We start from the raw sequence: 57,104 nt of genomic DNA, 5'->3' as shown, positions 1-57,104 counted from the left end.
CATTAGAAAAATCTTTTACTGGAGCAGGGATTTAGGTCTGCACCGCGAAAATTCTATCTTAAAGTATTAATTTGTTTTCGGAAGGCTCCGGTCGTGGACATTGAACGGCTTACCCTGCCGCAAATAAAACGCCTGCTGGAAGCACGGGGGGAACCGCCGGAGGAATTGCTGGCGGCCATGGCCGGCGATGGCCGCCCGGGAGTGCGCAGGCTGCTGGATAGTATCTACCGGAAGAGGAACCGCCGGCTGCGCCAGCGTGAGCACCTCAACACCCTCTACAGTTTTGAGGATGAGCTGCACGCCCGGGGTATCACCATGGTGGCCGGGGTGGATGAGGCCGGGCGGGGCCCCCTGGCCGGTCCGGTGGTGGCGGCGGCGGTAATTTTGCCTCCCCGCGCCCCTTTATGGGGACTGGACGACTCCAAAAAGGTGCCCCCGGCCCGGAGGGAAATCCTGGCATTAGAGATTAAAAAAATGGCTCTGGACTGGTCCGTGGGTATTTCCACTGTGCAGGAAATTCAGCTGTTGAATATTCACCACGCATCAATGCTGGCCATGCGCCGGGCGGTAAGGGGTCTGTCTTTAATGCCCCAGTACCTGCTGGTGGACGGCCGGCATATGCTGGATATGCCCGTGGACCAGCAACCGCTGGTGGGTGGGGATGCGGTGAGCGCTTCCATAGCTGCTGCCTCCATACTGGCTAAGGTAACCCGGGACCATCTCATGCAGGCTTTTCATCAGATTTACCCGCAGTATGGCTTTGACAGTCATAAGGGTTATCCCACCCCATCCCATCTGGAAGCTCTGGCCCGCTGGGGGCCCTGTCCCATACACCGGAGCGGTTTTCAACCGGTAAAAAAGCTTTTGGATTGTCATGCCCCGGGAGCCACTAACGGGGATTCGTTTGACGATTAGATGATTACCGGGCAAACGAACGTCCATGGGGGCATGAACTAACCCCGGCTCAAGACCAACCATTGTTTTTGTGCCGGGGAGTTACAGAATTCACAAACCTTTACGCTGGCGGGCGTGCGGGCTGTTGTGTCCCGTTTTTAGCGTATTATTAACAGGGAAAGGGGGGAGATGGGGGATGCTTTCGGAATGGACGGGGGTATTGCTGTTTTTAATCGGCGGCCTGCTGGTAGGCGGTGGCGGTCTGGCCACCAGTTTTCTCATTCACCCGCGCCGGGCTTTAGGGGCTAAATATGAACCTTACGAGTGCGGTGTGGACACCATCGGGCCCACCTGGGTGCAGTTCAAAACCAGTTACTTTCTTTACGCCTTGCTGTTTGTAATCTTTGACGTGGAAACCATTTACCTCTATCCATGGGCCGTAAAGTTCCAGAGCCTGGGGTTGTTTGCCTTCATTGAGATGATTATTTTCATCTTCATCCTGGTCGTCGGCCTCTGGTATGCCTGGAAGGAAGGAGCGTTAGAATGGAAGTGACAAAGGCTACCCATCCGGTAGAGCAGTTAACCAGCGACCCGGCAGTGGTCAATGAAGTAAAGCGCCTGATCTACCTGGCTCCCCTGGAAAAGCTCCTGAACATCGCCCGGGCCCATTCCCTCTGGCCCCTGGGTTTCGGCCTGGCCTGCTGTGCCATCGAGGCTTTAATGGCCGCCAACTTTTCCCGTTTTGACCTTTCCCGTTTCGGCTACGAAGTGGCCCGGGGATCCCCGCGGCAGGCGGACGTGATGGTCGTTGCCGGAACGGTGACCAAAAAGGCGGCCCCCTTTGTGCTGCGCCTTTATGAACAGATGAGCGAGCCCAAATGGGTGATTGCCGTGGGCAGTTGTGCCATTTCGGGAGGACCCTTTGTGGATTCGTACCACGTGGTGCCCGGGGTGGATAAACTGGTGCCGGTGGATGTTTACGTGCCGGGCTGCCCGCCCCGGCCCGAGGCGATTATTGAGGGCTTTTTGATGTTACGGGACAAGATCAAAAATCCCAAGGTGGTGACCCTGCCCCGTGGCTAATTATGAACTATCCGCTGAATTGATGGAAAGATTGAAGGAAAAGTTTCCCGGTGTGGAAGTGGCCGGGGAAGGGATGCTGCAGGTGCCGGCCGGTGATCTGGTACCTTTGATGGCCGAGTTGAAAAATAATCCCGACTACTGCTTTGATTACCTGACCAACCTGACGGCGGTGGATTTTAAAGATCATTTTATGGTGATATACAACCTGGTTTCCCTTACCCGCAATCACACTTTGATGGTTAAGGTGAAAGTGGAGGACAGGGAAAACCCGGCGGTGCCTTCCCTGTGCCCCCTGTGGAGCGGGGCCGCCTGGCAGGAGCGGGAGGTTTACGATTTGCTCGGTATCAACTTCACCGGTTATCCCGGCCATCCCACCCGCATCCTCCTGGATGACAGCTTTCAGGGCCATCCCCTGCGCAAGGACTTCCAGTGGGAAGGCGGCCGGGAGGAGTGAGTGGCCACGATTATCGGGTTTAAGAGGTGTGGTGCATGAAAACACAAACTTACGTCCTGAATATGGGACCCCAGCACCCCAGTACCCACGGCGTCTTCCGTATCATCCTGGAACTGGACGGCGAAGTGGTGGTCAAGGCCACCTCCGTGCCGGGTTACCTGCACCGGGGTATTGAAAAGCTGGCCGAGGCCAGGACCTACACCCAGGTGATTCCCTACACCGACCGGATGGATTACCTGGCTTCCATGTTGATGAACTGGGGTTATGTGGCGGCGGTGGAAAAGTTAATGGGCATAGAGGTACCCGAGCGGGCCGAGTATATCCGGGTGATTGTGGGCGAGCTGTCCCGGATAGCCAGCCACCTGGTGGCCATAGGCACCTACAGTATGGATATCGGTGGGGTTACCGGCGTCTTTTATCCCTTCAGGGAACGGGAGCGGATACTGGATCTGCTGGAGATGGTTTCCGGCTCGCGCATGACCTTCAGCTATTTCCGCATCGGCGGGGTGGCCGACGATTTGCCGCCGGAGTTCTTCCCGATGCTGGAACAGTTTTTGAGGGATTTCCCGTCCTGTTGCGATGAATATGACGGCCTGATCACCGGTAACGAGATATTCCAGGCCCGGACCAAATATGTGGGGATCATTGACCCGCAGACGGGTATCAATTACAGCCTCAGCGGTCCCACTTTGAGGGGCAGCGGTGTGCCCTACGATCTGCGCAAGGTGCGTCCCTACAGTGTTTACGACCGGTTTGATTTTGAAGTGCCCCTGGGTAAAAACGGCGACTGTTTCGACCGCTTTGTCTGCCGGATTAAGGAAATGCGCCAGTCGGTCCGGATTATCCGGCAGGCGGTGGAGGGACTGCCGGAAGGACCTATTCTGGCAAAAATACCTAAAGTGATCAAGCCCCCGGCCGGGGAAGCCTACGCGGAAATTGAGAGCTCCAAGGGTGTTTTCGGGGCTTATGTGGTCAGCGACGGCAGCCCCAAACCCTACCGGGTGCATTTCCGGCGGCCTTCCTTTATCAACCTGGGCTACCTGGGTGAACTGCTGGTGGGCTGGAAGATTGCCGATGTGATCGCCATCCTGGGCAGTATAGATATTGTGCTGGGCGAAGTGGATTGTTAAAAACATGGAGTTAGGGGAGAAGAGGCATGGGTGAAAATATTTTTACCGGTATAGCCGCGGGCTTGCGGGCCATCCTGGCCGATGCCGGCGTACCCCCCCTGGCCGGTGACTTTATTGTCATGCTGGTGAAGCTGGTGGCCGTCATTATCTTTGTCTCCCTCAATGTGATCTGGCTGGTGTACATGGAACGGAAAGTGTGCGCCTACATCCAGTGCCGCATTGGACCGAACCGGGTCGGCCCCAGGGGTTTGCTGCAGACCGTGGCCGACGTGGTGAAGTTGCTGGCCAAGGAGATTATCATCCCGCGGCGGGTGGATAAACTGGTCTTTCTGGCCGCCCCCCTCCTGGTCTTTGTTCCTCCCATGATGGCCTTTGCGGTCATTCCCTGGGGGGAGGGGATGGCTCCCATGGATATGAATATCGGTGTCTTTTACGTGCTGGCTGTGGGGTCCCTGTCCACCATCATCTTCTGGATGGGTGGCTGGTCTTCCTATAACAAATACTCCCTGGTGGGGGGTATGCGGGTGGTGGCCCAGATGGTCAGTTATGAGCTGCCCCTGGTGCTGGCCCTGCTGGGAGTAATCATGCTCACCGGCACCCTGAACATCAATGAGATTGTCAATGCCCAGAAGGGGTCCTGGTTTATCCTGGCTCAACCCCTGGCCTTTCTGATCTACTTCATTGCCGGAATTTCCGAGACCAACCGGACGCCCTTCGACCTGGTGGAAGGGGAATCGGAGATCATTGCCGGCCCTTATACCGAGTACGGCGGCATGGGTTATGCCATGTTCATGCTGGCGGAATACGGCGGTATGATGGTCATCTCCTGCATGGCCACCATCATGTTCCTGGGCGGCTGGCTGGCTCCCTTCGGCTGGACTTTCCTGCCCTCCTGGTTCTGGTTCTTCATCAAGGTTTACGCCCTGATTTTCGTCTTCATGTGGTTGCGCTGGACCTATCCCCGGATCCGGGTTGACCAGTTGATGGGCTTCGGCTGGAAGGTGCTGGTGCCCCTTTCCCTGGCCAACATTTTTATTACCGGGATAGGTATGTATATCTACCGGGCGATAGGGTGGTGATGAGATGTTTGGACAAGGATTGTTGAAGGGGTTGGCCATCACCTGGAAGGAACTTTTCACCAGGAAGGTGACCGTGCAGTATCCCGAGGAAAAGATACCCCTGCCGGCCCGTTACCACGGCCGCTTTCAACTGGATGTGGATAAATGCATTGCCTGCGGTCTGTGTGCCAATGCCTGCCCAAACAAAGTAATTCAGATCACCAAAGAAAAAGTGGGAAAAAAGCAGTATCTCACCAAATATGTCATGCGCATTGAGTACTGCCTGTTTTGCGGCCTGTGCGTGGAAGCATGTAACAAGGACGCCATTAAGTTCAGCCATGTAATCAATATGAACCAGTATTACCGGGGTAAAGTGCGCCTGGTGCTGGTGGACCGTCCTGCTCCGGAAGTGATTCCCGATGAGGAGCCGGCCGAAACCGCTGCCGGGAGCCCGGCGGCGGCCAAAGCCAGATCCGCCCGGGCGGAAGTGGCCGCCGGCAAGGCTCCCGGTAAGGAGGGTGAATGATGGACAGCAGTATCTGGATGGTTGCCGCCTTTTATCTCCTGGCCGCCACGGTCCTGGGATCGGCCCTCCTGGTGGTCATGCTGAAAAACATTGTCCACTCGGTCCTCTGGCTGGCGGTATGCTTTATAGCCATGGCCGGGTTGTTCCTGACCCTGGACGCCGACTTCCTGGCTGCGGTGCAGGTGCTGGTCTATGCCGGCGCGGTTTGCATCATGGTGGTCTTCGGTATCATGCTCATTCAGCGGGGCGATATGGGCAGCACCAACCTTTTCAACAGCCAGACCGTCGTGGCGGCTGGCGTGGTGGCCCTGGTAATTGTGGCCAGCGGCTATCTTTCCGCCACCACCCGGTGGGTGGGCCAGGTGGCGGCCGTACCGGAGAAAACAGTGGAGAACATTGCCGAATTGCTCCTGAGCAAATATGTCATACCCTTTGAAGTGGCGGCAATACTCCTGCTGGTGGCCCTGGTGGGTGCCCTGATTCTGGCCAAGGAGGTAAAGGCCGATGCTCACAACGATTAGTCTCACCCATTATATGGTTCTTTCGGCGCTGCTGTTCGGTATCGGCCTTTTTGGCGTACTGGCCAAAAAGAATGCCATAGCCGTGCTTATCTGCATTGAGTTGATGCTCAATGCGGTGAATATCAACCTGGTGGCCATCAGCAAATTTGTCACCCCCACCCTTTTCATCGGGCAGATCTTTGCCATCTTTGTGATCACGGTGGCTGCCGCCGAGGTGGGGGTCGGCCTGGCCATTATCATTGCCATCTACCGGAATAAGGTATCGGTCAACCTGGACGACTTTGACTGGCTCAAGTGGTAGGATTTCATGTAAAGGTAGGTGTTGAACGAAGATGGTAGAGTTTGCCATGCAGCACGCCTGGCTGGTGCCGTTCCTGCCCGCCCTGGCCTTCGTGATTATCGTCTTTTTCACCAGGCCCTGGCCCATGCTCAGTGCCTTAACGGCGGTGGCGGGAATAGTGGGGGCCTTTGTGGTCTCTGCCTTTGCCGCCTACGGCGTTTTTACCAGCCCGGAGTTTATGGAAAAACCCCTGGTCTACGCCGCCCGCTGGTTTTCCATGCCTGGTTTAAACATAGACGTGGGGGTGCAGCTGGATCCCGTTTCGGCCATGATGATTTTCATGGTCTCCATGGTGGCCTCCCTGATCTTTATTTACGCCATCGGCTACATGGAAGGGGATCCCGGCTTTTCCGTATTCTTCTCCTATGTATCCCTGTTTGCCGCCTCCATGCTCCTGCTGGCCATTTCCAGCAACCTGCTGGAAATGTTTGTGGCCTGGGAACTGGTGGGCCTCTGTTCCTACCTGCTGATTGGTTTCTACACCCATAAGATCTCGGCCCGGGAAGCGGCCAAGAAAGCCTTTGTCACCTGCCGGATTGCCGACTTCGGCCTTTTGCTGGGCCTGTTGTCCCTGCAGATCATCTTCGGGACATTGAACCTGGCCGAACTGGCGGAAAAGATTCCGCACTTTGAGCAGTATACCACCTTTGGTATGCTCAGTTTGATTGCGGTGCTGGTGTTCATCGGGCCCATCGGTAAGTCGGGCCAGTTTCCGCTGCACGTGTGGTTGCCCGACGCCATGGAGGGTCCCACCCCGGTCAGCGCCCTGATCCACGCCGCCACCATGGTGGTGGCCGGTGTCTACCTGGTGGCCCGGGTGATGTTCCTGTTCCATGAGGTGCCCAGCGCCATGGAACTGGTGGCCGTCACCGGCGGCTTTACGGCCCTCTTTGCCGCCACCATCGCCATCACCCAGCGGGAGATCAAGCGTATCCTGGCCTACTCCACCGTCAGCCAGATCGGCTACATGATGCTGGCCCTGGGGGTGGGCAGCATGTCCGCCGGTTTATTCCACATGTGGACCCACGCCTTCTTCAAGGCCCTCATGTTCATGGGCGCCGGCAGCGTACTGGTGGCCCTGCACCATAAGGCGGATATCTGGGAAATGGGCGGGCTGATCAAGAAAATGCCCATCACCGGCTGGACCTTTGTGGTCGGCGGCCTGGCCATTGCCGGCATTCCACCCTTTGCCGGTTTCTGGAGCAAGGATGAAATCCTGGCCCAAACCCTTTCCAGCGGTCACTACGTGCTCTTTGCCATGGCGGCCTTTACCGCCTTCCTGACCGCCTTTTATATGTGGCGTTTGATTTTCCTTACTTTCTTCGGCGAAGAAAATCCGGAAAACCATCCCCAGGAGTCGCCCCCGGTGATGACCGTGCCGCTGATTATCCTGGCTGTTCTTTCCGCAGTGGGCGGCCTGGTGGGCACCCCCTGGGCCAATGTATGGAGCCAGTGGATTTTCTTCGGCCATCCCCACCACGGCGAACCCAACTACTGGGTGATGATCGGCTCCATCGTGCTGGCCGTGCTGGGCATTTACCTCGCCTACCAGCTTTACTATGTGGATAAAGCAAAGGTTAAAGCGAAGGAACTGTCCCGGCGTTTCCACGGCCTTTACACCCTGCTTTACAACAAGTATTACATTGACGAAATTTACCTCTGGTTCAACCATACCATCATTGACGGCGCGGCCAAACTGTTCTACCTCTTCGATATCTATGTGGTGGACGGCATTATCGTCAACGGTCTGGGCCACCTGACCTGCCTCTTCGGCGAGGGTTTGCGGGTGACCAATACGGGCCGGCTGCAGAACTACGCCCTGGTTTTCTTCCTGGGAGTGCTGGCCGTGGTCATTGCCCTGGCCTTCACCGGTCCTTCGGCCGCCGGCCTGATCATGGGGGGTGTGAAATAAATGGACGGCTTCCCCGTATTGCTAACCATTCTGCTGGCTCCGGTGGCGGCGGCGGTGATCCTCACCTTCATTCCCCGGGAGGAGCATTTGCTGATCAAATGCATCGCCGCCGTGGGCACCTTTATCTCCATGGCCCTGTCCCTGTTTGTGTACTTTGCCTATGACCAGTCCGCCGGGGGGCTGCAGTTTGTACAGCAAATACCCTGGATTGAGGACCTGGGGGTAACCTTCTTCCTGGGCGTGGACGGCTTGAGCCTGCCCATGCTGCTGCTGACCAACCTCATTGGTTTTTCGGCGGTGTTTTCCTCCTGGAACGTGAATCACCGGCCGCGGGACTTCTTCATCCTGCTGCTGCTGCTGATTACCGGTGTGATGGGCACCTTCATCGCCCAGGACCTGTTCATCTTCCTGCTTTTCTACGAAGTGGTGGTCATCCCCATTTACATCCTGGTGATCATCTGGGGCAGCACCAAACGGGTGACCAAGGAATACGCCGGTATGAAGCTGACCATCTACCTCCTGATCGGTTCGGCCTTCCTGCTGGTGGGTGTGATTGCCCTGTTCATGAAGACGGTGGCCATCAACGGGGCGCCGGACATGAGTTTCACCGGCCTGGCTCAGGCTGCCCGGGGCTTGAGTGATTTCGACCAGAAATGGCTCTTTGCCCTGATGCTTTTCGGTTTCGGCTCGCTGCTTTCCATGTGGCCCTTCCACTCCTGGTCGCCCGACGGTTACGCCGGCGCTCCCACGGCGGTGAGTATGATTCACGCCGGTGTATTGAAGAAAATCGGCGGTTACGGCTTGATCCGCATCGCCCTCTTTGTTCTCCCGGTGGGGGCCAAGTTCTGGGCACCGGTCATTGCCGTGCTGGGTGTGGCCGGAGTGGCCTATGCAGCCATGGCCGCCCTGGCCCAGAAGGACTTAAAATACATCGTTGGTTATTCCTCCGTCAGTCATATGGGCTACGTGCTCCTGGCCGTGGCTTCCCTGAACGTCATCGGACTCAACGGGGCGGTGGCCAATATGTTTGGCCACGGGGTGATGGCGGCCCTGTTCTTCTCCACCATCGGCTTTATCTACGAGAAGACCCACACCCGGTGGATTCCCGACATGGGCGGCCTGGCCCGGCAGGTGCCCCGCATTGCCGTGGCCTTCATGCTGGCGGCCCTGGCCTCCCTGGGATTGCCGGGGCTGGTGAGCTTTGTTCCGGAGTTCACCATTTTCGTAGCCTCCTTCCAGGTATACGGCGGTCTGGCCGTGGTGGCCATCGCCGGGATCATCATCACCGCCCTGTATGCCCTGCGGGCCGGCGCCAACACCCTGTTTGGACCGCCGCGGTCTGAATACGATCACCTGCAGGATATCAAGGGTCCCGAACTGGTGCCCCTGGCCGTGCTGGGCACCGTGCTGGTGGTGGGCGGCCTGCTCCCCTTCCTGCTCTTCGATATGGTCAACAGCGGTGTTGCACCGCTGATGGCCCAGATCAGCGGCGCGCTCCAGTTAGGGGGGATTTCTAAATGAATGTGGATCTTTCCTTGCTGATACCGGAAATAGCCCTTTCCATCCTGGGCCTGGGGGTGCTCATTCTGGGCCTGATCATTCCCAAAGAATCCCGCCACGGCCTGGGCTGGGTGACGGCCCTGGGCCTTCTGGGAGTGCTGGGGCTGACCATTTCCGGCTGGAACAATCAGGGCTCCCTTTACGAGGGCATGTTTGTGGTGGACCAGTACGCCATCTTCTTCAAGATTACCTTCCTGACGGCGGCCTTTCTGGTGGTTCTGGGCTCCATGCGCTTTGTGGATGACATGGGCGACCAGAGCGAGTATTACAGCATGCTCCTCTTCGCCACCCTGGGCATGATGGTGCTGGCATCGGCCGGTGACTTCATCACCCTCTACCTGGGGCTGGAGTTGATGACCATCGCTTTTATCGTGCTGGTTTGCTTTAAACGCACGGAAAGCAAATCGGTGGAGGCGGGCATCAAGTATATCTTGCTGGCGGGGATGTCTTCGGCGGTGCTCCTTTACGGCTTGAGCCTGGTTTACGCCGTTACCGGGTCCGTGACCATTTCCGAGGTGGGCCAGGCCGTGGCCGTGAATCCCGTGCCGGCGCTCATCCTCGGGCTGGCCATGCTGGTGGCCGGGCTGGGCTTTAAGATTTCAGCCGTGCCCTTCCACATGTGGACGCCCGACGTTTACGAAGGGGCGCCCACCCCGGTGACTTCCTACCTGGCCGTGGGTTCCAAGGCCGCTTCCTTTGCCATCCTGCTGCGGGTCTTTGTGACCGCCCTGCCCGGTGTTTGGGCCCACTGGACCATGCTGGTGGCGGTACTGTCGGCCATCACCATCATTGTGGGCAACCTGGTGGCCATTCCGCAGACCAACATCAAGCGGCTGCTGGCCTACTCCAGTATCGCCCAGGCCGGCTATATCCTGGTGGGTCTGGTCACCGCCAGCGAATCGGGGATCAAGGGCGTCATGTTCTACGCCTTCCTCTACGTCTTTGCCACCATCGGCGCCTTTACCGTGGCCACCTACTTCTACAATGTCACCGGCAGTGACGAGATCCGGGACTATGCGGGCTTGAGCCAGCGCTCGCCATTGATGGCGGCGGTGATGGTCATTTCCATGCTTTCCATGGCCGGCATCCCGCCCCTGGCGGGCTTTGTGGGCAAGTTCTACCTCTTCAAGACCATTGTGGACAACTACCTGTGGCTGGCCTTCATCGGCCTGATCATGAGCATGGTCTCGGTTTACTACTACCTGCGGGTGGCCCTGGTCATGTACCGGGATGAGCCCCTGGACGGTTCACCCATCCATGTGAGCGCCCCGGTGGCCGTCACCCTCATCGTGGCCATGATTGCCACCTTGATCATCGGTATCTACCCCGGCCCGCTGTCGGAAGTGATCAATACGGCCGCCCATTCGTTCTTTATGCATTGAGAATGCGGGTATAAAAAAAGAGGCGGTCCCCGCTGTTCGGGGGGCCGTCTTTTTTATCTTCATTTTCGCGTCAGCAAAGCCGTTACTCCTATGGATACTGGCCCAGTCACCGTCAGTGTTTCAAAGCGTGCAAGCGGGCCTCAACCGCCGCCCAGTCGATATTCTGGAAAAAGGCTTCAATGTAGCCCTTACGGTCGGTGCCGTAGTCCATGTAGTAGGCGTGCTCGTAAACATCCATCACCAGAAGGGGAATCATATGGACCACCAGCCCTGCGTTGTGGGCGTCCATGGAATAGTTGTGTAAAAAACCGTCGTCCGGATCAAAGGACAGGGTGGCCCAGCCCCGTACGGCCAGGCCGGAGGCTTTGAAATCCGTTTCCCAGGCTTCATAGGAGCCGAAGCTGCGCACAATGAAATCGTAAAGGTCTTGAGCGGGCCGCCCGCCCGGACCGCCCAGGTTGCCGAAATACAGTTCGTGCAGTTTGGCTCCGTTGGTGGCATAACTTTCCTCCACCTTTAACGCCCGCAGGGGACTGTAGGTGGCGTTGGCCGTGGCCCGGTCCACCGTACGTAAAAGGGAACGGATTTCATTGGTTTTGTGCACATATCCCTGGTAAAGCTTATAGTGCTCCTGCATGTTCCGGGCGGAGATGCCCCGCAAACGCAGCAGTTCCGGGGGCAGGGGTCTGGCGGTGACGGGGGTATAGGCTCCCTGATTGCCGGTGTATTGCCCGGGGAAATAAACCATATCCACCGGATAGTTCCGGTAGGTGGTACCCGACGGGATCTTACTTTCCCCCGGTCCCTTATGGGTATAACGTCCGGTGGGCATATCCATCTGTACAACTCTCCCTTAAAAAAATTCCGCAGTGTGTCAGGGGACGGTTCTTCAGGTGTGTCAGGGGACGGTGTGTCAGGGGACGGTTCTTTGACACATTTGCAGTTGTGTCAGGTGTGTCAGGGGACGGTTCCTTGACACGGGCTGCTTAAAGAGAACGCATCCGGTAACGCTGATCCGGGAATCATCCTCCGGCTCAAAAAGATTCGCATGCTTTACGGTGGGAACGGATGCTCCCATGGGGAACTCCCATTTCTGCTGTGGTATATTATATGCCTTTATCTTTCCGGATTCTTCCTGTCCATGTGCCGGTGAATAATTTATTAATCCGGAAAGGGAAAAGAAAATATCCTGGAGAATTTTAATGATTACCTTACAGGAATGGAGTGATTGAAATGGCGGAAAACCTGGCCCTGGAAGCCAGAAATAAAGCGGGGAACTATTTCCGGGAGGGCTACAACTGCGCCGAGTCCATTTTTCTAACCTTCCGGGAAATGGCGGTTCCCGGGGTGGAGCGGGATCTGGTGCGCCTGACCACCGGCCTGGGCGGCGGATTGGGACACGCCGGTTGTATGTGCGGGGCGCTGACGGCATCGGCCATGATCCTGGGTCTTTTAACCGGCCGTACGGATCACCAGGGGGACCGTTACCGGACTTATGACCTGACCAGGGGTTTTCACGACCGCTTTGAGGAAAAGTTCGGGGCTACCTGCTGCCGCTCCCTGAATCCTCATCCCTTCGACACCCCGGAGCACCTGCGCAACTGCCTGAAGATTACCGGCAACACGGCCAAAATGCTCATGGAATACCTGCAGGAGAAGAAGCTGATTCCCGCCGGATAGGATTTGCCAATTTGCCTGCATTTGCCGGCCTGCTTTGTTGTCCCGTTGTCAGTGAGGACCACCCTGCGACCAATGGTTCATTGCCGGTAAAATGATGTGATTTAATCCCGTCCGTTAGGGGTGATTGTATTGACCATGCACCGGAAAACCCTGGGCCGCAGGGGAGAAGACGATGCTTCCCGTTACCTGGTTTCCAAGGGCTACCGGTTGGTTCAGCGCAATTTTCGCTGCCCGGCGGGAGAAATAGATATTATCGCCCTGGATGGCCGCACAATGGTCTTTGTGGAAGTGCGCTGCCGCAGCACGGACAGCTTCGGCCTGCCCCAGGAAAGCGTGGGCCGGCAAAAACAGGCCAAATTGCGCCTGGCGGCCCGCCACTACCTGGCGGCCGCCGGCGGGCACATAGGACCGCTGCGTTTCGACGTGCTGGCCTTGAAATACGGCCCCGGGCAGCGTCTGGAGCGCTTGGAACACATCCGGAACGCCTTTTAACCGGGCAGCAATAAGGTAATAAACCGGATGCATTAAGTTATTTGTGAGAATACCCGTTGCCGTTAAAACATATAGTAGAGGTGGAGCAGCTGGACGGACCTCTGGAGAGCTTCCTCCCCCGGGAGGAACACCGACGGGGCAAGTTTTCCGGAAAAAGGGAAATGAAACTCTCAGGTTCCAGGACAGAGGAGATGGTTTTATTTACTATTTCCCCTGTCCCTGTTTTTTTTAAGAGGAAGTGACGTTTTTCATGCTCAGCCCTGCAAGTTGGGCATCAACCGTTAAGGCAAACTTGCCGCTCCCTTTGTCCGAGTTCCCTGCCGCGGGGTTGTTTAATGGTTGGATGGTAAAAAATGGGTAACTATTGCCTGGATAAATGTTCTAAAGTCATTAAGGCCGGTTTGCAGGATTTTGTATACCTCCCGGTTATCTACTTCATGGTAAAGATGGACTACCCGGTTGCGGAAACGGGCCATGCGGAAAAAAACGGGTAATTGTTCCGCAGGTAAAATACCATGTTCACCTAAAATACGCAGGGCATCAACATAGTTTTCCGGCGGCCGGTAGCGCTGGCGGGCGATAATATGATTGGCTATATCCAGCATGGCTTCAATGCATGTTTGAAGATAATATTTGGCAGCTCCGGTGAATATACCGTTTCCCAGGAAATCCCTTTCGGGTGTTTTCTGCAGCCATTCCAGGTGAGAAAGACCGTTTTCAATGTAGGCCAGTTTGGACATTAAAATGTTACGATCCACCATTGAAATAGGCCTCCTGCAGTGCTTTGCGGTATTCCCGGTAATACCGGTTAAGGTCAATCTGGTAATCGCCGTAAAGCCGGTATGTATTCTCTAAAAAATCACTTGCGGCGGTGCCGTCCCCCTCATAAATAATCACTCCCTGGGATACGGCCCGGTAACGCAGTGCTAAGGCGGCGCGGTTTAGATTGACCAGATCTATATCGTCTCTACCCAGAATTAAAGCAATATCTGCTTCCAGGGTCAGTTCCCGGTTTAGATCCGGGAGGGATTGGGGTGAAAACACGATACCCAGGTCAATGTCACTGTAGTTGTGCTGATAGCCGGTACCAAAGGATCCAAAAAGGTAAACGGCAACAATGTCCTTTTGCCCGGATAAGTAATCTTGCAACTTTTTTAAACGGTTTTGAGGAAGCTTTTTTAATCTACTATCCAGGGCTAGCCCGGTTTTATTTGTTATCTGACCCAATGGCCTTTCCCCCTTTTGTTGTACGAAATCCGGTGATTAAACTTTAACATGTGCCTGGTATGAGATGGCGGTAGAGGGGAAAAAACTGGTGGGCAGCGCCTAGGTCCGCCAGCATGATACCATCCTGCAGCACGGCTCAATACTGCTCAGCCTGGATGAGGAAAAATTGTTTGCCGTCCTTTCCTTTCCCTCGGAGGCTGTGCGCCGGCGGGCGAAAAACCTGTTTTCAGCAAAGGCCACGGCCCTGGACCGGGTTCTGCCGGCAGCCCCCGGCTATAACAGGTCTGGCGGGCCGTAGCCCGTGGTTTTGCCGAGTCCTTCAACATAGAGCTGGTGCCGTCTTCACTGACCGGGCCGGAAAAGGTCACCGCCCGCAGGCTGGCGGCTGAAAAATACAGTGCCCGGGGCTGGTAGAGTTTGCACTCCATATTGACAGGGCAGCTAATGAGTGGTACCGGTTATTAACTTTTCATCCAATGTCACTGTTCAATACCTGCGGCCATAACATATGGTAAAAACATGAAAGTCCGGAGGGTTTTCCGTGAACAGATGGCGTTATCCGGGATCATTCGAAAACAACTGGTATTATGTCACCGATCCCCCGGGTTTTACCGGCCTGCAGGCACACGGACGGCAGATTACCTTTCTCATTCCCTTCTGGTACGGGGTTACCCGGGAAGGCGGGCTGGCCGATCAATCCGATCCCCGTTCTTTAAACTTGATTCGCCGGTTAAACCTGCCCGTACTGGCCATTATTCACAACTACGCCAGCCCGCAGTACCGTTCACTGATTCATGTGCTGCTGACCGATGACGAGCTTCGCCGGACGCTGATTAACAGCATTGCCGATATGCTCCGGCGCACCGGGTATGCGGGTATAAACATTGACTTTGAATTTGTTCCGCCGGAAGACCGGCCCTTTCTAACCCGTTTTATGACCGATCTTTACCGGGTATTGAAGCCGGAAGGATTTCTAACAACCATTTCCGTCCCTGCCGAACTGGAAGACAATCCCCGCCATCCCTTTTCCGGCGCCTTCAGCTATCCGCAGCTGGGTGCGGTTAGCGACCAGGTATACCTGCTGGCCTATGATGAACATTTTGCCACCCCGGGGCCAGTGGCTTCCATTGGTTTTGTCCAGCGGGTTTTAACCTATGCCCTGACGGTGATCCCCCGGGAAAAAATCCGCCTGGGTATGGCTGTTTACGGCTACGACTGGGCTGAAGAGGCTCCTCTGCCCGAAACCCTCTCCTATCAACAGGCTGTGGACCGGGCTGCCGAACACGGTGTTTCTCCGGTCTATGATCAGCAGGCCCAGGAATGGACCTATACCTACCGGGAAGACGGCGTGGGCCATACTGTGTGGTTTGAGGATGCCCGGAGCTTTGCCGCCAAAATGGCCCTGGTGCGGCGGGAAAAACTGCCGGGGATCGGTGTCTGGCGTCTGGGTTTGGAAGATCCCCGGATCTGGGCATTGATCCATAGGCGTAAGATCTTTTGGAAAACGTGATATTTACACCCACCGGCAACAGCCTGTCCTAAAATTATATTTTTGCTTGCATAGCACGACTTTTATCCGTCCACGTTTTTCAGCCCGGGGTAGTAACTGCATTTATCCTGCCGGCAGCCGTGGGGATGGCGGTGGCCATCCCGACAAACAGGTTCCACCGAATGGGGAAGAGAGATCTGCAAATATTCCCCGGCCAGCTGAGAACTCACGGCCAATGCCTTACGCACAAAATTTTTGCAACAACAGGGGCCGGTTTCGTTGGCGATGGCTTCTATCACCCGGGAAACAACATGCATGGTGGAGGCGGTCTCCCGGTCCTTCGGACAGGCGGCGTCCAGAATAACACTGAAGGTAGCCCCCACGCCTATGGCCACGCCGCAAACGCCGGTCAGGCCGCAAAAGGCCCCAATGGCTTGCCTTTGAGTCCGGCGCACGGCCTCCGTAATTTGTTCGTTCGTTATCTTTATCTGGCCATGATTTTTAATGGCCGCCATAAGAGCAGCGGCAGTTACCCAGGCGTGTTCACATCCCAGCATGGGGATGGGGGCTATTCCCATTATTTCCTCCGCTATCGCCAGGGGATCGGCGCTTTTTGAGGATAGGGCCAGGTTTAAAACAACGTCAAAGCTTCCTTTACCGTGGCATTCTTCGCAAACGTAATGGCCTCCGGGACAATGAACGTTTCCCGTCTCTTCTTTCCCACAAACACTGCAGGAAAAAGGTCTTCCCCGGGTCAGGTATTGCAGCGGCCGGCCACAAATAGCGCAGTTTTCAGTGTGGGGTTCTTGCGGGCGCTGACCAGCGTCCCCCGGTGTTTCTCAACAACTGCCGTTTCCCTGTCGCCGCAAGTCCGGCATAAAATCATCTCCCCCCGCCGGGCATCTGAATTAACATATCTTTCGTGAGGAAGGTAGCTTTTTCCTGCTTTTTGCTTCCTTTTTATTTCAACTGTTCCCTGAACCAGCGGTGAATATCATCCAGGGCCGGCGGTGATACATAGAATACATGCACATCGGGAGGGAACTGGACCCCGTGATCTTCCCGGATAAAAAGCGCTCCGGTTTCGCCTTCCCCCAGGGTTTGCTCGATCTGCCGGGAGATGTGGGCAAATCTTTTTTCGCTGGCCTCCCGGTAAAATTTACTGATGGTATCGAAAGTTTTCTGGCTCATGACCACCTGCAGGCAGTTGCCCCAGTCCATGGCTTCAGTGAACAATTCCATATCTTCCGTAGCCTGCAGGCTGGCCCCCCGGTCGCATTTTTCCTTGATGATCTGGTAGCTTTTCTCATGGAACTTCTGAATCAGGCTCAACCCCGTATCCCCGCCCACGGCCAGGGATTCGTGGTAGATCTTTTTGATGGCCCCCATTTTACTCTCCAGGCTGTTCAATTGCTGTTCCACCTGCTGCCAGTAGCTGTTGACCTTTTGCTGGAAATCCTCCGGGACCTCCTTGGGAACATAAAGCAAAGGGACGAGATAAAGTTTCCTGCCCGCCCGGTATTGATCTGTGGCGGGTTTTTCAATTTTGCCCAGCACTTCAGACATAAAAGTTGCCTCCTTATTATAGCCGTCATTATAGCCGTCAGTCGTCAGACACCGGTCGCCGGGTTAAACAAGTTAATGACCAGTACCCGGTACCGGTTAACTTATTGGAAAGCCTGCCTATTTACGAAGTATAACATATTCCCCTGCTTTTTGCCATTCGTAAAATGGTCCATCTCCTTCCGGCGGTAAAAAGTTCCTGTATCAGGGAGGAAACCCGTTGCATTCAGACGAAAAATTTAAAACAACCCAATCCCCACTTTTTCCGGAGGATATGAACGATGCTGGCTATGGTGAAAAGTGTCGCCCTTAACGGGCTGGACGGGCAGGTGGTGCGGGTGGAGGTGGATGTATCCAACGGCCTGCCTGCTTTCGACCTGGTGGGGCTGCCCGGTGCGGCCTGCCGGGAGTCCCGGGACCGGGTGCGCTCGGCCATGAAGAATTCCGGCTTTGAGTTTCCCGCCAGGCGGATCACGGTAAACCTGGCCCCGGCGGACCTGCGCAAGGAAGGCCCTGTATACGACCTGCCCATTGCGGTGGGTATTCTCACGGCCACCGGGCAACTGGAACAATCCATGGTGGACCGCTTTGTATTTCTGGGTGAGCTGTCCCTGAACGGCCAGTTGCGGGAAGTGACCGGGGTGTTGCCCAATGTGCTGGTGGCCCGGGAACAGGGTTTCCGGGCGGTGGTGGTGCCCCGGGATAATGCCGCCGAGGCGGCGCTGGTGCGGGATATGCAGGTTTACCCGGTGGAAAGCCTGGGGCAGCTGAGCCGTTTTATGCGCGGGGAAGAAGAGATAACGCCCTTTGCGGTGGATGAACATACATTGCTCCATTCCTGTGGGGAAGCCATGCCTGATATGGCCGACGTACGCGGCCAGGCGGCCGCCCGCCGGGCACTGGAGGTGGCGGCGGCCGGGGGGCACAATGTGCTGATGGTGGGCACCCCCGGGTCGGGCAAGACCATGCTGGCCCGCCGCCTGCCGGGTATCCTGCCCGACCTCACATTCGAGGAAGCCCTGGAGATTACCAAGATTTACAGCCTGGCCGGTTTGTTGAAACCGGGCTCGCCCCTGGTGACCAAAAGGCCCTTTCGTTCCCCCCATCATAGCGCTTCGGCTGTCGGTCTGGTGGGAGGGGGACGCTATCCCCGTCCCGGGGAAATCAGCCTGGCCCACCACGGCATTCTTTTCCTTGACGAATTGCCCGAATTTCACCGGGATGTGCTGGAGGCGCTGCGGCAGCCCCTGGAAGACGGGGTGGTGACCATTTCCCGGGTCAGCGGTGCGGTGACCTACCCGGCCGGTCTGATGCTGGTGGCCGCCTCCAACCCGTGCCCCTGCGGCTACCTGGGGGATCCGGTGCGGCAGTGCACCTGCACGCCTTACCAGATCCAGCGCTACCTGGGGCGCATATCCGGCCCGCTTTTAGATCGCATCGACATTCACCTGGAGGTGCCCCGGGTGGATTATGAAGAACTGGCTGCCCGGGAACCGGGGGAATCCTCGGCGGAAATAAAAAAGCGGGTGCAGAGGGCCCGGGAGGTCCAGCGCCGCCGCTTTGGCTCTTCCGGTGTTGCCTGCAACGCCCGCATGACCCCGGCCCAGGTGCGCCGTTACTGCACCCTGAGCCGGGAGGCCCGGTCGTTGCTCTCGTCCTTTTTCCGGCAGATGCATTTAAGCGCCCGCTCCCACGACCGGGTGCTGAAAACGGCCCGCACCATTGCCGACCTGGCCGGCAGCGATGTCATTGAAGCCGCCCACCTGGCCGAGGCGGTGCAGTACCGCAGCCTGGAGGGACGGTACTGGCCGGGGTAGTGGGGGATAATGGGCAGCTCAAAAGCAGCAAAGTCAAAAAACGTCCGGGAGAATTTAAATTGCGGGTTGATGAACGGCGGGTATTTTTCCCCCGGCGGTATGCCGTGGGTGAGGGGGAAATCATCGCTTTAAGATTCCGGGAACATACCTGCCACCGGTAACATTGTTCTTTTCCGGCGGTCTATGCAGGCCGCTTTTTCTTTTTTAAAGCCGATTAATCGTCTTTATTATCAAAAGCCTGCCCATAAAGAAAATGTATTCGTCTAATAAAGGAATCTTCTTGTCTGTTGTGGAATCGTAGTTAAACTAACTTCTTTGATATCTGAACCTGCTAAGGAGGTCTATTTTATGACCGATTACCGCCAGATGTGGTCCGACCTGGGTATGGACCTGGAAAAGCATGACCAGCTGACGGGTGCGCTGCCCCTGGTCTATGAAACAGTTTACCTGAAGCAGCCCAACCGTCCCCGGGCCATGGAATACTTTGACCTGGTGGTGGCCGAAATCCACAGCCTGCGCATTGCCGAACTGGTGGAGCACCGCCGGCGGGGAGGCAAGGTCTGCGGCGCCTTCTGTGTCTTTGTACCCGTAGAGATCATCAGGGCCGCCGGGGCCATTGCCGTAGGTCTCTGCGGCGGCTCCCAGTTCTGGATTCCCGACGGGGAAAAGGTTTTGCCCCGCAACCTCTGCCCGCTGATCAAGGCTTCGGTGGGAGCGCGTTTGAGCGGTACCTGCCCCTATTTCCAGTCCTGCGACCTATTAATTGGGGAAACCACCTGCGATGGCAAGAAAAAGGCCTGGGAAGTATTGAACAACTTTGCTCCCGTTTATGTTATGGACCTGCCCCAGATGAAGCGCCCCCGGGATCTGGTCGCCTGGAGGGAAGAGGTGGGCCTGTTCCTGGATAAAATGGAAGAACTGACCGGCCGCCGGGTAACGCCGGAGCGGCTGGCAGAGGAAATACAACTGCAGAACCGGCTGCGCCGGACCCTGGAGCGCCTGTACGCCGCCAGGAAGGCCGATCCGGTCCCCGTAAGCGGTAAGGATGTCCTGCTGGTCACCCAGGTCAGTTTCTATGACGATCCCCGGCGCTTCATCGAAAAGACGGAGGCTCTGGCCGCAGAAGCCGAAGCACGTATTGCCGCCGGGGAAGGGGTATTTTCCCCCGGGGCGCCCCGCATTCTGGTCACCGGCACCCCCATGGCCATCCCCAACTGGAAGCTGCATCATATCATCGAGACGGCCGGGGCGGCGGTGGTTTGCGAAGAAACCTGTACCGGCACCCGTTTCTTTGAACACCAGGTGGATGAAGCGGGCCGGACACTGGATGAGCAGTTACAGGCCCTGGCCGAACGTTACCTGAAAATAAACTGCTCCTGTTTTACTCCCAACCCCGGCCGCATTGAGGATATCCTGCGCCTGGTGAAAGAGTACCGGGCCGACGGGGTTATTTACTACAACCTGCAGTTCTGCCACGGTTATGCCGTAGAGTATTATGCCGTGGAGAAGGCGCTGAAAGAGCGGGGTATACCGGTGCTGAAGGTGGAAACCGACTACAGTGAAGAGGATACGGGTCAGCTGCGCACCCGGGTGGAAGCTTTTCTGGAGATGCTGCGCTAACACCATAGAACCACCGGTTCCTGCGTATGGACAAGCCCGCAGGAGGAATTGTTCCGCGCCCGGGTTAAAACTTGTGGCAGCAAACCCGGCAGGCAAGCCGGTTTCAGTATTTAAAAGATGTTCTGATTTTCTGCACCTGGGAAAGGACGAAGTGTCTATGGACTTTTTGGGAATTGACATTGGTTCCAGAACCATTGCCACTGTTGTTTTGGATGACAAAGGAACCATCAGGACCGCCGCGATCATGGACAGTGGCCCCCGACCCCTGGAGCGGGCACGGGAAATGGTTGGGGATGTGCATTCTTTCCGGCAGGCGGTGGCCACGGGTTACGGCCGTCACGGCGCCCGGGCCGGTTTCGCCACCGGTTTAATTACCGAGATCAAAGCCCATGCCCTGGGTGCCCGTCACCTGTTTCCCTCCTGCCGTACCGTCCTGGACATTGGCGGTCAGGACAGCAAAGTAATCCGGTTGGACGAACGGGGCCGGGTGGAAGATTTCATCATGAACGACCGTTGTGCCGCCGGTACGGGCAAATTTCTGGAAGTAATGGCCCGGGGGCTGGGGTTGTCCCTGAAGGAAATAGTGGCCGCCGCCTCCACCAGCGGCCAGGAACTGACCCTGAACAGTATGTGCACCGTTTTTGCCGAGTCGGAGGTGGTGTCCCTTCTAGCCGCCGGTAAGCCCGTAGGGGCAGTGGCCCGGGCCGTGCTCAATTCCATCTGCGACCGCACCCAAAACCTGCTGGCCCGTGCGGGCATTGAGCCGCCGGTGGTCTTCACCGGCGGTGTGGCTGCCGTTCCCGGTTTGCCTGCCTATTTTTCCCGGAGAATGGGCCTTAAGCGCATGGGACTGCCGGACCTGCAGGTGCCGGACAATCCCCAGCTGGTGGGTGCCCTGGGGGCGGCACTGTTTGGGATGACAATGCCGGAGTGATTTTTAGCGTCTGCCGGGTTGATTCCGGCAGATATTTTGTTTGCGGGGGGACACGGCAACTCCGACCCGGTAACGGGCGTCAGAGAAGCCCGGAATGGGATTGCCAGGCATTGCGAGATGGAGTAATATAATAGGGGAGTTGTCCCCGGGAAGCCCACAATCTTTCCGGTCCGCGGATGGATTAATAAGTTAGTATATCCGGTTTGTAGGGGGATGGATGAGGATGGATTGTCATGTGGAAAAAAATAAGGCGCAGTGCACCTGCACCTACGAGCCATGTCCCCGGAAAGGTAAATGCTGTGAATGTATTGCTTACCATCGCCGGCACCAGGAACTGCCCGGTTGCCTTTTCCCGCCGGAGGTGGAAAAAACCTATGACCGGTCCCTCAGCCGGTTCCTGGAGGCATATGGCAGCCGGTGTCAGGGATCATTACCTGGCTGAACCGGTTGGGCAGACCCTTACTTTTTCGCCAACCGGTTCTTGTCCGGCCTGGAACCGGAGGTGGCTGAAGCATTACCCGGCCTGTCCGGGAAAGCCGGCAATGGTTGACATCGCGGTTAGCCACGCTTCTTTGCCGGTGAAGGGCCAGCCTTGTCAACGAATTTTTTCCTGCCAGGTAATTATTTCTTCCGGCCTCTTTTTCCGGGCCAGGGGGTCCGTCAGGTATTCGTGGGCACCGCTGGCTGCTGCCGCCACCAGAATGGCGTTTGCCAGGGCCAAACCCACCGTTTCCAGGGTGACGTTGCCCCGTACGGCCACCACAAACAGCTGGGTTAAAAAGGCCACCAGGATGGCCAGGGGCCGCACGGCCCGGTCTCCCCAGCGTTCCTTGACCGGTGTTTTTAAAAGGGCCGTAACCATGGAGACAAACAGGACCAGCCCGCCGAAGGTACTCAAGGTTTCCACGGTAAAAAATTCATGGGGCACCTCTGGCATTGTTCAACCCTCCTTCAATTGTATGGCTGGAAAAGTCCTCTTGCTGCCATATTATGCCGGCCGGCGCCCTATGGTCAGGGTTAAATGGTGTTAATGGCGGCTGTCCGGGACGGAAACACTTTAAGTGAAAGCGACCGGTTTTTTTGATGTTTGCTACAGGGGGTTTTTTTCTTGGTTCGCAAACATGTTTTTATCAGCGGCAAAGTGCAGGGCGTTTATTTTCGTCTTTACACCCGGGATACGGCGGTGAAGTATGGTGTTACCGGCTGGGTGCGTAACCGCCGGGACGGGCGGGTGGAAGCGGTTTTTGAAGGGGCGGAAAATGCCGTGGAGCAGATGCTGCGCTGGTGCTGGGAGGGTTCTCCTTCTTCCCGGGTAGAAAAGGTGGAAGTACGGGACGAGCCTTACCGGGGGGAGTTCAGCAGCTTTGACATTAACCCGACTGTATAAGCAATCGTTAAACATGCGGCCAGTCACGCTTTCAGCAGTGAACCGGCCGGTGTTTTGTTTTATGCAGATATCACTGTCGCCCTGGTGGCCCGGCGGGCCGTCCGCTAGAGGCGGAATTCCAATCGCCCTGGTCTCTTTCCATCCCCTTTATACCGTACAGTTTATAACAGAAGACAGAGGCAACAGAGGAAAAACGTCCGTCCTGCCGGGCGTCTTTTCTTTTTGCATTGCCATACGCCATGGTCTCATTTTATAATCTAATTGGAGTTGATTGGATGCAGAATATGGTAAAAAAGAAATGGCGTCTGAAAGAGGCGGACCCCCTGTTGCAATTTATCCTGGCCCGGGATCTGGGGATTTCCCCCCTGACGGCCCGCCTCCTGATTACCCGGGGCGTATGTACGGTGGAAGATGCGCGGATTTTCTTAAAAGGGACACTGGAGCACACGGGTGATCCCTTTCTGCTGGCCGGGATGGAACGGGCGGTGGAAAGAATCCTGGCTGCCGTTAAGCAAGGGGAGAAAGTGCTGGTTTACGGAGATTATGATGTGGACGGGGTTACGGCCACGGCACTGCTGGTGAAGGTGCTGGAGCGACTGGGTACCCGGGTGGACTATTATATTCCCAATCGTTTCACCGAAGGCTACGGCCTGCACGGGGAAGCCCTCCGCCGGGCCGGAGAGGAAGGTTATCGCCTGCTGGTTACCGTGGATTGCGGGATCAGTGCCGTTGCGGAGGTGGAAGAGGCCCGGTCTGCCGGGGGACCGGAGATCATCATTACCGATCACCACCAGGTGCCGGAAGAAATTCCCGGCGCCCTGGCCGTAATTAATCCCAGGAGAAAGGATTGTACATACCCTTTTAAAGACCTGGCCGGAGTGGGGGTGGCCCTGAAGCTGGCCCAGGCCCTTTTAAAGGCCGCCGGTGAGGGAAAAAACGCCTGGCACGATTACCTGGACCTGGCCTGTCTGGGTACGGTGGCCGATATTGTGCCCCTCACCGGGGAAAACCGCCTGCTGGTAAAATACGGCCTGTCCAAACTGGCCGCCACCGGCAGTCCGGGGTTAAAAGCGCTGATGCAGGTGAGCGGGATCAGGCCGGAGAATATGGGGGTCAGGGATGTGGGCTTTGGCCTGGCTCCCCGGCTCAATGCCGCCGGCCGGATGGGCGATCCCCGCCGGGCGGTGGAACTTTTGCTCTGCCGGGATGAGCACCGCGCCGCCGAACTGGCGGCGGAACTGGACCGGCACAACCGGGAACGCCAGCAGGTGGAGAGCCGCATTCTGGCCGATGCCCTGGGCATGATTGATGGGGAGGGTTATGCCCGGGACCGGGTGGTGGTCCTGGCTTCCCCGGCCTGGCACCCGGGGGTGACCGGCATTGTGGCCTCCCGCCTGGCGGAGTCGCTCTACCGGCCGGTACTGCTGGTGGCCCTGGACGGGGAAGAAGGCAGGGGTTCCGGCCGCAGCATCCCCGGCTTTCATCTTTACCGGGCTTTACAGCACTGCCGGGAGTACCTGACCACCTTTGGCGGTCACGCCGGCGCGGCCGGTTTTTCCCTGCCGGCCGGTCACATTGATGCCCTGCGGGAAAGTATCAACCAGTATGCCCTTTCCCTTATTCCTCCGGATTTAATGGTCCCCGTCCTGGAGGTGGATGCCCGGGTTTCCCTGGAGGATATTTCCGTTCAGCTGGTTAACGAACTGGCCATGTTATCTCCCCATGGCCACGGTAATCCCGAGCCATTGCTATCCTGCCTGGGAGTATCGGTGATCAGTTGCCGGGAAGTGGGGCGGGATGGCAGCCACCTGAAGCTGCTGGTCAAAGAAAATGGCATCTTAAGAGACGGCATTGGTTTTCATCTGGGTGGTCACCTGGATAACCTTGCGGCCGGTGAGGCCCTGGACATGGCCTTTGTACCCTCCCTGGACCACTGGAACGGTACCGTCCGGGTTCAACTGGAAATTAAGGACCTGCGGTGTACCGGTGACCTGAAGGCTGTATCTCCAAACGGGGAAGGTCGCCTGCTTCCGGACCGGGCCAAAGGTCATTTTTTGGATACCCTCTTCAAGGAAGCCGGTGATTACCTCCCCCGGGCGGCCCCCCTGCTGTTTCTGCCGGCCTTTGTACAGCGCAAGCTGGTGGAATACGAGCAAAAGGGATATGGCGCTGGTTTACCCCTGCATTACCACCCCTCCCTTTTCCTGTGTACCTCCGCCGGCCAGCCGGGGCTGGAAATTATCTCCGGGGCGACCTGTGCGGCCGCGGAAGAAGGGTTGGATTCCAGGATGGCGGCCCATGAACCGGAGTTTTCCTGCCGTCCGGTGGACTGCCGGGGCCGGCCGGAGCGGCCCTCCTGGCTGGCCGGCCTGGCCGACGGGGGGGAACCCGCCCTGGTGGTGGTCAGCTCGCCGCACCGGGCGGTGGAACTGGCGACATACCTGCGCCGGATCTGTTCCGGTCCCGGTAAAAAAGTGGCTTTCTGTCACTCCTGGTTGCCTCCGGAACAGAGAACCATGGTGAAAGAACTCTTCACCGGCGGGCAGATCAATGTGGTACTGGCTACACCGGACATGGTATTTACCCTCTCGGAAGCCGGTCCCGGCCGGATGGTGGTCTATCACCTGCCCTATGATCATGGGGATTGGGAAATGATCCGGAAGGCGGCGCACAGGGGAAAGGTGGATTACGTTTATCTGCCCTTCGGCCCCGACGACCACCGGCAGGCCCGGGCCTACCTGGCGGCCCTGGTGCCGGAAAGGGACCTGCTGGCCCGTTTATACGCCCTTTTACGGCAGGGGCTGGGCTCCCCGGGTTCAGTCCCCCGGAAAATGCCGGCGGGGGAAAACGGTCACCGGGGGGAGCAGCAGTTGTTTCTCTACCACCTGGCCGGATTGTTGCGCCGCGCCGGATGTCCCTGGGCCCGCAGTTTTACCGTGGGGATGGGCCTGGCCGTACTTACCGAACTGGAACTGCTGCAGTGGTCTCCGGATCAGTACCGGCCGGTACCCCGGCGTTCCGGGGGCCGGGAAAAAATTCCCCTGGCCGCTTCCCCCACTTACCGCTGGCTGCAGGAGCTCAAGGAACGGGCCATTAAGTGGCAGAAGTATGCCCTGCAGGCACCGGCGGATCTGCTTATGGAGTGCCATCCGGGTTTTTAGCAGATGTATGGCAGGTCAAAGAGGGTGGTCCCATGCCTGCCTGGAGGTGGCAATATACCTGCCCGGGTTATAATATTTCCCGGGGGATTTTATGGTCCAACTACCCGGGCGGCGGCCGAACACGGGCGCCGGCCCTGTGGTTTTGGGTTTATATTTCATAATTCCAGGAGGGGAGCCGCATGGATCTGAAAAGTAAAATTCGCGTCATTCCGGATTACCCCCGGGAGGGGATCAGCTACAAGGACATCACCACTTTGCTGCGGGATGGCCGGGCCTTTCGCTATGCCGTCCAGCATCTGGCCGGGCAGTGCCAGCACAAGGAGGCGGATCTGGTGGTCTGCCCCAAAGCCCGGGGCCTGATGATTGGTGCACCAATGGCCTACATTCTGGGCACCGGCCTGGTGGTGCTGCGCAAGCCCGGACAGCTGCCCGGGGAGGTTTTTACCTGGCATTACGATGTGGAATTCGGCGGTGATGCCCTGGAAGTACACCGGGATGCCATCGAGCCGGGGCAGAAGGTGCTGGTGGTGGATGAACTGCTGGCCACCGGCGGCACGGCCCACACGGCCATCAAACTGGTGGAGGAACTGGGGGGAGAAGTGGTGGGCGCAGCCTTTTTAATTGAACTGACAGGGCTTGGTGGACGATACAAATTAAGACACTATGACACCATTTCCCTGGTGCAGTATAATTATTAATATAGGTAATTGCGGCGACGACGGCGCTGACAGCATTGCGGCTCACTGCATAGCCGGGCCGTTTCCAGTATTTTTTAGAGAGATTCCGGTAGCGCTCTGGAAGAAGGGACTTATTGATGCTGCAGGAACTGGTGCACAAGGTTGCCTTATATAATCCCCGGGCCGATGCGGCTTTTTTAAACAAAGCCTTCCATTTTGCCGCCCGTGCCCACGGGGATCAAAAGCGCATTTCCGGGGAACCCTTTATCCACCACCCGGTGGCGGTGGCCCGGATACTGGCCGATCTGGAGCTGGATCTGGAGACCCTGGTGGCCGGCCTGCTGCACGATGTGGTGGAGGATACGCAAGTCACCCTGGAGGAAATCCGCGCCGAATTTGGGGATGAAGTGGCCCTGCTGGTGGATGGGGTGACCAAGTTGAGCCGCCTGGAATACCGTTCCAAGGAAGAGCACCAGGCGGAAAATCTGCGCAAGATGTTTCTGGCCATGGCCAGGGACATCCGGGTCATCCTGATCAAGCTGGCCGACCGGCTGCATAACATGCGTACCTTGAAGTACCAGTCCGAGCCCAAGCAAAAGGAGATAGCCCGGGAAACCCTGGAAATATTTGCTCCCCTGGCCCACCGGCTGGGTATATACCGAATGAAGTGGGAGCTGGAAGACCTGGCCTTTTCCTTTCTGGAACCGGAAAAATATCATGAACTGGCTGAACGGGTGGCCCGTACCAGGAAAAAACGGGAGGAATACATCCGGGAAGTAATAAAAATCCTGCAGAAAAAACTGCTGGCCGTGGAAATAAATGCGGAAATCCAGGGCCGGCCCAAGCACCTGTACAGCATTTACACCAAGATGCAAAAACAGCTGAAGGATTTCAGCGAGATTTACGATGTCATGGCCGTACGGGTGATCGTGGATTCCATCCGGGATTGCTATGCCGCCCTGGGTACCGTCCACACCCTCTGGAAACCCATCCCCGGCCGGTTTAAAGACTACGTGGCCATGCCCAAATCCAATATGTATCAATCCCTGCACACCACTGTGCTGGGCCCCCAGGGCGAACCCCTGGAAATACAGATTCGCACCCGGGAAATGCACCGTACGGCCGAATATGGTATTGCCGCCCACTGGCGTTACAAGGAGGGTGGCCGTTCAGACAAAAAATTCGAGGAAAAACTGGCCTGGCTGCGCCAGCTCCTGGAGTGGCAAAACGACCTGCGGGATGCCCGGGAGTTCATGGAAAGCCTGAAGATCGATCTTTTTTCCGATACGGTTTTCGTTTTCACTCCCATGGGGGATGTGCTGGAACTGCCGGCGGGCTCCGTGCCCATTGATTTTGCCTACCGGGTGCACACCCAGGTGGGCCACCGTTGTGTGGGTGCCAGGGTAAACGGGCGCATTGTGCCCCTGGACTACCAGTTGAAAAACGGCGACATAGTGGAAATCCTCACTTCCAGGCAGGCGGCCGGCCCCAGCCGGGACTGGCTGAACCTGGTGAAGACCTCCCAGGCTAAAAACCGCATCCGCCAGTGGTTCAAAAAGGAACAGCGGGAAGAAAACACGGTCAAGGGCCGGGAGGCGCTGGAGCGGGAAGCCAGGAAGCAGGGCGTGGAACCGGAGCTTTTAAAAGGGGAGCGCATCCTGCAATTGGGACGGAAATATAACCTGTCCACGGTGGAAGATGTTTACGCCGCCGTGGGTGACGGTACCCTTACCCCTCTGGCCGTCATCAACCGGTTGCGGGAAGAAATCAAAACGGAAAAAAAGAGCCCGCCTGTGGAGTTGCCCCATGGGAAGGCCGAAAACCGCCCCGGGGATTCCATGGGCCGTTCCACCCGGGGGATCCAGGTGCGGGGTGTGGATAACCTGCTGGTGCGCCTGGCCCATTGTTGCAATCCCGTGCCCGGGGACCCCATTATCGGATACATCACCCGGGGGCGTGGAGTGTCCGTTCACCGGCTGGACTGCAGAAATGTGGCTCTGTTTCAAAGGGCGGAACAGGACCGGCTGGTGGAAGTGACCTGGGAAGGGGATTTTCAGGCTCCTTTTCAGGTTAAACTGGAAGTGTCCGGTATGGACCGGGCCGGTCTGCTGGGTGATGTGATGGCCGTGCTCGCCGATATGAAAATCAGCGCCACCTGGGTAACCGCCCGGGGACGGAAAAATCACCAGGCGGTGATTGAACTGGTGCTGGAAATGAAGAGCAAGGAACAGATGGATTTGATGGTCAGCCGCATCAACCGGGTTAAAGACATCTACGAGGTCAGGCGGACCAGTTGAAAAGGAGGAAATTCATGCGGGCGGTGATCCAGCGGGTAACCAGGGCAGCGGTAACTGTGGATAACGCGGTGGTCGGCGCCATCGGACCCGGTCTGGTGGTGCTGCTGGGGGTGGGCAGGGAGGATACGGAGGATGATGCGGCCTACCTGGCCGTAAAGGTGGCCCACCTGCGCATCTTTGAGGATGGGCGGGAAAAAATGAACCGTTCGGTTATGGATGTGGGTGGTGAGGTGCTGGTTGTATCCCAGTTCACCCTTTACGGCGACTGCCGGCAGGGAAGGCGTCCCGGTTTTGAGCGGGCGGCCCGGCCGGACCTGGCCCGGGAATTGTACGGGGTTTTTGTGCAGAAACTGGAGGAGCAGGGGGTATCCGTGGCCACCGGGGTATTCCAGGCCCACATGGTGGTGGAAATAGTCAACGACGGTCCGGTTACCCTGCTGCTGGACAGCAAAAAAGAGTTTTAGGAGGTGTATTCGTTGATTTTTGAAGGATTTCCCGTGGGTTCCATGGAAGCCAACTGCTACATCATCGGCTGTCCGGAGACAAAAGAAGCGGCGGTGGTGGATCCCGGGGCCGAGGGCGGGCGCATTTTACGCCGCCTGGAGCAGCTGGGGCTGGCGTGCCGCCAGATCATTTTAACCCACGGCCATGTGGATCATATCGGCGCCCTGGGACAGTTGCGGGAGGCCACCGGCGCGGCGGTGCTCATCCACCGGGAAGATGCGGAAATGCTCACCGGTGCCGGCCGCAATCTTTCCCTTTACATGGGCATGGCGGTCAGTTTTGAACCGGCGGATCGCCTGCTGGAGGACGGGGACCTTATTAACGTGGGCAAAGTAACCTTAAGGGTGATCCATACTCCCGGTCATACCCCGGGCGGTATTTGTCTGGTGGCGGGTGATAATTTGCTCACCGGAGACACCCTTTTTGCCGGTTCGGTGGGCCGTTCCGATTTTCCGGGAGGAAATCACCGGCAATTGATCAATTCCATAAAAGAAAAACTGCTGGTCTTTCCACCCGAAACCAGGGTGTTGCCCGGTCACGGGCCATCGTCCACCATTGGCGAGGAAGCCAAATATAATCCCTTTTTAAACGGGCAATTATGAAACTGGTTCCGGGTTCGGGGTTTGGATTTATGAGTTCCGGGCTGCCGGTTGCGAGTTTAAATTTTTAAAAAGGCAATTAACAGATAACCCCTTTTTTGCATAAAAAATGATAGTGTAATAAAAGGCCGGTTAAGCGCCGGCCTTATTCCATTTTTGCCCGTACGGCAACCGGCTGAAATAATGTATATTGTTTTTAAATTATGACAAGCAGGAAAATTTTGAGCTGGAGAGAAATAACAAAAGAGCGGTTCTTTATGATACCTGGAGTATGGGAGAAAAAGGGGGAGGAAGGTATTATGGCAATCATTCCTGCCCGTCCGGGGGACCATAACCTGAAGGACTATGCCCGGGCCCGAGAAACATTTCGCTTTGAGGATGTGGAGCGGGAGTTCAGCTGGTATACCACCGGACGGGTCAATGTGGTTTATGAAGCAGTGGACCGGCAGGTGGAAGAACGGGGGATGGGGCAGCAGGTGGCCCTGTATTATGAATCGGGAGAGAGACAGGAGGAGTATACCTTTGGCCGCCTGCAGGAAGAATCTGCCCGTTTTGCCGCTGTGTTAAAAAAATATGGCGTGCAGAAGGGGGACCGGCTGGGTATTTTCCTGCCCCGCAGTCCGGAACTTTACATCAGCTTTTTAGGGGCCGCCCGGTTGGGCGTGGTGGTGGTGCCCCTTTTTGAGGCCTTTATGGCCGAAGCATTGCGGGACCGCCTGGGAGATAGCGGAGCGGTGGGCGTGGTCACCACATCCGAACTTTACCCGCGGCTGCCCCTGGACCAGTTGCCGGCGTTAAAGCATATCTTCGTGGTGGGGGAAGACATTCCCAAAGGGGCGGTGGACTGGCACCGGGAGATGTCCCTGGTTACGGAAACGCCGCCCCTGGAATGGGTGGGCCGGGAGCACCCCCTGTTTATTCTTTACGCTTCCGGAGCCGATGGGAAGGCCCGGGGCCTGGTGCACGTGCATAATATCATGGTGGGCCTTTTGATCACCGCCCGCTGGGTGCACGACCTGCGGCCCGGTGATGTCTACTGGTGCACGGCCGATCCGGGCTGGATTACCGGCATTGCCTACGGTTTCCTGGCCCCCTGGCTGCTGGGGGTGCCGGTGGTGGTGCGGGGAGGCCGGTTTAATGCCGAGGACTGGTGCGCCACCCTGGCCAGGTACCGGGTTTCGGTTTGGTACAGCGCCCCCACGGCCTTCCGGATGCTCATGTCCGGTGGTGATGAACTGCTGGCCCGGTATGACCTGAACCGCCTGCGTCATATCCTGAGCGTGGGTGAGCCCCTGACGGAAGAGGTCATGGAGTGGAGCCTGAAGAAGCTGGGCCAGCCCATCTACGACACCTGGTGGATGAGTGAGACGGGGATGAACATGATCTGCAACTACCGCTGCATGCCGGTCAAGCCGGGATCCATCGGCCTGCCCTTGCCGGGTATCCATGCGGCCATTGTGGATGACGAAGGAAAGGAACTGCCGCCGGGTAAAATCGGCAACCTGGCCATTCGTTCCGGCTGGCCGGCCCAGTTCCGGGCGGTGTGGAATGATCCGGCCCGTTACCAGCAGTATTTCCAGCACAGACCCTGGTTTATCTCCGGCGACGCCGCCTACCGGGATGAGGAGGGCTACTATTATTTCCAGGGCAGGGTGGATGGTGTGATTAACACCTCCGGCGAACGGGTGGGACCGGCTGAAGTGGAGAGCAGGCTGGAAGAACATCCGGCGGTGGCCCGGGCCGGGGTGGCCGGCAAGCCCGACAGGCTGCGGGGGGAAATCGTCAAGGCCTTTATTGAGCTCAATCCCGGTTACCGCTGGTCCGAGGACCTGGCCGCCGAATTGCGCAACTTCGTGAAAACGGGCCTGGCCGCCCACGCCGCTCCCCGGGAATTTGAAGTAAAGGAATCCATCCCCCTGACCAGAGACGGCCGGGTGGACCGCCGGGTGCTGCGGGAGTGGATCCTGGGTCTGGGTGGCCGGTAATACAGGGGGTTGGACTTGAGGGACAGCATGTATTTCTTCCCGGTATCCGCAAAATTTCATCCGCCGGCAGGATTTTGGGCTTTAACGGGCGAACAGGAGGGTTTAAGTCATTTTATGGAGGTGCAGCGTCGTTGGCGCAGAAAATGATTGCCGTATACGGAGTCCGGGAGGGGAGCGGGAAAACCGTGGTGGCCCGGGAGCTGGCCGGAGCTTACCAGTTGCGGGGAAAGAAAACCCTGCTGGTGGATATGGTTCTGGGCGGGGGCCAGATTGCCGGATCCCTGGGTTTATCACCGGAACCCAACCTGGGTCAATGGCTCCAGGAAATGGACCGGCAGATGAATGAAGACCTGCCCCCTTTTGCCCTGCGCTTTTCGCCGGAAGAAGTGGCCCCTTTCATCCAGCATCATTACACGGGACTGGACGTGCTGGCCGCCAGCCCCCTGGATTTCCCCGGCCGGGCGGCCGGAATGGTGGAAGTGGTGATTACCCACTTAAGACCCCTGTCCCATGAGGTAATTATTTTCGATACCCGTTCCGTCGTGCGGGAATACGTCCTGCGCCTGCTATCACTGGTAGATACAGTTCTGCTGGTAACCGACAGCTACCGTTATCATCTCGAATATGCCGCCGGGGTTTTGGAACGGCTGCGGGAAGCGGGAGTCACTACGGATCATTTTCAGCTGGTGCTGAACCGTATGCCTACTTTAACTGACGAATCTCCCCGGGAAGCGGCCCGCCAGCTGGGCCTGCCCCTGGCCGGTGTGCTCCCCGAACTTCCCGCAATGCAACCGGGAAGAAACAACCGGACGTTATCCTATGAACTGGTGGATCATTTTACCCGGTCCATCAATCAGCTGGTTGAACGTCTGGAATAAAGGCAGGAAGGTTGACAAACCTTTTCCTTTTGCATACAATGGGGAAGTAAAGTAACGGGAATGCTCCCGTTCCGGCGCTTTGAATGTGTGAAGTGTGATGTCGAATGTGAGGTTGTTTATCGGATTCGGCGCAGCCGAATTCTTTCTTAATCTCATTTCCAACTTCCCACATCCCACATCCCACTTCCCGTGCCGTCCGGTACGGGAGTTTGTTCTGTTTTGCAAAATACATCAGTACGGGAGGGAAGGGCATGTTGACCACCCGGCCCCGGGGAACCACCGATATTCTGCCCGGCCAAACGGAAAAATGGCAATATCTGGAGGACACCATCCGCCGTCTCTGCCGGCAGTATGGTTACGGGGAAATCCGCACCCCCATCTTTGAACATACCGAGCTCTTTGTACGGGGCGTGGGTGAGACCACCGACATAGTGGAGAAGGAAATGTATACCTTTGTAGACCGGGGGGAGCGCAGCATCACCCTGCGGCCCGAGGGCACGGCCCCGGCCGTACGGGCCTACCTGGAAAACAGGCTTTTTGCCGGTCCCCAGCCGGTGAAATTATACTATATCGGTCCCATGTTCCGTTACGACCGGCCCCAGGCCGGACGTTACCGGCAGTTCCACCAGTTTGGGGTGGAGGTTTTTGGCTCCCACGACCCGGCGGTGGATGCGGAAGTTTGTGCCATGGCCATGGACCTGTATGCCCGTTTGGGGCTGTCCGGCCTGAAGCTGCATATTAACAGCGTGGGCTGCCCCCGCTGCCGCCCGGTGTTGCGGGAAAAGCTCCGGGAATTTTTCCTTCCCCGCCTGGATGGTCTCTGCGCCAGCTGCCGGGAGCGCCTGGAGCGCAACCCCCTGCGCATTCTGGACTGCAAGGTGGATACCTGCCGGCAGGCGGCTGTGGATGCCCCGGCCGCCCTGGATTATCTCTGTCCGGATTGCAAAGAGCATTTTCAGGCGGTTTTAAAACACCTGGATGCCCTGGGGGTGGCCTACCAGGTGGACCGCTTCCTGGTGCGGGGGCTGGATTATTATACCCACACGGCCTTTGAAATTATGGCCCCGGATATCGGCGCCCAGAGCTCCGTGGGCGGCGGGGGCAGGTATAACGGCCTTATTGCCGCCTGCGGCGGGCCGGATACACCCGGCATCGGCTATGCCCTGGGCCTGGAGCGCATTCTCCTGGCCATGGAGAGGCAGGGGGTTGTCTTTCCCGGGGAAAAACGCCTGGATGTGTTCCTGGCCACTGCCGACGATGCGGCCCGGGAGAAGGCCCTGCCCCTTTTACAGTCGCTGCGCCGGGAGGGGCTGGCCGCAGACCGGGATTATCTGGGCCGCAGCCTGAAGGCCCAGATGAAGTATGCGGGCAAGCTGGGAGTGGAACTGGTGGCCATCCTGGGCAGCGATGAGCTTTGCCGCGGGGTGGTTACCCTGAAAAATATGGCCACGGGACGCCAGGAAGCGGTCCCCCTGGACCGCCTGGCGGACGAAATACGCAACAGTAAAGGGGAGTAACACTGAATGCGGGAAACACTGGCGGGTTTAAAGCGCACCCACCACTGCGGGCTGCTGCGATCCACGCACATAGGCCAGTCAGTGGTGCTGATGGGTTGGGTACAGCGTCGCCGGGATCACGGCGGGCTGATCTTTATCGATTTGCGCGACCGTTCCGGCCTGGTGCAGGTGGTCTTCAGCCCCGACGGGGCCGGGGAGCACTTTCAGCGGGCCGAGGCCGTGCGCAACGAATACGTGGTGGCGGTGGTGGGGCAGGTGGTGGCCCGACCGGAGGGTACGGAGAATCCCAACCTGCCCACGGGGGAGATTGATGTGGTGGCCCGGGAACTGTATATCCTGAACCAGGCCAAAACCCCTCCTTTCTACATCGAGGACGGGGTGGATGTGGATGAAAATGTACGCCTGCGTTACCGTTACCTGGACCTGCGGCGGCCGGAAATGCAAAGGGCGCTTATTTTAAGGCACCGGGCGGCCAAAGCGGTGCGGGATTTCCTGGACCGCCACGGTTTCCTGGAAATTGAAACGCCCATGCTGACCCGCAGCACACCCGAAGGGGCCCGGGATTTCCTGGTCCCCAGCCGGTTGAACCCGGGCCGTTTCTACGCCCTCCCCCAGTCCCCGCAGCTTTTCAAGCAGATTTTGATGGTATCTGGCCTGGAAAGGTATTTCCAGATTGTCCGCTGTTTCCGGGACGAAGACCTGCGGGCCGACCGGCAGCCGGAGTTTACCCAGATCGACATTGAGATGTCCTTTGTGGATGTGGATGACGTTCTGGAACTGATGGAAGAGATGATTGCCTGGCTGTTCCGGGAAACCATTGGCGTGGAAGTGCCCCGGCCCTTCCCCCGGCTGTCCTACCGGGAAGCCATGGACCGCTTCGGGTCGGACAAGCCCGACACCCGTTTCGGTATGGAGATAAAAGACATCACCGATGTGGTGGCCGGATCCGGGTTCAAGGTTTTTGCCTCGGCGGTGGCGGCGGGGGGGCAGGTCAGGGGAATCAATGCCAGGGGATGCGGCCATTTCAGCCGCAAGGACCTGGATGATTTGACCTCCTTTGTGGCCATTTACCGTGCCCGGGGCCTGGCCTACTTCTTCGTTACCAGGGAAGGGGTTCGTTCCCCCATTGCCAAGTTCTTTACGGAAGATGAAATAAAGGCCATCTGTGGGCGCCTGCAGGCCGAACCGGGGGATTTGCTCCTCTTTGTGGCCGACCGGCCGCCGGTGGTGGCCGCTTCCCTGGGGGCCCTGCGGGTACACCTGGCCCAGCGGCTGGGCCTGATTCCTGAAGATGTTTACAACTTCCTCTGGGTGGTGGACTTTCCGCTGCTGGAATGGGATGAAGAAGAAAAACGCTTTGTGGCCATGCACCACCCCTTTACCTCTCCCCGGGAAGAGGACCTGCCCCTTCTGGAGAGCGATCCGGCCGGGGTGCGCGCCCGGGCCTATGATCTGGTTTTAAACGGCATGGAAGTGGGAGGGGGCAGTATCCGTATCCACCGCCGGGAAGTGCAGGAAAAGATGTTTGCCGCCATCGGCCTGTCTCCGGAGGAGGCCCGGGAGAAGTTCGGCTTTATGCTGGAAGCCTTTGAATACGGCACGCCGCCCCACGGGGGTATTGCCTTTGGTTTCGACCGGCTGGTCATGATCCTGGCCGGAAAGAAGACCATCCGGGATGTGATTGCCTTCCCCAAGACCCAGAGTGCCACCGATCTGATGACCCGTGCGCCGGGGGAGGTATCTTCCGAACAATTAAGGGAATTACACATTCGTATAAATGTTCCGGTACCAGAGAAGGAAAAATAATTGAAAAGGCTATTCCAGCAATTCACCCCCGGCAAATATGCCGAAGTACTTGCCAAACTGAATGTTTTGTGTTAACATAATAGCTGCAAAGGCAAATACCCTGCTATGTGCGTGGGCACCTTGAAGTTTTGAGCCAACACCTTTAAAAAGGGAGCCCGGGCTCTGGCTGTGGCTTGTAAGCCCCCATTGAGGGGACACAAAAAGCAGCCAGGAGGGCACCCACCTGTTGAGAGCAGGTTCAAGAAACTCTGGGGTTCACGGCATAAGTGGGGTTTCTTTTGTTAAGTTGAACGCAGGTTTTCAGTATTTGTGCTGAAAACCTTTATTTATATTTAAAATCCGGTGTTATATCACGGAGGTATGGCGTGGAAGACATATTCGCCCGTACGGAGTTGCTGATCGGTCAGGAAGGGCTGGAAGTATTGCAAAACAGCCGGGTAATGGTTTTTGGTCTGGGCGGGGTGGGTTCTTATGCCGCCGAGGCCCTGGCCAGGGCCGGTGTGGGCAACCTGGTACTCATTGACTGCGATTGCGTGGCACCCAGCAATATCAACCGGCAAATCCATGCACTGCTCTCCACCCTGGGGAAACCCAAAGCCCTTCTCATGGCCGAACGAACCAGGCAAATCAATCCCCGGCTGGTGGTGGAAGCCCGGGTGGAACGCTATACGCCCGGCGATGGTGAGCGTTTTCTCAGTGATACCCCTGATTATGTGGTTGATGCCATTGACGATGGGCCGGCCAAGGTGGATCTGCTGGCCGGCTGTGTTTGCCGGGGCATCCCGGTGGTTTCGGCCATGGGTGCCGGCAATAAGCTGGACCCCACCGCCTTCCGGGTGGCGGACATTGCGGAAACTGCGGTCTGTCCCCTGGCGCGGGTCGTTCGCCGGAGATTGCGGGAACGGGGTATTCACACCGGGGTTAAGGTGGTGTTTTCCACCGAACCTCCCCTGCCGTCAAGGGGAACTGCGCCGGACAATGGCCGGACGGTGCCGGGGAGTATTTCCTTTGTACCGCCGGTGGCCGGATTCATCCTGGCCGGTGTGGTGGTGCGGGATCTTCTGGCCCGCCGGGGAAACAATATTTAACTTTTATCCTTTCAGTGGTTAACCATAAATGAATTGACAGGAACTTTCAACGGGTATTATAATGGGAGATGGACGGTTAGCTGCTTGTTTGGGGGTATCTGGCGGTCAGCCTATTGGGGAAAGGAGAGAAAGATAATGGCCAGCGAAAGAATTCATATTTTAACCGACAGCAATTTCAGTGAATTCGTATCGGCAGCCCGGACTCCCGTACTGGTGGATTTTTGGGCGGCGTGGTGCGGTCCGTGTAAAATGATTGCTCCGGTGGTGGAGGAAATCGCGGAAGAATATGAGGGCAAGGTACAGGTTGCCAAGCTAAATGTGGATGAAAACCAGAAAACGGCGGCCGATTACAGGGTGATCAGTATTCCCACATTGATTGTTTTTAAGAACGGGCAGGAACTGGAACGTTCCATAGGTTTTAAAACTAAAAAAGAGTTAAAGGCCATCCTGGAAAAGCACTTATAATATTTACCATGATAAAGTCCTTTGGGCACGTTTCATTGGAAACGTGCTTTTTAATTTTTTTAAACTTTTTTTTAGTCCGGCTGTATTATTTGGTTAAAGAAATGACCATACTATTAGCAAGGTCCAAAAGATTAATATTTTGATGGGTTTACGGGGGAGGTGAGAGAAATGACTGGAATCAGCCTGGTGGAGTATTTCCAGAGGGTGAATGACCGCCTGCCCGGCGAGGCGGAGCGGGTGTTGCACGCCCTGCTGGAGCAGGGGAGCATGAACAAAGAAGAGCTCTCCCTGACGGCCAAGGTAAAACGGGCGGTCCTGGATCATGTGGTCATGCAACTGTACGCCCTGGGCCTGGTAGATGTATCCACCGAGGGTAAGAGTAAAATCTGCAGTGTAACCAAGCTGGGCGGCGATTTTCTCGCCCTGATCAAAGCCAGCTGAACGGGCCATTTCAACTGACTGGTTGGCGCCGGCTCAACAGGGCCGGCCCTTTACTTTTGGCATGACCCACGCAATTTTTACCGTGGGGTAATCCATAGTAATTTGCTTGGTTTTATTGACAGGCCGTTTTTCCTGTGCTAATATTGTATCGGGGGTAATCCCGAGTAATTTACTGTGGATTCGAAAAAGGATTCAAAACTCCTTCCGGGAGGTGACGATTTGCGACTTTCCACCAGGGGACATTACGGTCTGAAGGCCATGTTTGATCTGGCCCAGCATTACGGGGTCGCACCTGTTTCTTTAAAAAGCGTGGCCCAAAGGCAGAATCTCTCCGAACACTATCTGGAACAGTTGATGGCCATGTTGCGTAAAGCCGGCCTGGTCAGAAGCGTCCGGGGAGCCCAGGGGGGATATATTCTGGCCAGGGATCCGGAAAAAATCATGGTCGGAGAGGTAATCCGGATCCTGGAAGGACCCATTGCGCCGGTGGAATGTGTCAATGAAGTGGATCCCAAGGAATGTGACCAGGCCGATTGCTGTATTTCCCGTACCGTCTGGGCGCGGGTAAGGGACAGCATTGCCCAGGTGCTGGATTCCATCAGCCTGGCCGATATGTGCCGGGATGCGGCCAGGGTCCGGGAACCTGGAGGGCAAAATGAACAACAGTAATAGCAGTACCTGAAAAAGGCCAGTATATTTATAAGTGCCGGGGGCGTATGACATTCTGGACCATCGACCAAATATTAAGGAGTCACCCATGCCGCTAATAGCGGCACCATGGAGGATGAAAATGGGATTTTGAAGGAGGTTTATACAGAAAATGGCGCAGCCGGTTTCTACTTAATCCCACCTCCAACCTCTTACCTCTCATTTCACTATAAGGAGGCAGTTGTAGATGACCCGTCGAGTCTATTTCGACCACAGCGCCACCACGCCGGTGCATCCGGCAGTGGTGGAGGAAATGTGCCGTTTTTTAAGGGATAATTACGGTAACCCCACCAGCCTGCATTCCTTCGGCCGTCAGGCCAGGAAGGCGGTGGAAGAGGCCAGGGAGAAGGTGGCGGCGGCCCTGGGCGCCGATCCGCGGGAAATCGTCTTTACCAGCGGCGGCACTGAAGCCGATAACATGGCCATCCATGGTGTGGCCTATACCAATCTCAACCGGGGCAACCACATCATTACCTCCGCCGTGGAACACCACGCCGTGTTAAATACGGTGAAAGCCCTGGGCAAGCAGGGATTTACCATCACCATCCTGCCGGTGGACAAGTACGGCATGGTCAGCGTGGAAGACGTGGCGGCCGCCATCACCGATAAGACCATCCTGATCACCATCATGCACGCCAATAACGAAGTGGGCACCATCATGCCCATCCGGGAGATCGGCCGCCTGGCCCGGGAAAAGGGTATTCTCTTCCATACCGACGCCGTACAAAGTTTTGGCAAGATTCCCGTCAATGTGGATGAACTGAATGTGGATCTGTTAAGCATTTCCGGGCACAAGATATACGGGCCCAAGGGTATCGGCGCCCTGTACATCCGCAAGGGCAGCCGGTGGAGACAAACCCTGTTCCACGGGGGTGCCCAGGAAAAGCTGCGCCGGGCCGGCACGGAAAACACACCCGGTATTGTCGGCCTGGGCAAAGCTACGGAGCTGGCCATGCAAAATATGGAAGCAGAAGCGGCCCACCTGACCCGCCTGCGGGATAAATTGATCCGGGAAGTGACCGGCAGGATCAGTCACGTAAGCCTGACGGGGCATCCGGTACACCGCCTGCCCAACCATGCCAGCTTTTGCTTTGAATTTGTCGAAGGCGAATCCATGCTTTTAAGCCTGGATATGCAGGGCATTGCCGCCTCCAGCGGTTCCGCCTGTACCTCCGGTTCCCTGGAGCCGTCCCATGTTCTCCTGGCCATGGGCATTCCCCACGAAGTGGCCCATGGTTCCATCCGCCTCACCCTGGGCCGGGACAACACGGAAGAAGATGTGGATTATTTCCTGGAAGTAATGCCGCCCATTGTGGAGCGGTTGCGGGCCATGTCCCCCCTGGATCAGGAGACGGAGTTCGCCCTTTCCGGCCAGTGCAACGGCTGCCGGGTGAGCCATTCCTGCCGGGCATAGGACGGTTATCTGGCTCAATACTATTTTACGGGGAGGTCTAAAAGCGGATGTATTCGGAAAAGGTCATGGATCATTTTGCCAACCCGCGCAATGTGGGCGAGATTGCCGACGCCGACGGGGTGGGACAGGTGGGTAATCCCGTATGCGGGGATATTATGAAAATTTATATCAAGGTAAAAGACAATGTAATTGAAGACATAAAATTCAAGACCTTCGGCTGTGGTGCAGCCATCGCCACCAGCAGTATGGTGACGGAAATGGTCAAGGGCAAGACCCTGGATGAAGCCATGAAAATCAGCAATAAGCAGGTGGCCGAAGCCCTGGACGGGCTGCCTCCCCAGAAAATGCACTGCTCCAACCTGGCGGCCGACGCCCTGCACGCGGCCATTGAGGACTATCGCAGTAAACAACAAAAGGTGAAATAATGAAACCGAGGGTCGTTGTGGCCATGAGCGGCGGCGTGGACAGTTCGGTCACCGCCGCCCTTCTGGTTGAACAGGGATTCGCAGTAATCGGGGTGACCATGCAGATCTGGGACCCGGCAATCACCGAGGTGGCCGGGGAGCATGTGGGTTGCTGCTCCCTGGCCGCGGTGGATGATGCCCGCCGGGTGGCCGACCGGCTGGGCATTCCCTATTATGTGATGAATTTCCGGCACATTTTTGCGGAAAAGGTGGTGGATTATTTTACCAGAGAGTACCTGCGGGGCCGCACGCCCAACCCCTGTATTGCCTGCAACCGTTACATAAAGTTTGAAGCGTTGCTCAATAAAGCCCGGGCTCTGGGCGCCCAATATGTGGCCACCGGTCACTACGCCCGCATTGTCTTTGATCCCCGGCGCAACCGTTATTTGTTATGCCGGGCAGAGGATTCCCGGAAGGATCAAACCTACGTGTTGTACAACCTGACCCAGGAGCAGATGGCCCATACTTTGATGCCGCTGGGGGAGTATACCAAGGACCAGGTGCGCCGCATGGCCGCCGAAAGGGATTTACCGGTGGCGGAAAAACCGGAAAGCCAGGAGATCTGTTTTATTCCCGATGATGATTACCATCGTTTTTTGGAAGAACGGGCCGGCGAGAAAATCAAACCGGGACCCTTTCTGGATCTGGCCGGCAATGTCATCGGGCGGCACCGGGGGATTCCCTTTTATACCATCGGGCAGCGGCGGGGACTGGGTATCGCCGCCGGGGAAAGGCTATATGTGGTGGATATGGATCCAAAACGCAATGCGGTGATCCTGGGGCCCGTGGAGGCCATCATGGGGGAGGAGCTGGTGGCGGAGGACTTAAACTTTATTTTGATTGACCGGTTATCCGAGCCCATGGATGTGGAAGCCCAGATCCGGTATAACGCCCGTCCGGCACCGGCCCGGATCAGTCCCCGGGAGGACGGCCGGGTGGAGGTGCATTTTCACCGTCCCCAGCGGGCCATCACCCCGGGTCAGGCGGTGGTGTTCTACCTGGGCGGCTGCGTGGTGGGTGGCGGTATAATCGCCCAAAGGAAGTGCCGGTAAATTTTCCCCCGAAGGGGTCGATTTTCTGGAAATAGATACCATATAAACGCCGGTTGTTTTTTTTATCTAACTTTTTGGGCTCAAGGATTTTTAACTCTCCGGCGGGTGTATTTTTTACGTTGTTACCGGGCATAATGCCTTTTGAGAAGGACTTTTCACAGGAGGCGAATTCTTTTTGCAGTGCCCGGTATGTGGTGGCAAAGCCACGGGAAAAGTGGGCCAGGATCAATATTATTGCTGGGATTGTTGTGTAGAATACCGCCTGAACAAGGAAGGAGTCCAGATTTACGAGGTGGCCGAAGACGGCAGCCTGGTGGCCTTTGACCCGCATAACCAGTTCCTTCTTTAAAAATTGGCCAGGGGGTGAAGGCGGTGCGTCTGGGATTCTGGCGTGGTATGGTTGCCGGTAGTGTGGTGGGTGCACTGCTGGGTATGATTATGGGCCCACCACAAAGAAAGCCCGGGGGGAAAAATATTTTTCGCATTACCCGCCGGACGGGTCCCATGTCCAGGACTCGCCGGATGCTCCGGGGGGTAACCGGCAGGGTCAGCGAGATCATCCGTGACCGGTAAAAGTGAGGCGCCGCCTCACTTTTTCCTTTTGTTTCTCAGGCTTTCCGGTCTTCAAAGCCAGTCCCTTGACACGCCAGAGGCTGATTTTGTATAATTACAGCGAAAAAGGGAGGGACTTCCCCGGATGCCAGCGGGGTGGTTTTCTTTTTATGACTGGAGGTAAGGTTTGGTGACCGGAAAAGAAATCAGGGAAAAATTTCTAAAGTTTTTTGAAGAACGGGGACATCGCATTTTACCCAGCGCTTCGTTGATCCCCACCAACGATCCCAGCATTTTGTGGACTGCCGCAGGAATGGTGCCCTTTAAACCTTATTTTACCGGTACGGCCAAACCGGAGATGCTCCGGGTGACCACCTGCCAGAAATGCCTGCGTACGCCCGATATAGAAGAGGTGGGCCGTACCGCCCGGCACCACACCTTTTTTGAAATGCTGGGCAATTTTTCCTTTGGCGATTACTTCAAAGAAAAAGCCATCCCCTGGGCCTGGGAATTCACCACCCGGGTGCTGGGCCTGCCGGCGGAAAAACTGTGGATTTCCATTTACCTGGACGATGATGAGGCCTTTGATATCTGGCACCGGGAAGTGGGGGTGCCCGCGGAGCGCATTGTACGCATGGGCAAGGATACCAACTTCTGGGAAATCGGGGTCGGTCCCTGCGGCCCCTGTTCGGAAATTTATATAGACCTGGGGGAAGAACGGGGCTGTGGCTCCCCCGAATGCCGGGTGGGCTGCGACTGCGACCGTTACCTGGAAATCTGGAACCTGGTTTTTATCCAGTTTTTCCGTGATGAGGCCGGCAACTACACCCCCCTGGCCAGTAAAGGCATTGACACCGGCATGGGACTGGAACGGGTGGCCTCGGTGCTGCAGGGGGTTAACAGCAATTTTGATACCGATCTTTTCCGGGAAATCATGGATTATACGGCCGGGCTGGTCAACCGGGAATATGGTGCGGAGAAAAAAACAGACATGGCCCTGAAGGTTATAGCCGATCACTGCCGGGCCGTGACCTTTGCCATTGCCGACGGTGCCCTGCCTTCCAACGAGGGCCGGGGCTACGTCCTGCGCCGTTTAATCCGCCGGGCGCTGCGCTTCGGCCGCCTGCTGGGGCTAAACGAGCCCTTCCTGTACCGGGTTTCCGGTGCGGTGATCCGGCAGATGGCCGATGTCTATCCGGAACTGCCGGCCAACAAAGATCACGTTCTGCGGGTTATCCGCAGCGAAGAGGAACGCTTCGGGGAAACCCTGGCCCAGGGCACGGAAATTCTCAACCGGCTGGTGCAGGAAGCCCGCAATGCCGGCCGAACCGTCATTGACGGCCGGGAGGCCTTCCGCCTTTACGATACTTACGGGTTCCCGCTGGAACTGACCAGGGAGATGGCCGCCGAAGAGGGGCTGACCGTGGACGAGGACGGTTTTGCCGCGGCTATGGAAGAGCAGCGGGAGAGGGCCCGCAGCGCCCGGCAGGAAACGGAATACCTTTCGGAAGCCGGTGCCTTTTACAAGTCCCTGCGGGAACAGTTGGGGGAAACCCGTTTTGTGGGTTATGATGTCCTGGAAACCGGTGCCCGGGTGCTGGCTCTCATCAAAGACGGCCGGCCGGTAAAACAGGCCGTGGCCGGTGAAGAGGTGGAATTCATTCTGGACGTTACCCCCTGTTATGCCGCCTCGGGCGGGCAGGTGGCGGACCACGCCGGGGTGGAAGCCCCGGCCCTGGAGGTGCGGGTGACGGATGTTTTCCGTCCCGTGGAGGGCCTTTTTGTCCACCGGGGAAAGGTGGAAAACGGCATTTTAAAAGAGAATGACAGTGTCCGGGTGAAAGTTGACGTTGCCCGCCGCCGGGATACGGCACGCAATCACTCGGCCACCCATTTGCTGCATAAATCCCTGAAAGAAGTGCTGGGCGGCCATGTGCATCAGGCCGGTTCCCTGGTGGAACCGGACCGGCTGCGTTTCGACTTTACCCATTATGCTCCGGTTTCGCCGGAAGAAATGCGGCGGGTGGAAGAGATGGTCAACGGGGCCATCCTGGACAGCCTGCCGGTGGAAACGGAGATCACCACCCTGGAAGAGGCCCGGGCCCGGGGGGCGGCCGCCCTTTTTGACGAAAAATATGGCGAAAATGTGCGGCTGGTGAAAATGGGCGATTTCAGCCTGGAGCTTTGTGGGGGCACCCACGTACGCAACACCGCCGAGGTTGGGTTGTTCAAATTAATCAGCGAAAGCAGTGTGGGCGCCGGCCTGCGCCGGGTGGAGGCCGTTACCGGGCCGGGGGCGCTGCGCTATGTCAGTGCCAGAGAGGAACAGCTGGCCCATATTGCGGAGCTGGTGAAGGCTTCCCCGGCGGAGGTGGTCGCCAGGGTGGAGGCGCTGGTCAGGGAACACAGGGAACTGGAGCGGGAAGCGGAGGGGCTGCGCGCCCGGCTGGCCCGTTTTGAGGTGCAGAGCCTTTTGGAAAAGGTCAGGGAACTGGACGGCGCCAAATTCCTGGCTGCCCGGACCACGGCCCCGGATATGGACAGCCTGCGGGCCATGGTGGATTTGCTGCGGGACCGGCTCGGCTCGGCGGTGATCCTGCTGGCCAGCCCCGCCGGCGAAAGGGTAAACCTGGTGGCGGCCGTGACCGGGGATCTGGTGCTCCGGGGCCTGCATGCAGGCAAACTGGTGAAGGAAATTGCCCCCATTGTGGGCGGAGGCGGTGGCGGGCGGCCGGACATGGCCAGTGCCGGGGGGAAGGATCCCTCCCGCCTGCAGGAAGCCCTGGACCGGGCTTACACGGTGGCCATGGGACAGCTGAAAGGTTAAGTTGAAGGTCATTTATCTATTTTTACAGTGCATTTTTTAGCAATAGAGGAAAACCGGCGGAGTTAACGAATATAGATCCCCAGGAGGGTTATATTCTTAGAAGGGGGTCCTGTGCCGTGACCGGGGATATTTCGGAAAAGACGGTGATGTTCAGGGTAGAGCCCGAGGAAATGAACCAGGCCAGGGAAATATTGCTTTCGGTTTATGCCGCCCTGAAGGAAAAGGGTTACAATCCCATCAACCAGCTTGTAGGCTATCTTTTATCCGGTGACCCGGCCTACATCACCAGCCATAACAATGCCCGCGGCATGATCCGGAGGCTGGAAAGGGATGAACTTCTGGAAGAACTGGTGCGGCATTACTTGAGGGAATGACCGGGGAGAGGAAGGGATACTTGGATTACCGGATACTGGGGCAAACGGGTATTAAAGTGTCGCGCCTTTGTTTCGGTGCCCTGACGGTGGGACCCCTGCAGGCCGCTCTGTCCCTGGAGGACGGTGCCGGGGTGATCCGCCGGGCACTGGAAGCAGGGGTTAATTTTATCGATACGGCGGAATACTACCGGACCTACCCCTATATTCAAAAAGCCCTTAAGGACATGGAGCGGGAGGTTGTAATCGCAACCAAGTCCTATGCCTACACCCGCCGGGGTATGCAGGAAAGTTTGGAAAAGGCACTGCGGGAGTTGAAACGGGATTATCTGGACATTTTTCTGCTCCACGAACAGGAATCCTACCGGACCATCCGGGGACATTGGGATGCCGTGGAGTATCTTTTGGAGGCCAAAAAGGCCGGCCTGGTGCGGGCCATCGGCATTTCCACCCACTGCGTGGAGGGTGTGCGGGCGGCGGCCCGCATCCCGGAATTCGATGTTATTCATCCTCTGATTAACCTGACCGGGGTGGGCATCCAGGGCGGAACCCGGGAGGACATGCTGGAAGCCATTGCTGAGGCTGCTGTTTTTGGCAAGGGCCTGTATGGCATGAAAGCCCTGGGCGGGGGGAACCTGATCCCTTCCGTGGAGGAGGCGCTGGCCTTTGTCCTGAACATTCCCCATCTTGCCAGTGTGGCGGTGGGCATGCGCACTCCGGCGGAAGTGGACTTCAACGTGGCTGTTTTCAGCGGGCAACCCGTGCCGGAAGATCTCCGTCACCGGGTGGGCACGGTAAAACGACGCCTGCATATAGAAAGCTGGTGCCGGGGATGCGGTTGCTGTGTGGAAAGGTGTACCGCCGGGGCGCTGTCCCTGGTTGGCGGCCGGGCGGTGGTGGACACATCCCGCTGCCGGCTGTGCGGCTATTGTGGAGCGGTTTGCCCCGAGTTCTGCATCAGGGTCATCTGACAGGGGCAGGAGTTGAGCGCCGGTGCGTATAATGGGGCTGGATGTGGGGGATAAAACCATTGGGGTGGCGGTGAGCGATCCCCTGGGATGGACGGCCCAGGGGGTGGAGGTAATCCGGCGCAGTTCGGGGGAAGAGGATTTACAGAGGCTTCTCCAGCTGGTAAAGGAGTACCGGGTGGAGCGGGTGGTGGTGGGACTGCCCTGGAACATGAACGGCACCCTGGGGGAAAGGGGGCAAAAGGTGCTGCGTTTTGCCCGCTTGCTCGAACGCAGGTTGCACTGCCCGGTGGAAACCTGGGACGAGCGTTTGAGCACCGCCGGTGCGGAAAGAATTCTGCTGGCCGCCGATGTGAGCCGGGCGAAACGGAAAAAAGTCATCGATAAAATGGCGGCGGTGCTTATATTACAGAGCTATCTGGATGCCCGGGGTAAAGCAGGCGAAAAAGGTAAAACATCGGGCGATTAATTCCTGTTCCTTGACAAAAGGTTGAGTTTGGGATAGAATAGGCACAACTTGTAAAAAAGAGGTGGGGAGTATGTCCGAACACGATCATGATCACGAACATGAACAGGAAGAAGTAATTACCCTGGTGGACGAGGAAGGCCAGGAGAAAGATTTTGAAGTAATTGACATTGTCCAGGTGGATGGTTCAGAATATGCTATCCTGCTTCCGCTGGAACAAACGGAAGAGGATGAGGGAGAAGCCATTATCCTCAAATTTGAGCGGGATGAAGAGGGCAACGAAATCCTGGTGGACATTGAAGATGATGAAGAATGGGAAAAGGTGGCCGACTACTGGGAAGAAATGGTGGCTGATACGGATTCTTAAATTTACCGGTATTGGAAAGCTGGGGGCAGGGGTACCTGTGACATCCAGCTTTTTTTGTTTTTTATGAATGGAACCTTTTGCCCATGATTGTCGTCTTATGAAGGGGGGGAGAAAAAATGACCGGGAAAAGATTTCGCTGGACACTATTACTGGTGTTGGTTGGACTGGTCACCGGCACCATGCTGGTTTTGGGGGCCACCTTTGTGGCCCGGGGGGCTGAAAAGGTGTTCCCGGGCGTGCGGGCGGCGTCGGTGGATCTATCCGGACTGGACCGGGACGGCTGCCGGAGAGCCCTGGCATCACTGGAAGGGGAACTGAGCAGTTCACCGGTGGTGCTGCTTTATCAGGATCGCAGCTGGAAACTTTCACCCGGGGAGATCGGCCTGCACCTGGATGGGGAAACCATGATCAGCGCCGCCTTTAAAGCCGGCCGGGAAGGCAACTGGTGGCGGCAGTGGATGGAACGGCGGCGGATCAAGCAGGAAGGATTTCCAGTGCCCCTGGCCGTGGTGATCAATAAGGAGCAGTTCAACCGGAGAATGGACGCCCTGAGCCGGGAAATAGCCACGCCGCCCCGGGATGCGGCCTTCCGTATCCGGCCCGATGATACCGTGGAAATTATTCCCGGTGCGGAAGGTATGCAGGTGGACGGGGAAAAGGCTTACCGGGATCTGCTGGCGGCCCTCTCTACCGGCAAAAATCCGCAGGTTGAGCTGGCTCTGGTTAAAGTGGCGCCCCGGGTTACCACCGCCCAGGTGGAAGCCATGGGATTGAAGGGTTTGCTTTCTTCCTATACCACCCGCTTTGACGCCGGCTATACCGACCGGACCTACAACATCAGGGTGGCCGCTGCCGCCCTGGACGGGCTCCTGGTACCACCGGGACAGGAAGTGTCTTTTAACAAAGTGGTGGGACCCCGCAGTTCCGAAGCGGGATATAAAAATGCCCAGGTAATTGTGAATAACAGGGTGGTGGACGGTCTGGGAGGGGGTGTCTGCCAGGTGAGCAGCACCCTGTATAATGCAGTTTTGCTCGCCAATCTGGAAGTGCTGGATCGTACCAATCACTCCCTGCCCGTGGCTTATGTGCCCATGGGCCGTGACGCCACCGTTGTTTACGGTACCCTTGATTTCCGCTTTCGCAATAATACGGAAAGTTATATCTATGTGCGTTCTTTTGTCCAGGGTGGGCAATTGACATTCAAGATTTACGGCAATACGGACTATAAGGTGCCGGTGGAAATCCGCACCCGGGTGACGGAAGTGAGGGAACCCAAAGTGGTGCGCCAGCCCGATCCCGATTTGAAACGGGGCGAAGAGGTGGTCAAACAAAAGGGAGCCAGGGGTTACCGGGTGGAAGCACAACGGGTGGTGCGGGAAAAAGGGGTAGTCCATACGGAAAATCTCCCCGTCAGCATTTATGAGCCCGTGGACCAGATAGTGGCCGTGGGGACCAGGGAACCCGGCGGCGGCCCGGTGATTCCCCCGCAGGAGCCGGCGGGTAGACAGAATATTTCCGGAAACGGTTCCTCCAGTGGGGACAGTAATCCTTCCGGCAGCGGGCCTGCTGACCGGGAACAGAATGCCCCCACCGGCCCCGGGACGGATGCTCCGGGTAATCTTGAGCGCACCGAACCCGGGACATCCGGGGCGGTGTACGGAAACAACAGCTGTTCCCCCGGGTCCGGGGAGCCCGGAAAGAGCTCTCCCGGCTGAGCTCCCTTTCCCGGCCGGCGGTGACCGGTGGCAACGGCTGTTTTTTTACGGCAGTTTAAAGTATAATGGATTTAAAGTCCCGGCTAAACGGCAGGTTATATTATGAAAGTTTGTTCAATTCCGGGTATCCAAACGAAAAAACAGTTATTTGCGGTGCTGGTTGGAATTTTTCTTGCCGTGTGGCTGGCGGGTGCCGGCATTATGATCCTCCTTTCTCCGGCGGGCTATCCCCCGGGGGAAACCAGGGAGGTGACCATCTCTCCCTCTTCCTCCAGTGCCGTAATCGGGCGCCTGCTCCAGGAACAGGGGCTGGTGCACAGCGCCTGGTTTTTTAAATACTATGCCCGCATGCTGGGAGTGGATGGCCGGCTTAAGGCCGGCCACTACCAGTTCACCACCGCCCAGTCCCTGCCCCAGATTGTGCACCAGCTGCTCAGGGGGACGGGGACCGACGAGGGCCTGGTTTTTACCATTCCCGAAGGTTTTACCCTGGTGCAAACGGCGGATTTGCTGCAGCGGCGGGGTCTGGTGAGCCGGGACGCTTTTCTTGCTTCGGCGACGAAAGACTGCTTCGATTACCCCTTTTTAAGGGATGTTCCGGCCGGTCCCAACCGCCTGGAAGGCTATCTTTTTCCCGACACCTACCGGGTGGGAAACGGCGCCTCCGCCCATGAGATTCTGGACCTGATGCTTTCCCGCTTTGACCGGAAACTAAAGGAGATGGATTATGCCCGGCGGGCGAAAGAAGCCGGATTAACCCTCCGCCAGGCGGTGATTATCGCTTCCATGATTGAACGGGAAGCCAGGGTGGATGAGGAGAGGACAATCATATCAGGAGTGATTCGCAACCGGCTGGAGCGGGGGATGCCCCTGCAGGTGGATGCCACGGTGCAGTACGCCCTGGGCAGCCAGCGGGCAAAGCTGTATTATAAGGATCTGGAGGTGGATTCCCCCTATAACACCTACCGGGTCAACGGCCTTCCCCCGGGACCCATCTCCTCTCCGGGGGAGGCGTCCCTGCTGGCCGCCGTGCAGCCGGCCAAAACCCCTTTTCTTTACTATGTGGCCAGGCCCGACGGCACCCATGCCTTTGCCACCAACCTGGAGGAACACAATGCCAATAAACGCAAATACCTGCGCTAATCCCCAACCCCCTGAACTCCTTATACTGGCCCGGGAACTCCTCCTGGAAGAAACCCGTACCATCCGCAGCCCGGTTGCACATACCCCCGCAGGTGCTTGCGCACCGGGCCGTATGCATTCGTCCATCCCGGCCGCTACATGTTAAACAGCTACCTGGTGTTGACCCGTAAGGCGCTGGAAAGCAAAAGCGGGGTGCCGGCACCTTATTTTCTGCTTGGCGGCAGGAGTATAGCCGGTGCTTTATGCGGTCAAGCTATTGGATGAAAACGGCTGAAAAGGAATGGTTTGTTACGGTATACGGCAAACGCCTGCTTTTTCTATTTTCCTTTTTTTTGCTTGCCTTTGCCCTGCTATTGATGCACCTGGGAGTAATTCAAATCGGGCGGGGGGAGCAATATGCCTTTTTAGCCCTGGAACGGCAAACCCGCTCCCTTTACCTGGAAGATTACCCGCGGGGCGACATTCTGGACCGCCGGGGACAGTCCCTGACCGGTCGGCTGCAGGCAAACCGGGTGGTGGTCTTTCCCTCCCTGATCCCCGACCGGACGGAGGCGGCCAGATTTCTGGGGACCGTCCTGGGGGTTCCGGCGGACCGGATATCTCCCTACCTGACCGGGGATCCTGCATACCTGCCCCGCGACCTTACCCCCGGGATGGTGGAAACCATCCGGGAGAAAGGTATGCCGGGTATAGTGGTTCTGCCGGTATCTTTCAGATATGGTCCCAGGCCGCTGGCGGTTCAGGTGGTGGGCTACCTGGGGCGTGCGCAATCCCGGACGGAACTGGCTGCCTTACAAAACAGCAGCGGGAAGGCCTATCAACTGAACGACTGGATTGGCCAGGCGGGGCTGGAAAAATTTTATGAACAGGAGTTAAAAGCCACCCGGCCCCGGGATGCAGCCCGGTTGTTTGTGGATGCCGCCGGCCGTCCCCTGCCGGGGCTGGGTTTGCAGTTCGCTTCCGGCCGGAAGGATCCCGGGCGGCGGCATGTGGTCACCACCATCGATGCCCGCATCCAGCAGGTGGTGGAAAATGTCATGGACCGGCGGGTGAAAAAAGGGGCCGTGGTGGTTATGGATACCCGGACGGGCGATATCCTGGCCCTGGCCAGCCGTCCCGCCTATGATCCCCGCCCGGAAGCCCTGCCCGGTTACCTTTTAACCGGGGAAAAGGGCACCTTTATGGATCAGGCCACCGCCCTTTTTCAACCCGGCTCAGTATTTAAAGTGGTGGTGGCGGCTGCCGCCCTGGCCGAAGGATTGGTTACCCCCGACAGCAGATTTACCTGCCGGGGCAGTGCAGATGAGCCGGTGCGCTGCTGGTACGGCCCCGGCCATGGAAACATCAACTTCAGCCGGGCCTTCGCCGAATCCTGCAACCCCGTTTTTGTCCGGGTGGGGTTGGAACTGGGGCCGGAAAAAATTATTGAATATGCCCGCCGTTTCGGTCTGGATAACCAGGCCATTACCGGTTATCCGGTTACCCCGGACCCGCGCCAGGATCTGGGCCTGATTGCCGCCTCCCACAACCTGGTAAACAGCAGTCTGGGCCAGGGGCCGGTGCTGGCCACTCCGGTACAGCTGGCGGCCATGATCAATGTCCTGGCCAATAACGGCACTTATATCCAGCCCCGGCTGGTCATGGAACTGCGGGACGACGGGGGCCGGCCGGTGCGCACCTTTCCGGTGGAAAAAGGTCACCGGGTGCTCCCGCCCTCCGTAGTTGCCCAGCTGAGGGAAATGATGGAACAGGTGACCACCCGCGGTGTGGGAAGGGAAGCCTATCTGCCCGGTTGCGGCAGCGCCGGCAAGACCGGTTCCGCCCAGGTGGACGACCACGGGCGGGTCAACGCCTGGTTTTCCGGATACGCACCAGTACACGATCCCCGTTATACAATCACCGTGCTGGTGCGGGAGGGAATCAGCGGCGGTGAAAGTGCCGCTCCGGTATTCCGGGAAATAATGGAGCAAATTCTACCACTGCCGCCGGCTTAAGTATGCCGGTCTTTTTTTCGCAGGGCGAATTGACTGCTTAGTGTAATTATAGTAGGATAATAGTATAATTTGTTTTGGGAGTGTTGTGAATGATTGTAAAGGGGGAAAAAATCCGCTCCCTGCGGGAAGAAAGGGGTTATACCCTGCAGGATCTGGCCAGGCGGGCAAATTTGTCCCTTTCTTATTTAAGTGAAATTGAACGGGGTTCGAAACGGCCTTCCCTGAAAACCATTGATAAACTGGCTGCAGCCCTGAATGTACCCAAAACGCTGCTTATCGAGGGAGATGTCACCGACAGCGGCCTGTCCCTGGGGGATAAAATACGCCTTTTGCGGGCGGAAAAGAATCTTTCCCTGCAGGACCTGGCCGCCAGGGCGGGCATCTCCCTGTCCTATTTGAGTGAAATTGAACGGGGTACCGTTTATCCGGCCCTGAGTACCTTAAAACGCATTGCCGAGGGCCTGGATGTCTCCCCCACCTCCATCATGGGACAGGAGGGTTCCCTGGGCCACAAACTGAAAGCCCTGCGGGAGGAATACGGGCTCACCCAGGCGCAGCTGGCCAACCTGGCCGGGGTCACCGCCGGTCTTATCGGCCAGATTGAGCAGGGAAAAGTACAGCCCTCACTGAAGACGCTGGAGAAGCTGTCTGAAGTTATGGGCGTTTCACCCTGCTATTTTATAATGGAACCCGGTGCTGTAGACCAGATGCTCAGTCTGATGAACCCGGAGCTGCGGGAACTGCTGATGCACCCCAATGTCCAGGCCGTTTTGAGCCTGGTTTGCAACCTGACCCAGAAGGAACTGCAGTTCGTGCTGAACTTTATTCAGCTGTTTAAACGCTCTGATTTAAATGAGCGTCCGTAGTGCAGGCCGGTGGACCATACCGCCGGACCATACCCGCCGGCCGGTCCCGGCCGGATGGTGTTTTCTTTTTATCCCGTGCCTTTTTCGCAAACTGGAATGATGACGTTTCATCCTGTACTACCAGTACGGGTTTATGGACACAGATATCTTCACCACTCTTTTATCTACACCGGTTGATCTTTGCTGACCATGATGGTACACTATGGGGTATATTAAATTATAAGTTAAATTTCTGTTAATTATATTGCAAGCGAAGTTTATTTAGAGTATAATAGAAGAAAAACGGGAGACGGTAACCATGGCAGCCTTTGTGGTCAAGGATTTATGCGCCGGCTGTGGGGCCTGTGCCCGGGTTTGTCCTTACCGGGCCATCACCGTAGAGGCCAAACTGGCCAGGGTGAACCCGCAGCTGTGCCAGGATTGTGAAGAATGTATCTTCACCTGCCCCAACGGGGCCATTACGGCAGCCTGACCTTTCAGGAAAAATTTCACCGGCAGGAGGTGTTTATAAAATGCCCATTTATGACTTCCGCTGCGAGGATTGCGGCCACAAATTTACGCTTTTGATGGGGATCAGCGAAAGGGATAAGGTTACCTGTCCCCGGTGCGGGAGCAAAAAAGTGAGCCAGCTGATCACCGGCTGCGCCGTGCAGGTTAAGGGCGGCGGCGGTTGTGGCGGCGGACGGACGGGATCCGGTTCCGCCGGCGGCTGAGGTATTTGACCATCCGGGGCCGGAGGCCCCGGTTAATAGGCTTATGAGTTTAAAAAGTTATAAAGGAGTGGAGGCAAATGGCGCTGGAATTAAATGAAAACAACTTTGAGACCGAGGTGCTGCAATCCAGTCAGCCGGTTCTGGTGGATTTCTGGGCTCCCTGGTGCGGCCCCTGCCGCAGCATGGCTCCCATTATTGATGAGCTGGCCGGGGAATTTGCCGGGAAGGCAAAGGTGGCCAAGGTCAATGTGGACCAGAACCGGGAACTGGCCAGCCGCTACGGGGTGATGAGCATTCCGACTATGATTTTGTTTAAAGGCGGCCAGGCAGTGGGGCAGGTGGTGGGCTATACCCCCAAGGGTGTGCTGGCCAAAAAGCTGGAAAGCCTGCTGTAAGCGAGTTTATCAGCCGTTGTATGTGGATGTGGAGGTGGTGGATCCCTTTTCCCGGGACCACCACCTATCAATCCTTTCAGTGCAGCAACCTCTCCAGTTCTCCCCGGTTGAATTCCACCACCACATGACTTCCACCGGTGATGGTGGATACGGCCAGGCGGCCGGTCTTCCGCACCATTTTGTTGCGGGCCAGTTCATCATCGGCCATATTCTTTCCCGTAAAGTGCACTCCATAGCTCCGGCATTCCCGGAGTTTTTTTGTCGGCAGGTGTCGCCTGACCCGGGGGGTTTTGCAAACCATTTTCTTTTCTGGCAAAGCAGGAAAAACGTGCATTTCAATCGAAATTTCAAGGTATTACATATTTCTATCCCGGTGGATAGCTATGGTACGCCATGACATGGACAGGGAATAATTTTCTTGAAAAACGTCGAAATAAAGCAGGTCTTTTCCAGCAAGCACTGCCAGCAGGAGGTATATGGTTCATTTTATGGAGAAAGGAAGATTAATGCGATACTACGAAGAACTGAAACAGATCGGCTTACAAAAACTTCAGGAGAGTATGAGCCGGGCCCTGGGATTGGCGACTTTGATCACATACCCGGACGGGAGCCCGCTCATCGAAATCTCCAACCTGTGCTCTTTCTGCGCCCTGCTTAATAATACTAATCCAGAAGGAAGAGCCAGGTGCGCGGCTTCACGTGTGGTTTCTGCCAGAGCTGCTATGGACGCGGGGAAACCGGTCCTCCGCAACTGCCATGCCGGTCTGGTACACCTGGTAGTACCCCTACGGGTGGCAGGAGAAACGGTGGCGGTACTGATTGGCGGCAACGTAGCGCTGCAGCCGCTGGCAGAAGAGGCAGTGGCGCAGCTGGCCCGGGAAACCGGCATTGACCGGAAGGAGCTTCTGTCGGCGGCCAAAACGGTACCCATCTGGCCTGAGGAGCGGCTTTTGACCGCCATGGAGATGATACGGGAAGTTACGGAAACCGTGGCCCGGATGTTGTTCACCAGGCATGAATTACAGAAAAGGGTAGACGAACTGACCGCCCTATTTGAATTCAGCAAAACTGTTTCCGGCAGCCTGCAGGTGGCCGGGGCTGCCCGGCAGGGGCTTCAGGCGGCACTGGAATTGACCGGTGCCACCAGCGGTTCGGTGATAATGCTGGGCGAGACGGAAGTGGAGGCGGCAGATGCCGAAGTGGCAGCTACCATAGAGCCGTGCAGCGAACTGAGGGTCATTCCTGCGGGGGAAATAATAGCTGCTGTTGGGCGGGAAGTTACAGCCGCTCACTTTGACAGCCGTCCCGGAGAACGTACGCCCGAAGAAAAGCGGCCGGCGGTTGCAATACCCCTCACTGTCGGAGGCAAGGTGACGGGGGTACTTACCCTGGCGGGCAGGCCGGAAGGCCGGCGCTTCACCGAAGAGGAAACCGTCTTCTTGACCACACTGGGCACCGCTCTGGGGCTGGCACTGGAAAATGCCCGTCTTTTCCGAAAGGTGCAGGAAAGGGCAGCAATGCTGGAATGGCTTATTGAAGTGGGGAAGGGGATAGCAAGTAGCCTCGATGCGGACCTGATAGTTGAGAGAACTCTGGCGAGCTTAAGAGAACATTTTGGTACACCGTGGTGCACGTTACGAGTACACGAAGAAAAGAACGGGGAGGTGGTGCTCAAAGCGGGTGAGGGGCTGAAGAAAGGGATATGCAACGAGGTACGTGTTTCGTCGGCAGCGAGCACCACCTGTCCCCTGATTAATCAGGTAATACGGGCGAAAGAGCCCATGGCAATAGAAGATATAAATACGGCCGGTATTGATCTGCCATGCCGGCCTCAGGAAATAGAAGTCAGATCCATGGCCATGGTACCTGTGCTGGCCATGGGAAAACTGTTGGGAACGCTGGCGTTTCATTCCTCCGTGCCGCGGCGCTGGGGTGAAGAAGAAATCGGCTACCTGGCGACCATCGCCAGTCAAATGGGCCTGGCGCTGGAGAACGCGCGTCTTTACGCCGCGCTGCGGGAGTACTACTTGAGCACCGTACAGGCGCTGGCAGCGGCACTGGAGGCCAAGGACTTATACACAAAGGGGCATTCCATCCGGGTAGCCAGATGGGCACGCTCATGTGCCCGTCTGCTGGGACTTGGTGATGAAGAGCAGGAACAGGTTTATATGGCCGGGCTTTTGCACGACATCGGCAAGATTGGCGTGCGTGAGGACATTCTTCTCAAGCCCGGTCCCCTTACCCGGGAAGAAAGAGAAGAAGTGAAAAACCACCCCGAAGTGGGGGCCAGAATTTTGGAGCCGGCCCGGTTTCCTGAGGCAGTAATAGCGGCCGTCAGGCACCACCACGAAGACTATGGGGGTGGCGGTTACCCGGCTGGCCTTTCGGGTGAAAAAATTCCGCTTCTGGCGCGTATACTCCGCGTAGCCGACACTTACGATGCCATGACCTCCGCCAGACCATACAGGAAGGCATTCACCAGGGACTGGGCATGCAGGGAACTGGAGCGGTTCGCCGGCAGTCAATTTGACCCCCGGGTGGTGGAAGCATTCTTGCGGATACCGCACGACGAGCTGGTATATAATGTAAGCGGGGGGGGGGG

The 57,104-nt window shown here is 57.2% G+C and carries 57 protein-coding genes, 1 other RNA gene, 1 pseudogene and 1 riboswitch; of the genes and pseudogenes, 52 read left to right on the top strand and 7 right to left on the bottom strand.

All coding sequences use genetic code 11. From position 1 onward, the window contains the following. Positions 1 to 93 precede the first annotated feature (93 nt). The 12 genes from GFC01_RS08035 to GFC01_RS07980 all read left to right on the top strand — a co-directional run bounded on the left by GFC01_RS08035 (position 94) and on the right by GFC01_RS07980 (position 10,860). Complete coding sequence (locus GFC01_RS08035; protein ID WP_341473836.1) at positions 94 to 915, top strand: ribonuclease HII; 822 nt, start codon at positions 94 to 96, stop codon at positions 913 to 915. A 175-nt stretch (positions 916 to 1,090) separates the two neighbouring features. Continuing rightward, positions 1,091 to 1,447, top strand: a complete 357-nt coding sequence (locus GFC01_RS08030; RefSeq protein ID WP_152946114.1) for an NADH-quinone oxidoreductase subunit A — start codon at positions 1,091 to 1,093, stop codon at positions 1,445 to 1,447. Beyond that, positions 1,438 to 1,977: an NADH-quinone oxidoreductase subunit B gene (locus tag GFC01_RS08025; RefSeq protein ID WP_152946113.1), complete on the top strand. Its 540-nt coding sequence runs from the start codon at positions 1,438 to 1,440 to the stop codon at positions 1,975 to 1,977. Before GFC01_RS08030 ends, GFC01_RS08025 begins: the two co-directional genes overlap by 10 nt. Beyond that, positions 1,970 to 2,431: an NADH-quinone oxidoreductase subunit C gene (locus GFC01_RS08020; protein WP_341473835.1), complete on the top strand. Its 462-nt coding sequence runs from the start codon at positions 1,970 to 1,972 to the stop codon at positions 2,429 to 2,431. The genes GFC01_RS08025 and GFC01_RS08020 overlap by 8 nt, the downstream gene beginning before the upstream one ends. Before the next feature lie 35 nt (positions 2,432 to 2,466). After that, positions 2,467 to 3,561, top strand: coding sequence for an NADH-quinone oxidoreductase subunit D (locus GFC01_RS08015; protein WP_152946112.1), 1,095 nt, complete (start codon positions 2,467 to 2,469; stop codon positions 3,559 to 3,561). 26 nt (positions 3,562 to 3,587) lie between these two features. After that, positions 3,588 to 4,640, top strand: a complete 1,053-nt coding sequence (gene nuoH, locus GFC01_RS08010) for an NADH-quinone oxidoreductase subunit NuoH (protein ID WP_152946111.1) — start codon at positions 3,588 to 3,590, stop codon at positions 4,638 to 4,640. Positions 4,641 to 4,644: 4 nt separating this feature from the next. Continuing rightward, positions 4,645 to 5,145 (top strand): NuoI/complex I 23 kDa subunit family protein, encoded by a 501-nt coding sequence (locus GFC01_RS08005; protein WP_152946110.1) that lies wholly within the window; start codon positions 4,645 to 4,647, stop codon positions 5,143 to 5,145. Continuing rightward, positions 5,145 to 5,666: an NADH-quinone oxidoreductase subunit J family protein gene (locus GFC01_RS08000; RefSeq protein WP_152946109.1), complete on the top strand. Its 522-nt coding sequence runs from the start codon at positions 5,145 to 5,147 to the stop codon at positions 5,664 to 5,666. Before GFC01_RS08005 ends, GFC01_RS08000 begins: the two co-directional genes overlap by 1 nt. Beyond that, positions 5,650 to 5,967, top strand: a complete 318-nt coding sequence (nuoK, locus tag GFC01_RS07995) for an NADH-quinone oxidoreductase subunit NuoK (RefSeq protein ID WP_152946108.1) — start codon at positions 5,650 to 5,652, stop codon at positions 5,965 to 5,967. Before GFC01_RS08000 ends, nuoK begins: the two co-directional genes overlap by 17 nt. Positions 5,968 to 5,998: 31 nt before the next feature. After that, complete coding sequence (nuoL, locus tag GFC01_RS07990) at positions 5,999 to 7,918, top strand: NADH-quinone oxidoreductase subunit L (protein WP_152946107.1); 1,920 nt, start codon at positions 5,999 to 6,001, stop codon at positions 7,916 to 7,918. Then, positions 7,919 to 9,439, top strand: coding sequence for a complex I subunit 4 family protein (locus tag GFC01_RS07985; protein ID WP_152946106.1), 1,521 nt, complete (start codon positions 7,919 to 7,921; stop codon positions 9,437 to 9,439). It abuts the gene before it with no gap. Then, positions 9,436 to 10,860: an NADH-quinone oxidoreductase subunit N gene (locus GFC01_RS07980; protein ID WP_152946105.1), complete on the top strand. Its 1,425-nt coding sequence runs from the start codon at positions 9,436 to 9,438 to the stop codon at positions 10,858 to 10,860. Before GFC01_RS07985 ends, GFC01_RS07980 begins: the two co-directional genes overlap by 4 nt. Positions 10,861 to 10,972: 112 nt before the next feature. Here the strand turns inward: GFC01_RS07980 and GFC01_RS07975 are convergent, their stop codons facing one another. Beyond that, positions 10,973 to 11,698, bottom strand: coding sequence for a superoxide dismutase (locus GFC01_RS07975; protein WP_243137345.1), 726 nt, complete (start codon positions 11,696 to 11,698; stop codon positions 10,973 to 10,975). A gap of 395 nt (positions 11,699 to 12,093) precedes the next feature. Here GFC01_RS07975 and GFC01_RS07970 point away from each other — a divergent pair, with 395 nt between their 5' ends. Both GFC01_RS07970 and GFC01_RS07965 read left to right on the top strand, forming a co-directional pair. Next, positions 12,094 to 12,540 carry a C-GCAxxG-C-C family protein gene (locus GFC01_RS07970; protein ID WP_152946104.1) on the top strand — a complete coding sequence of 149 codons (447 nt, stop codon included), beginning with the start codon at positions 12,094 to 12,096 and terminating at the stop codon, positions 12,538 to 12,540. A 135-nt stretch (positions 12,541 to 12,675) separates the two neighbouring features. Beyond that, the gene (locus tag GFC01_RS07965) at positions 12,676 to 13,032 is read left to right on the top strand and encodes a YraN family protein (RefSeq protein WP_194174867.1); all 357 of its coding nucleotides are present in this window, start codon (positions 12,676 to 12,678) and stop codon (positions 13,030 to 13,032) included. Between the two features lie 91 nt (positions 13,033 to 13,123). Then, a riboswitch (glycine riboswitch) is annotated at positions 13,124 to 13,228 on the top strand. A 136-nt stretch (positions 13,229 to 13,364) separates the two neighbouring features. On the opposite strand, the gene hepT is transcribed toward GFC01_RS07965, so the two are convergent. Continuing rightward, the gene (gene hepT / locus GFC01_RS07960) at positions 13,365 to 13,793 is read right to left on the bottom strand and encodes a type VII toxin-antitoxin system HepT family RNase toxin (protein ID WP_152946102.1); all 429 of its coding nucleotides are present in this window, start codon (positions 13,791 to 13,793) and stop codon (positions 13,365 to 13,367) included. Next, entirely contained in the window at positions 13,780 to 14,259 is a 480-nt protein-coding gene (gene mntA / locus GFC01_RS07955; RefSeq protein WP_152946101.1) for a type VII toxin-antitoxin system MntA family adenylyltransferase antitoxin, read from the bottom strand. The genes hepT and mntA overlap by 14 nt, the downstream gene beginning before the upstream one ends. Positions 14,260 to 14,800: 541 nt before the next feature. On the opposite strand from mntA, the gene GFC01_RS07950 reads away from it, so the two are divergent. Then, a complete protein-coding gene (locus tag GFC01_RS07950; protein WP_341473834.1) occupies positions 14,801 to 15,769 on the top strand; it encodes a glycosyl hydrolase family 18 protein in 969 nt (322 codons plus the stop codon). Between the two features lie 62 nt (positions 15,770 to 15,831). On the opposite strand, the gene GFC01_RS07945 is transcribed toward GFC01_RS07950, so the two are convergent. Further along, complete coding sequence (locus GFC01_RS07945) at positions 15,832 to 16,626, bottom strand: DUF5714 domain-containing protein (protein ID WP_423244375.1); 795 nt, start codon at positions 16,624 to 16,626, stop codon at positions 15,832 to 15,834. A gap of 82 nt (positions 16,627 to 16,708) precedes the next feature. Further along, entirely contained in the window at positions 16,709 to 17,314 is a 606-nt protein-coding gene (locus tag GFC01_RS07940) for a hypothetical protein (protein WP_152946099.1), read from the bottom strand. 278 nt (positions 17,315 to 17,592) lie between these two features. Here GFC01_RS07940 and GFC01_RS07935 point away from each other — a divergent pair, with 278 nt between their 5' ends. From GFC01_RS07935 to GFC01_RS19350, 4 genes are all read left to right on the top strand, one after another. Further along, positions 17,593 to 19,128: a YifB family Mg chelatase-like AAA ATPase gene (locus tag GFC01_RS07935; RefSeq protein WP_152946098.1), complete on the top strand. Its 1,536-nt coding sequence runs from the start codon at positions 17,593 to 17,595 to the stop codon at positions 19,126 to 19,128. A 348-nt stretch (positions 19,129 to 19,476) separates the two neighbouring features. After that, positions 19,477 to 20,748 carry a double-cubane-cluster-containing anaerobic reductase gene (locus GFC01_RS07930; RefSeq protein ID WP_152946097.1) on the top strand — a complete coding sequence of 424 codons (1,272 nt, stop codon included), beginning with the start codon at positions 19,477 to 19,479 and terminating at the stop codon, positions 20,746 to 20,748. Positions 20,749 to 20,905: 157 nt separating this feature from the next. Further along, positions 20,906 to 21,682 carry an acyl-CoA dehydratase activase gene (locus tag GFC01_RS07925; protein ID WP_152946096.1) on the top strand — a complete coding sequence of 259 codons (777 nt, stop codon included), beginning with the start codon at positions 20,906 to 20,908 and terminating at the stop codon, positions 21,680 to 21,682. A 217-nt stretch (positions 21,683 to 21,899) separates the two neighbouring features. Next, a complete protein-coding gene (locus GFC01_RS19350; RefSeq protein WP_423244374.1) occupies positions 21,900 to 22,124 on the top strand; it encodes a DUF6485 family protein in 225 nt (74 codons plus the stop codon). A gap of 153 nt (positions 22,125 to 22,277) precedes the next feature. Here GFC01_RS19350 and GFC01_RS07920 read toward each other — a convergent pair whose 3' ends face one another. After that, on the bottom strand, positions 22,278 to 22,619 hold the full coding sequence (locus GFC01_RS07920; protein WP_152946095.1) for a hypothetical protein: 342 nt from the start codon (positions 22,617 to 22,619) through the stop codon (positions 22,278 to 22,280). A gap of 171 nt (positions 22,620 to 22,790) precedes the next feature. Here GFC01_RS07920 and GFC01_RS07915 point away from each other — a divergent pair, with 171 nt between their 5' ends. The 32 genes from GFC01_RS07915 to trxA (GFC01_RS07765) all read left to right on the top strand — a co-directional run bounded on the left by GFC01_RS07915 (position 22,791) and on the right by trxA (GFC01_RS07765) (position 54,502). Further along, positions 22,791 to 23,069, top strand: a complete 279-nt coding sequence (locus tag GFC01_RS07915) for an acylphosphatase (RefSeq protein ID WP_152946094.1) — start codon at positions 22,791 to 22,793, stop codon at positions 23,067 to 23,069. Positions 23,070 to 23,344: 275 nt separating this feature from the next. Then, a complete protein-coding gene (gene recJ / locus GFC01_RS07910) occupies positions 23,345 to 26,230 on the top strand; it encodes a single-stranded-DNA-specific exonuclease RecJ (RefSeq protein WP_194174866.1) in 2,886 nt (961 codons plus the stop codon). Between the two features lie 179 nt (positions 26,231 to 26,409). Next, entirely contained in the window at positions 26,410 to 26,928 is a 519-nt protein-coding gene (locus GFC01_RS07905) for an adenine phosphoribosyltransferase (protein ID WP_152946092.1), read from the top strand. Positions 26,929 to 27,044: 116 nt separating this feature from the next. Next, positions 27,045 to 29,204 (top strand): RelA/SpoT family protein, encoded by a 2,160-nt coding sequence (locus tag GFC01_RS07900; protein ID WP_152946091.1) that lies wholly within the window; start codon positions 27,045 to 27,047, stop codon positions 29,202 to 29,204. Positions 29,205 to 29,218: 14 nt separating this feature from the next. After that, positions 29,219 to 29,668, top strand: coding sequence for a D-aminoacyl-tRNA deacylase (dtd, locus tag GFC01_RS07895; RefSeq protein WP_152946090.1), 450 nt, complete (start codon positions 29,219 to 29,221; stop codon positions 29,666 to 29,668). Positions 29,669 to 29,680: 12 nt separating this feature from the next. Beyond that, a complete protein-coding gene (locus tag GFC01_RS07890; RefSeq protein ID WP_152946089.1) occupies positions 29,681 to 30,310 on the top strand; it encodes an MBL fold metallo-hydrolase in 630 nt (209 codons plus the stop codon). Positions 30,311 to 30,606: 296 nt separating this feature from the next. After that, positions 30,607 to 32,292, top strand: a complete 1,686-nt coding sequence (gene acsA / locus GFC01_RS07885) for an acetate--CoA ligase (protein ID WP_152946088.1) — start codon at positions 30,607 to 30,609, stop codon at positions 32,290 to 32,292. A 131-nt stretch (positions 32,293 to 32,423) separates the two neighbouring features. Beyond that, a complete protein-coding gene (locus tag GFC01_RS07880; RefSeq protein ID WP_152946087.1) occupies positions 32,424 to 33,170 on the top strand; it encodes a CpaE/TadZ family protein in 747 nt (248 codons plus the stop codon). 251 nt (positions 33,171 to 33,421) lie between these two features. Then, positions 33,422 to 34,687 (top strand): histidine--tRNA ligase, encoded by a 1,266-nt coding sequence (gene hisS, locus GFC01_RS07875; RefSeq protein WP_152946086.1) that lies wholly within the window; start codon positions 33,422 to 33,424, stop codon positions 34,685 to 34,687. A gap of 6 nt (positions 34,688 to 34,693) precedes the next feature. Continuing rightward, a complete protein-coding gene (gene aspS / locus GFC01_RS07870; protein ID WP_152946085.1) occupies positions 34,694 to 36,493 on the top strand; it encodes an aspartate--tRNA ligase in 1,800 nt (599 codons plus the stop codon). A gap of 94 nt (positions 36,494 to 36,587) precedes the next feature. Further along, a non-coding RNA gene (ssrS, locus tag GFC01_RS07865) (6S RNA) lies at positions 36,588 to 36,770 on the top strand. 88 nt (positions 36,771 to 36,858) lie between these two features. Continuing rightward, positions 36,859 to 37,581, top strand: a complete 723-nt coding sequence (locus tag GFC01_RS07860) for a tRNA threonylcarbamoyladenosine dehydratase (protein WP_341473833.1) — start codon at positions 36,859 to 36,861, stop codon at positions 37,579 to 37,581. Positions 37,582 to 37,716: 135 nt separating this feature from the next. Then, on the top strand, positions 37,717 to 38,046 hold the full coding sequence (gene trxA / locus GFC01_RS07855) for a thioredoxin (RefSeq protein WP_152946084.1): 330 nt from the start codon (positions 37,717 to 37,719) through the stop codon (positions 38,044 to 38,046). 168 nt (positions 38,047 to 38,214) lie between these two features. Further along, entirely contained in the window at positions 38,215 to 38,487 is a 273-nt protein-coding gene (locus tag GFC01_RS07850) for a transcriptional regulator (protein WP_152946083.1), read from the top strand. A 219-nt stretch (positions 38,488 to 38,706) separates the two neighbouring features. Next, the gene (locus GFC01_RS07845; RefSeq protein WP_152946082.1) at positions 38,707 to 39,156 is read left to right on the top strand and encodes an RrF2 family transcriptional regulator; all 450 of its coding nucleotides are present in this window, start codon (positions 38,707 to 38,709) and stop codon (positions 39,154 to 39,156) included. 226 nt (positions 39,157 to 39,382) lie between these two features. Beyond that, entirely contained in the window at positions 39,383 to 40,609 is a 1,227-nt protein-coding gene (gene nifS / locus GFC01_RS07840; protein WP_152946081.1) for a cysteine desulfurase NifS, read from the top strand. A gap of 47 nt (positions 40,610 to 40,656) precedes the next feature. Next, positions 40,657 to 41,034, top strand: coding sequence for a Fe-S cluster assembly scaffold protein NifU (gene nifU, locus GFC01_RS07835; RefSeq protein WP_152946080.1), 378 nt, complete (start codon positions 40,657 to 40,659; stop codon positions 41,032 to 41,034). Then, positions 41,034 to 42,125 (top strand): tRNA 2-thiouridine(34) synthase MnmA, encoded by a 1,092-nt coding sequence (mnmA, locus tag GFC01_RS07830; protein ID WP_152946079.1) that lies wholly within the window; start codon positions 41,034 to 41,036, stop codon positions 42,123 to 42,125. Before nifU ends, mnmA begins: the two co-directional genes overlap by 1 nt. A 175-nt stretch (positions 42,126 to 42,300) precedes the next feature. Next, positions 42,301 to 42,474, top strand: coding sequence for a hypothetical protein (locus tag GFC01_RS18750; protein ID WP_194174865.1), 174 nt, complete (start codon positions 42,301 to 42,303; stop codon positions 42,472 to 42,474). A gap of 23 nt (positions 42,475 to 42,497) precedes the next feature. Further along, a complete protein-coding gene (locus tag GFC01_RS07825; protein WP_341473832.1) occupies positions 42,498 to 42,698 on the top strand; it encodes a YtxH domain-containing protein in 201 nt (66 codons plus the stop codon). Between the two features lie 169 nt (positions 42,699 to 42,867). Next, entirely contained in the window at positions 42,868 to 45,504 is a 2,637-nt protein-coding gene (gene alaS, locus GFC01_RS07820) for an alanine--tRNA ligase (protein ID WP_341473831.1), read from the top strand. A gap of 146 nt (positions 45,505 to 45,650) precedes the next feature. Then, entirely contained in the window at positions 45,651 to 45,878 is a 228-nt protein-coding gene (locus GFC01_RS07815; protein ID WP_152946126.1) for an IreB family regulatory phosphoprotein, read from the top strand. Between the two features lie 20 nt (positions 45,879 to 45,898). Next, positions 45,899 to 46,846: an aldo/keto reductase gene (locus GFC01_RS07810; RefSeq protein WP_152946077.1), complete on the top strand. Its 948-nt coding sequence runs from the start codon at positions 45,899 to 45,901 to the stop codon at positions 46,844 to 46,846. Between the two features lie 22 nt (positions 46,847 to 46,868). After that, positions 46,869 to 47,312, top strand: coding sequence for a Holliday junction resolvase RuvX (gene ruvX / locus GFC01_RS07805; RefSeq protein ID WP_341473829.1), 444 nt, complete (start codon positions 46,869 to 46,871; stop codon positions 47,310 to 47,312). A gap of 70 nt (positions 47,313 to 47,382) precedes the next feature. After that, on the top strand, positions 47,383 to 47,676 hold the full coding sequence (locus GFC01_RS07800) for a DUF1292 domain-containing protein (RefSeq protein WP_152946076.1): 294 nt from the start codon (positions 47,383 to 47,385) through the stop codon (positions 47,674 to 47,676). A 116-nt stretch (positions 47,677 to 47,792) separates the two neighbouring features. Next, positions 47,793 to 49,391 carry a VanW family protein gene (locus GFC01_RS07795; RefSeq protein ID WP_152946075.1) on the top strand — a complete coding sequence of 533 codons (1,599 nt, stop codon included), beginning with the start codon at positions 47,793 to 47,795 and terminating at the stop codon, positions 49,389 to 49,391. Positions 49,392 to 49,493: 102 nt separating this feature from the next. After that, positions 49,494 to 50,534 carry an endolytic transglycosylase MltG gene (gene mltG / locus GFC01_RS07790; RefSeq protein ID WP_152946074.1) on the top strand — a complete coding sequence of 347 codons (1,041 nt, stop codon included), beginning with the start codon at positions 49,494 to 49,496 and terminating at the stop codon, positions 50,532 to 50,534. 242 nt (positions 50,535 to 50,776) lie between these two features. Then, complete coding sequence (locus GFC01_RS07785; protein WP_243137342.1) at positions 50,777 to 52,528, top strand: peptidoglycan D,D-transpeptidase FtsI family protein; 1,752 nt, start codon at positions 50,777 to 50,779, stop codon at positions 52,526 to 52,528. An 89-nt stretch (positions 52,529 to 52,617) separates the two neighbouring features. Continuing rightward, positions 52,618 to 53,394 (top strand): helix-turn-helix domain-containing protein, encoded by a 777-nt coding sequence (locus GFC01_RS07780; RefSeq protein ID WP_152946073.1) that lies wholly within the window; start codon positions 52,618 to 52,620, stop codon positions 53,392 to 53,394. A gap of 298 nt (positions 53,395 to 53,692) precedes the next feature. Next, complete coding sequence (locus GFC01_RS07775; RefSeq protein WP_152946072.1) at positions 53,693 to 53,866, top strand: 4Fe-4S binding protein; 174 nt, start codon at positions 53,693 to 53,695, stop codon at positions 53,864 to 53,866. 40 nt (positions 53,867 to 53,906) lie between these two features. Then, positions 53,907 to 54,107: an FmdB family zinc ribbon protein gene (locus GFC01_RS07770; RefSeq protein ID WP_152946071.1), complete on the top strand. Its 201-nt coding sequence runs from the start codon at positions 53,907 to 53,909 to the stop codon at positions 54,105 to 54,107. 77 nt (positions 54,108 to 54,184) lie between these two features. After that, a complete protein-coding gene (gene trxA / locus GFC01_RS07765; RefSeq protein ID WP_152946070.1) occupies positions 54,185 to 54,502 on the top strand; it encodes a thioredoxin in 318 nt (105 codons plus the stop codon). A gap of 76 nt (positions 54,503 to 54,578) precedes the next feature. On the opposite strand, the pseudogene GFC01_RS07760 reads toward trxA (GFC01_RS07765), so the two are convergent. Further along, a pseudogene (locus GFC01_RS07760) lies at positions 54,579 to 54,734 on the bottom strand (glutaredoxin family protein); the annotation flags it as partial. 274 nt (positions 54,735 to 55,008) lie between these two features. Here GFC01_RS07760 and GFC01_RS07755 point away from each other — a divergent pair. Then, positions 55,009 to 57,104 (top strand): PocR ligand-binding domain-containing protein (locus GFC01_RS07755; protein WP_194174863.1); only part of this gene is annotated, 2,096 nt, incomplete at its 3' end.

This window comes from Desulfofundulus thermobenzoicus (assembly GCF_009428905.1).
GTDB classification, from domain to species: Bacteria; Bacillota; Desulfotomaculia; order Desulfotomaculales; family Desulfovirgulaceae; genus Desulfofundulus_A; species Desulfofundulus_A thermobenzoicus.
This window is presented reverse-complemented; position numbering and strand designations above follow the sequence as displayed.

What these genes read in the sequence shown, in the direction of transcription:
- GFC01_RS08030 (WP_152946114.1), top strand. Translation starts at nt 1,091, where the DNA reads ATGCTTTCGGAATGGACGGGGGTATTGCTGTTTTTAATCGGCGGCCTG.
- GFC01_RS07815 (WP_152946126.1), top strand. Translation starts at nt 45,651, where the DNA reads ATGTTCAGGGTAGAGCCCGAGGAAATGAACCAGGCCAGGGAAATATTG.
- GFC01_RS07780 (WP_152946073.1), top strand. Translation starts at nt 52,618, where the DNA reads ATGATTGTAAAGGGGGAAAAAATCCGCTCCCTGCGGGAAGAAAGGGGT.
- GFC01_RS07940 (WP_152946099.1), bottom strand. Translation starts at nt 17,314, where the DNA reads ATGTCTGAAGTGCTGGGCAAAATTGAAAAACCCGCCACAGATCAATAC.
- nuoH (WP_152946111.1), top strand. Translation starts at nt 3,588, where the DNA reads ATGGGTGAAAATATTTTTACCGGTATAGCCGCGGGCTTGCGGGCCATC.
- GFC01_RS07930 (WP_152946097.1), top strand. Translation starts at nt 19,477, where the DNA reads ATGACCGATTACCGCCAGATGTGGTCCGACCTGGGTATGGACCTGGAA.
- nifU (WP_152946080.1), top strand. Translation starts at nt 40,657, where the DNA reads ATGTATTCGGAAAAGGTCATGGATCATTTTGCCAACCCGCGCAATGTG.
- GFC01_RS07800 (WP_152946076.1), top strand. Translation starts at nt 47,383, where the DNA reads ATGTCCGAACACGATCATGATCACGAACATGAACAGGAAGAAGTAATT.
- hisS (WP_152946086.1), top strand. Translation starts at nt 33,422, where the DNA reads ATGTTGACCACCCGGCCCCGGGGAACCACCGATATTCTGCCCGGCCAA.
- GFC01_RS07795 (WP_152946075.1), top strand. Translation starts at nt 47,793, where the DNA reads ATGACCGGGAAAAGATTTCGCTGGACACTATTACTGGTGTTGGTTGGA.
- GFC01_RS08015 (WP_152946112.1), top strand. Translation starts at nt 2,467, where the DNA reads ATGAAAACACAAACTTACGTCCTGAATATGGGACCCCAGCACCCCAGT.
- GFC01_RS07975 (WP_243137345.1), bottom strand. Translation starts at nt 11,698, where the DNA reads ATGGATATGCCCACCGGACGTTATACCCATAAGGGACCGGGGGAAAGT.
- GFC01_RS07905 (WP_152946092.1), top strand. Translation starts at nt 26,410, where the DNA reads ATGGATCTGAAAAGTAAAATTCGCGTCATTCCGGATTACCCCCGGGAG.
- acsA (WP_152946088.1), top strand. Translation starts at nt 30,607, where the DNA reads ATGGCAATCATTCCTGCCCGTCCGGGGGACCATAACCTGAAGGACTAT.
- nifS (WP_152946081.1), top strand. Translation starts at nt 39,383, where the DNA reads ATGACCCGTCGAGTCTATTTCGACCACAGCGCCACCACGCCGGTGCAT.
- trxA (WP_152946070.1), top strand. Translation starts at nt 54,185, where the DNA reads ATGGCGCTGGAATTAAATGAAAACAACTTTGAGACCGAGGTGCTGCAA.
- GFC01_RS07985 (WP_152946106.1), top strand. Translation starts at nt 7,919, where the DNA reads ATGGACGGCTTCCCCGTATTGCTAACCATTCTGCTGGCTCCGGTGGCG.
- mnmA (WP_152946079.1), top strand. Translation starts at nt 41,034, where the DNA reads ATGAAACCGAGGGTCGTTGTGGCCATGAGCGGCGGCGTGGACAGTTCG.
- aspS (WP_152946085.1), top strand. Translation starts at nt 34,694, where the DNA reads ATGCGGGAAACACTGGCGGGTTTAAAGCGCACCCACCACTGCGGGCTG.
- GFC01_RS07785 (WP_243137342.1), top strand. Translation starts at nt 50,777, where the DNA reads ATGCGGTCAAGCTATTGGATGAAAACGGCTGAAAAGGAATGGTTTGTT.
- GFC01_RS19350 (WP_423244374.1), top strand. Translation starts at nt 21,900, where the DNA reads ATGAGGATGGATTGTCATGTGGAAAAAAATAAGGCGCAGTGCACCTGC.
- nuoL (WP_152946107.1), top strand. Translation starts at nt 5,999, where the DNA reads ATGGTAGAGTTTGCCATGCAGCACGCCTGGCTGGTGCCGTTCCTGCCC.
- GFC01_RS07920 (WP_152946095.1), bottom strand. Translation starts at nt 22,619, where the DNA reads ATGCCAGAGGTGCCCCATGAATTTTTTACCGTGGAAACCTTGAGTACC.
- recJ (WP_194174866.1), top strand. Translation starts at nt 23,345, where the DNA reads ATGCAGAATATGGTAAAAAAGAAATGGCGTCTGAAAGAGGCGGACCCC.
- GFC01_RS07965 (WP_194174867.1), top strand. Translation starts at nt 12,676, where the DNA reads ATGCACCGGAAAACCCTGGGCCGCAGGGGAGAAGACGATGCTTCCCGT.
- nuoK (WP_152946108.1), top strand. Translation starts at nt 5,650, where the DNA reads ATGCTCACAACGATTAGTCTCACCCATTATATGGTTCTTTCGGCGCTG.
- GFC01_RS07900 (WP_152946091.1), top strand. Translation starts at nt 27,045, where the DNA reads ATGCTGCAGGAACTGGTGCACAAGGTTGCCTTATATAATCCCCGGGCC.
- GFC01_RS07850 (WP_152946083.1), top strand. Translation starts at nt 38,215, where the DNA reads ATGACTGGAATCAGCCTGGTGGAGTATTTCCAGAGGGTGAATGACCGC.
- trxA (WP_152946084.1), top strand. Translation starts at nt 37,717, where the DNA reads ATGGCCAGCGAAAGAATTCATATTTTAACCGACAGCAATTTCAGTGAA.
- GFC01_RS07980 (WP_152946105.1), top strand. Translation starts at nt 9,436, where the DNA reads ATGAATGTGGATCTTTCCTTGCTGATACCGGAAATAGCCCTTTCCATC.
- GFC01_RS07970 (WP_152946104.1), top strand. Translation starts at nt 12,094, where the DNA reads ATGGCGGAAAACCTGGCCCTGGAAGCCAGAAATAAAGCGGGGAACTAT.
- dtd (WP_152946090.1), top strand. Translation starts at nt 29,219, where the DNA reads ATGCGGGCGGTGATCCAGCGGGTAACCAGGGCAGCGGTAACTGTGGAT.
- GFC01_RS07925 (WP_152946096.1), top strand. Translation starts at nt 20,906, where the DNA reads ATGGACTTTTTGGGAATTGACATTGGTTCCAGAACCATTGCCACTGTT.
- mltG (WP_152946074.1), top strand. Translation starts at nt 49,494, where the DNA reads ATGAAAGTTTGTTCAATTCCGGGTATCCAAACGAAAAAACAGTTATTT.
- GFC01_RS07775 (WP_152946072.1), top strand. Translation starts at nt 53,693, where the DNA reads ATGGCAGCCTTTGTGGTCAAGGATTTATGCGCCGGCTGTGGGGCCTGT.
- GFC01_RS08000 (WP_152946109.1), top strand. Translation starts at nt 5,145, where the DNA reads ATGGACAGCAGTATCTGGATGGTTGCCGCCTTTTATCTCCTGGCCGCC.
- GFC01_RS08005 (WP_152946110.1), top strand. Translation starts at nt 4,645, where the DNA reads ATGTTTGGACAAGGATTGTTGAAGGGGTTGGCCATCACCTGGAAGGAA.
- GFC01_RS07935 (WP_152946098.1), top strand. Translation starts at nt 17,593, where the DNA reads ATGCTGGCTATGGTGAAAAGTGTCGCCCTTAACGGGCTGGACGGGCAG.
- hepT (WP_152946102.1), bottom strand. Translation starts at nt 13,793, where the DNA reads ATGGTGGATCGTAACATTTTAATGTCCAAACTGGCCTACATTGAAAAC.
- GFC01_RS08025 (WP_152946113.1), top strand. Translation starts at nt 1,438, where the DNA reads ATGGAAGTGACAAAGGCTACCCATCCGGTAGAGCAGTTAACCAGCGAC.
- GFC01_RS07770 (WP_152946071.1), top strand. Translation starts at nt 53,907, where the DNA reads ATGCCCATTTATGACTTCCGCTGCGAGGATTGCGGCCACAAATTTACG.